The 57,671-nt window shown below is 54.4% G+C and carries 56 protein-coding genes (1 of these 56 only partly in view); 48 read left to right on the forward strand and 8 right to left on the reverse strand.

The features are described 5' to 3' along the window. Positions 1-285 precede the first annotated feature (285 nt). Positions 286-1,782, forward strand: coding sequence for an L-serine ammonia-lyase (locus HMPREF2756_RS05495; protein WP_053090941.1), 1,497 nt, complete (start codon positions 286-288; stop codon positions 1,780-1,782). Between the two features lie 84 nt (positions 1,783-1,866). Here the strand turns inward: HMPREF2756_RS05495 and HMPREF2756_RS05500 are convergent, their stop codons facing one another. Further along, positions 1,867-2,880: an aldo/keto reductase gene (locus HMPREF2756_RS05500; protein WP_070619158.1), complete on the reverse strand. Its 1,014-nt coding sequence runs from the start codon at positions 2,878-2,880 to the stop codon at positions 1,867-1,869. A gap of 79 nt (positions 2,881-2,959) precedes the next feature. Between HMPREF2756_RS05500 and HMPREF2756_RS05505 the strand changes: the two genes are divergently transcribed. The 8 genes from HMPREF2756_RS05505 to tuf all read left to right on the forward strand — a co-directional run bounded on the left by HMPREF2756_RS05505 (position 2,960) and on the right by tuf (position 17,260). Further along, positions 2,960-3,838, forward strand: a complete 879-nt coding sequence (locus HMPREF2756_RS05505) for a LysR family transcriptional regulator (protein ID WP_048779658.1) — start codon at positions 2,960-2,962, stop codon at positions 3,836-3,838. A gap of 62 nt (positions 3,839-3,900) precedes the next feature. Then, the gene (locus tag HMPREF2756_RS05510; RefSeq protein WP_048779660.1) at positions 3,901-4,422 is read left to right on the forward strand and encodes a DUF6985 domain-containing protein; all 522 of its coding nucleotides are present in this window, start codon (positions 3,901-3,903) and stop codon (positions 4,420-4,422) included. Between the two features lie 347 nt (positions 4,423-4,769). After that, entirely contained in the window at positions 4,770-8,279 is a 3,510-nt protein-coding gene (gene rpoB / locus HMPREF2756_RS05515; protein ID WP_048779662.1) for a DNA-directed RNA polymerase subunit beta, read from the forward strand. A gap of 100 nt (positions 8,280-8,379) precedes the next feature. Continuing rightward, positions 8,380-12,285, forward strand: a complete 3,906-nt coding sequence (locus tag HMPREF2756_RS05520) for a DNA-directed RNA polymerase subunit beta' (protein WP_070619161.1) — start codon at positions 8,380-8,382, stop codon at positions 12,283-12,285. 547 nt (positions 12,286-12,832) lie between these two features. Further along, entirely contained in the window at positions 12,833-13,207 is a 375-nt protein-coding gene (rpsL, locus tag HMPREF2756_RS05525) for a 30S ribosomal protein S12 (protein WP_004005292.1), read from the forward strand. Then, positions 13,207-13,677 carry a 30S ribosomal protein S7 gene (rpsG, locus tag HMPREF2756_RS05530; RefSeq protein WP_004005291.1) on the forward strand — a complete coding sequence of 157 codons (471 nt, stop codon included), beginning with the start codon at positions 13,207-13,209 and terminating at the stop codon, positions 13,675-13,677. Before rpsL ends, rpsG begins: the two co-directional genes overlap by 1 nt. Positions 13,678-13,749: 72 nt before the next feature. Further along, positions 13,750-15,864 carry an elongation factor G gene (fusA, locus tag HMPREF2756_RS05535; protein WP_070619164.1) on the forward strand — a complete coding sequence of 705 codons (2,115 nt, stop codon included), beginning with the start codon at positions 13,750-13,752 and terminating at the stop codon, positions 15,862-15,864. A gap of 205 nt (positions 15,865-16,069) precedes the next feature. Beyond that, a complete protein-coding gene (gene tuf, locus HMPREF2756_RS05540) occupies positions 16,070-17,260 on the forward strand; it encodes an elongation factor Tu (RefSeq protein ID WP_013397618.1) in 1,191 nt (396 codons plus the stop codon). Positions 17,261-17,701: 441 nt separating this feature from the next. Here tuf and HMPREF2756_RS05545 read toward each other — a convergent pair whose 3' ends face one another. Continuing rightward, positions 17,702-21,139: a hypothetical protein gene (locus tag HMPREF2756_RS05545; protein ID WP_070619167.1), complete on the reverse strand. Its 3,438-nt coding sequence runs from the start codon at positions 21,137-21,139 to the stop codon at positions 17,702-17,704. Between the two features lie 601 nt (positions 21,140-21,740). On the opposite strand from HMPREF2756_RS05545, the gene rpsJ reads away from it, so the two are divergent. From rpsJ to glmM, 36 genes are all read left to right on the forward strand, one after another. Continuing rightward, positions 21,741-22,049: a 30S ribosomal protein S10 gene (rpsJ, locus tag HMPREF2756_RS05550; RefSeq protein WP_004005287.1), complete on the forward strand. Its 309-nt coding sequence runs from the start codon at positions 21,741-21,743 to the stop codon at positions 22,047-22,049. 13 nt (positions 22,050-22,062) lie between these two features. Continuing rightward, complete coding sequence (rplC, locus tag HMPREF2756_RS05555; RefSeq protein WP_070619169.1) at positions 22,063-22,719, forward strand: 50S ribosomal protein L3; 657 nt, start codon at positions 22,063-22,065, stop codon at positions 22,717-22,719. Between the two features lie 6 nt (positions 22,720-22,725). Further along, entirely contained in the window at positions 22,726-23,343 is a 618-nt protein-coding gene (gene rplD / locus HMPREF2756_RS05560) for a 50S ribosomal protein L4 (RefSeq protein ID WP_004005285.1), read from the forward strand. After that, positions 23,343-23,645, forward strand: a complete 303-nt coding sequence (rplW, locus tag HMPREF2756_RS05565) for a 50S ribosomal protein L23 (RefSeq protein ID WP_070619171.1) — start codon at positions 23,343-23,345, stop codon at positions 23,643-23,645. Before rplD ends, rplW begins: the two co-directional genes overlap by 1 nt. Before the next feature lie 42 nt (positions 23,646-23,687). Then, positions 23,688-24,524 (forward strand): 50S ribosomal protein L2, encoded by an 837-nt coding sequence (gene rplB, locus HMPREF2756_RS05570; RefSeq protein WP_004005283.1) that lies wholly within the window; start codon positions 23,688-23,690, stop codon positions 24,522-24,524. Between the two features lie 12 nt (positions 24,525-24,536). Beyond that, complete coding sequence (rpsS, locus tag HMPREF2756_RS05575; protein ID WP_004005282.1) at positions 24,537-24,818, forward strand: 30S ribosomal protein S19; 282 nt, start codon at positions 24,537-24,539, stop codon at positions 24,816-24,818. Between the two features lie 59 nt (positions 24,819-24,877). Next, complete coding sequence (rplV, locus tag HMPREF2756_RS05580) at positions 24,878-25,243, forward strand: 50S ribosomal protein L22 (protein WP_048779667.1); 366 nt, start codon at positions 24,878-24,880, stop codon at positions 25,241-25,243. After that, positions 25,244-26,041: a 30S ribosomal protein S3 gene (gene rpsC / locus HMPREF2756_RS05585; RefSeq protein ID WP_004005280.1), complete on the forward strand. Its 798-nt coding sequence runs from the start codon at positions 25,244-25,246 to the stop codon at positions 26,039-26,041. Next, on the forward strand, positions 26,042-26,458 hold the full coding sequence (gene rplP, locus HMPREF2756_RS05590) for a 50S ribosomal protein L16 (RefSeq protein WP_004005279.1): 417 nt from the start codon (positions 26,042-26,044) through the stop codon (positions 26,456-26,458). It abuts the gene before it with no gap. Positions 26,459-26,463: 5 nt separating this feature from the next. Then, positions 26,464-26,703, forward strand: a complete 240-nt coding sequence (rpmC, locus tag HMPREF2756_RS05595) for a 50S ribosomal protein L29 (RefSeq protein ID WP_013397613.1) — start codon at positions 26,464-26,466, stop codon at positions 26,701-26,703. After that, positions 26,700-26,972, forward strand: coding sequence for a 30S ribosomal protein S17 (rpsQ, locus tag HMPREF2756_RS05600; protein WP_004005278.1), 273 nt, complete (start codon positions 26,700-26,702; stop codon positions 26,970-26,972). The genes rpmC and rpsQ overlap by 4 nt, the downstream gene beginning before the upstream one ends. A gap of 306 nt (positions 26,973-27,278) precedes the next feature. Next, positions 27,279-29,273, forward strand: coding sequence for an S-layer homology domain-containing protein (locus HMPREF2756_RS05605; protein WP_070619174.1), 1,995 nt, complete (start codon positions 27,279-27,281; stop codon positions 29,271-29,273). Between the two features lie 999 nt (positions 29,274-30,272). Further along, a complete protein-coding gene (gene rplN, locus HMPREF2756_RS05610) occupies positions 30,273-30,644 on the forward strand; it encodes a 50S ribosomal protein L14 (protein WP_004005276.1) in 372 nt (123 codons plus the stop codon). Between the two features lie 3 nt (positions 30,645-30,647). Then, on the forward strand, positions 30,648-30,983 hold the full coding sequence (gene rplX / locus HMPREF2756_RS05615) for a 50S ribosomal protein L24 (RefSeq protein WP_048754762.1): 336 nt from the start codon (positions 30,648-30,650) through the stop codon (positions 30,981-30,983). Next, the gene (gene rplE, locus HMPREF2756_RS05620; protein WP_004005274.1) at positions 30,983-31,543 is read left to right on the forward strand and encodes a 50S ribosomal protein L5; all 561 of its coding nucleotides are present in this window, start codon (positions 30,983-30,985) and stop codon (positions 31,541-31,543) included. The genes rplX and rplE overlap by 1 nt, the downstream gene beginning before the upstream one ends. A 73-nt stretch (positions 31,544-31,616) precedes the next feature. Further along, entirely contained in the window at positions 31,617-32,015 is a 399-nt protein-coding gene (gene rpsH, locus HMPREF2756_RS05625; protein WP_004005273.1) for a 30S ribosomal protein S8, read from the forward strand. A gap of 27 nt (positions 32,016-32,042) precedes the next feature. Continuing rightward, positions 32,043-32,579 carry a 50S ribosomal protein L6 gene (rplF, locus tag HMPREF2756_RS05630; protein ID WP_004005272.1) on the forward strand — a complete coding sequence of 179 codons (537 nt, stop codon included), beginning with the start codon at positions 32,043-32,045 and terminating at the stop codon, positions 32,577-32,579. Between the two features lie 2 nt (positions 32,580-32,581). Next, positions 32,582-32,944 (forward strand): 50S ribosomal protein L18, encoded by a 363-nt coding sequence (rplR, locus tag HMPREF2756_RS05635; protein ID WP_004005271.1) that lies wholly within the window; start codon positions 32,582-32,584, stop codon positions 32,942-32,944. A gap of 29 nt (positions 32,945-32,973) precedes the next feature. Beyond that, positions 32,974-33,615 carry a 30S ribosomal protein S5 gene (gene rpsE, locus HMPREF2756_RS05640; protein ID WP_172461391.1) on the forward strand — a complete coding sequence of 214 codons (642 nt, stop codon included), beginning with the start codon at positions 32,974-32,976 and terminating at the stop codon, positions 33,613-33,615. Beyond that, positions 33,615-33,821 (forward strand): 50S ribosomal protein L30, encoded by a 207-nt coding sequence (gene rpmD, locus HMPREF2756_RS05645; protein ID WP_004005265.1) that lies wholly within the window; start codon positions 33,615-33,617, stop codon positions 33,819-33,821. Before rpsE ends, rpmD begins: the two co-directional genes overlap by 1 nt. Before the next feature lies 1 nt (position 33,822). After that, positions 33,823-34,269 (forward strand): 50S ribosomal protein L15, encoded by a 447-nt coding sequence (gene rplO / locus HMPREF2756_RS05650; RefSeq protein ID WP_013397609.1) that lies wholly within the window; start codon positions 33,823-33,825, stop codon positions 34,267-34,269. A 272-nt stretch (positions 34,270-34,541) separates the two neighbouring features. Next, positions 34,542-35,849: a preprotein translocase subunit SecY gene (gene secY, locus HMPREF2756_RS05655; protein WP_013397608.1), complete on the forward strand. Its 1,308-nt coding sequence runs from the start codon at positions 34,542-34,544 to the stop codon at positions 35,847-35,849. After that, positions 35,846-36,409, forward strand: coding sequence for an adenylate kinase (locus tag HMPREF2756_RS05660; protein WP_048754761.1), 564 nt, complete (start codon positions 35,846-35,848; stop codon positions 36,407-36,409). Before secY ends, HMPREF2756_RS05660 begins: the two co-directional genes overlap by 4 nt. Positions 36,410-36,526: 117 nt before the next feature. Beyond that, positions 36,527-37,363, forward strand: a complete 837-nt coding sequence (map, locus tag HMPREF2756_RS05665) for a type I methionyl aminopeptidase (protein ID WP_070619177.1) — start codon at positions 36,527-36,529, stop codon at positions 37,361-37,363. Positions 37,364-37,430: 67 nt separating this feature from the next. Then, positions 37,431-38,681 (forward strand): 23S rRNA (adenine(2503)-C(2))-methyltransferase RlmN, encoded by a 1,251-nt coding sequence (gene rlmN, locus HMPREF2756_RS05670; protein ID WP_070619180.1) that lies wholly within the window; start codon positions 37,431-37,433, stop codon positions 38,679-38,681. Positions 38,682-38,868: 187 nt separating this feature from the next. Further along, on the forward strand, positions 38,869-39,090 hold the full coding sequence (infA, locus tag HMPREF2756_RS05675) for a translation initiation factor IF-1 (RefSeq protein WP_004005258.1): 222 nt from the start codon (positions 38,869-38,871) through the stop codon (positions 39,088-39,090). A 126-nt stretch (positions 39,091-39,216) separates the two neighbouring features. Next, positions 39,217-39,330 carry a 50S ribosomal protein L36 gene (rpmJ, locus tag HMPREF2756_RS05680; RefSeq protein WP_004005257.1) on the forward strand — a complete coding sequence of 38 codons (114 nt, stop codon included), beginning with the start codon at positions 39,217-39,219 and terminating at the stop codon, positions 39,328-39,330. Between the two features lie 173 nt (positions 39,331-39,503). Continuing rightward, a complete protein-coding gene (gene rpsM / locus HMPREF2756_RS05685) occupies positions 39,504-39,872 on the forward strand; it encodes a 30S ribosomal protein S13 (RefSeq protein ID WP_070619193.1) in 369 nt (122 codons plus the stop codon). Between the two features lie 68 nt (positions 39,873-39,940). Further along, the gene (gene rpsK / locus HMPREF2756_RS05690; RefSeq protein ID WP_004005255.1) at positions 39,941-40,345 is read left to right on the forward strand and encodes a 30S ribosomal protein S11; all 405 of its coding nucleotides are present in this window, start codon (positions 39,941-39,943) and stop codon (positions 40,343-40,345) included. A 137-nt stretch (positions 40,346-40,482) separates the two neighbouring features. After that, the gene (locus HMPREF2756_RS05695) at positions 40,483-41,475 is read left to right on the forward strand and encodes a DNA-directed RNA polymerase subunit alpha (RefSeq protein WP_013397604.1); all 993 of its coding nucleotides are present in this window, start codon (positions 40,483-40,485) and stop codon (positions 41,473-41,475) included. 100 nt (positions 41,476-41,575) lie between these two features. Continuing rightward, entirely contained in the window at positions 41,576-42,295 is a 720-nt protein-coding gene (gene rplQ, locus HMPREF2756_RS05700) for a 50S ribosomal protein L17, sunset domain variant (RefSeq protein WP_070619196.1), read from the forward strand. A gap of 136 nt (positions 42,296-42,431) precedes the next feature. Then, the gene (gene truA / locus HMPREF2756_RS05705; protein WP_070619199.1) at positions 42,432-43,466 is read left to right on the forward strand and encodes a tRNA pseudouridine(38-40) synthase TruA; all 1,035 of its coding nucleotides are present in this window, start codon (positions 42,432-42,434) and stop codon (positions 43,464-43,466) included. A gap of 210 nt (positions 43,467-43,676) precedes the next feature. Further along, positions 43,677-44,120 (forward strand): 50S ribosomal protein L13, encoded by a 444-nt coding sequence (rplM, locus tag HMPREF2756_RS05710; RefSeq protein ID WP_004005251.1) that lies wholly within the window; start codon positions 43,677-43,679, stop codon positions 44,118-44,120. Positions 44,121-44,153: 33 nt separating this feature from the next. Next, positions 44,154-44,651 carry a 30S ribosomal protein S9 gene (gene rpsI / locus HMPREF2756_RS05715; protein WP_004005250.1) on the forward strand — a complete coding sequence of 166 codons (498 nt, stop codon included), beginning with the start codon at positions 44,154-44,156 and terminating at the stop codon, positions 44,649-44,651. A gap of 170 nt (positions 44,652-44,821) precedes the next feature. Then, on the forward strand, positions 44,822-45,877 hold the full coding sequence (gene ppk2 / locus HMPREF2756_RS05720) for a polyphosphate kinase 2 (protein ID WP_004005249.1): 1,056 nt from the start codon (positions 44,822-44,824) through the stop codon (positions 45,875-45,877). 101 nt (positions 45,878-45,978) lie between these two features. Beyond that, entirely contained in the window at positions 45,979-47,337 is a 1,359-nt protein-coding gene (glmM, locus tag HMPREF2756_RS05725) for a phosphoglucosamine mutase (RefSeq protein ID WP_070449024.1), read from the forward strand. 208 nt (positions 47,338-47,545) lie between these two features. On the opposite strand, the gene mscL is transcribed toward glmM, so the two are convergent. The 3 genes from mscL to coaA all read right to left on the reverse strand — a co-directional run bounded on the left by mscL (position 47,546) and on the right by coaA (position 50,116). After that, positions 47,546-47,911, reverse strand: coding sequence for a large conductance mechanosensitive channel protein MscL (mscL, locus tag HMPREF2756_RS05730; protein ID WP_070619202.1), 366 nt, complete (start codon positions 47,909-47,911; stop codon positions 47,546-47,548). A gap of 203 nt (positions 47,912-48,114) precedes the next feature. Continuing rightward, a complete protein-coding gene (locus HMPREF2756_RS11490; protein ID WP_246825858.1) occupies positions 48,115-49,104 on the reverse strand; it encodes a D-alanyl-D-alanine carboxypeptidase family protein in 990 nt (329 codons plus the stop codon). A gap of 55 nt (positions 49,105-49,159) precedes the next feature. After that, on the reverse strand, positions 49,160-50,116 hold the full coding sequence (gene coaA / locus HMPREF2756_RS05745; protein ID WP_070619208.1) for a type I pantothenate kinase: 957 nt from the start codon (positions 50,114-50,116) through the stop codon (positions 49,160-49,162). A gap of 185 nt (positions 50,117-50,301) precedes the next feature. Here coaA and glmS point away from each other — a divergent pair, with 185 nt between their 5' ends. The 3 genes from glmS to HMPREF2756_RS05760 all read left to right on the forward strand — a co-directional run bounded on the left by glmS (position 50,302) and on the right by HMPREF2756_RS05760 (position 54,462). After that, positions 50,302-52,185, forward strand: coding sequence for a glutamine--fructose-6-phosphate transaminase (isomerizing) (glmS, locus tag HMPREF2756_RS05750; RefSeq protein WP_070619211.1), 1,884 nt, complete (start codon positions 50,302-50,304; stop codon positions 52,183-52,185). Positions 52,186-52,385: 200 nt separating this feature from the next. After that, the gene (locus HMPREF2756_RS05755) at positions 52,386-52,820 is read left to right on the forward strand and encodes a holo-ACP synthase (RefSeq protein WP_048751175.1); all 435 of its coding nucleotides are present in this window, start codon (positions 52,386-52,388) and stop codon (positions 52,818-52,820) included. Between the two features lie 40 nt (positions 52,821-52,860). Next, positions 52,861-54,462 (forward strand): bifunctional ADP-dependent NAD(P)H-hydrate dehydratase/NAD(P)H-hydrate epimerase, encoded by a 1,602-nt coding sequence (locus HMPREF2756_RS05760; protein ID WP_070619214.1) that lies wholly within the window; start codon positions 52,861-52,863, stop codon positions 54,460-54,462. A 99-nt stretch (positions 54,463-54,561) separates the two neighbouring features. On the opposite strand, the gene HMPREF2756_RS05765 is transcribed toward HMPREF2756_RS05760, so the two are convergent. The 3 genes from HMPREF2756_RS05765 to HMPREF2756_RS05775 all read right to left on the reverse strand — a co-directional run. Beyond that, positions 54,562-56,070 carry a sugar transferase gene (locus HMPREF2756_RS05765; RefSeq protein ID WP_070619218.1) on the reverse strand — a complete coding sequence of 503 codons (1,509 nt, stop codon included), beginning with the start codon at positions 56,068-56,070 and terminating at the stop codon, positions 54,562-54,564. A 469-nt stretch (positions 56,071-56,539) separates the two neighbouring features. Next, the gene (locus HMPREF2756_RS05770) at positions 56,540-57,325 is read right to left on the reverse strand and encodes a phosphatase (protein ID WP_070619220.1); all 786 of its coding nucleotides are present in this window, start codon (positions 57,323-57,325) and stop codon (positions 56,540-56,542) included. Between the two features lie 92 nt (positions 57,326-57,417). Next, a protein-coding gene (locus HMPREF2756_RS05775) for a glycosyltransferase (RefSeq protein WP_141747828.1) crosses the window boundary here: on the reverse strand, positions 57,418-57,671 show its final stretch. Its footprint extends 1,060 nt past the window's final position; only the last 254 of its 1,314 coding nucleotides appear in the window; its start codon lies off the right edge, out of view — the gene reads right to left on this strand; it ends in the stop codon at positions 57,418-57,420.

The following is a 57,671-nucleotide window of genomic DNA, read 5'->3' on the forward strand; positions in this document are numbered from 1 at the left end:
TTTATCGTACAGGAAAGCCCGGACGGACGCGCACGCAAACATAATGTCGCCTTAGTTTATCCATGACGTGAAGTAAGCTAGGATGAACTCAGCAGGTTGCAAGGTGCTCGGTGAGCATAAACCTCAGGGAAAACCAGCAGACGATGAAGGCTGCATACCGTCTTCGGGCGGTTACATCGGGAGAACCTACAGGTGTACTCCCAGAAGCTAATCCCAACAAACGGACGAACCGCCGCATATAAAACCTGGCGGGCAAGCGCATACTCACACAGATGAAGGAATAATGTGGCACTAGATACTGGCGTTCCAAGTAGTGTGCAAAAACAAGCCGAAGCGCTCGAATACGATATCAGCGTGTTCGAGCTCTTTAGCATCGGCATAGGTCCTTCCAGCTCCCACACCGTAGGGCCGATGCGCGCCTCCAACCGTTTTATCGCCGAACTTATTGACACCAACCTGCTCTCACGCATCACGAAAGTGCATATTGACCTGTATGGATCACTCGCCGCAACCGGGGCAGGGCACGGTACCATGAGCGCGGCGCTCAAAGGGCTGTGCGGGCATGTGCCCGAAACTATCTGCCTCACCGAGGCAGACGCCATGATCGAGCGCAATAGCGTGGACGGTACTCTGCCGCTCGCCGGGTATCCTTCCAGTATGTACGGTGCGACGGCTCCCTGCGGCGAGGAGGGCAAAGTTTACGGACCGGTTCTGAACTACCGAGAACTCGATATAACCCTGCGTCCCCTAACAGTGCTTCCGCGCCACACAAACGGTATTAAGATCGCCGCATTCGAGGGCGAGAAGATGCTTTTGGAGCGCACCTATTTTTCCATCGGCGGTGGATTTATTGTCGAAGGTGACGAGCCCGCAACCGGGGGAGCATCCCTGGAACACCCACCCTACCCGTTCGGTTCCGGCGCCGAGCTCCTAGATATGGCGAACGAGACCGGGATGAGTATTGCCCAGCTCAAAATGAAGAACGAATGTTCGCTTCGCAGCGAGGCTGAGGTACGCCAAGGAATTCTGCACATCTACAAGGTTATGAAGGAATGCATCGGGTCTTCACTATCGCGTGTTGGTTACCTGCCTGGGCCCCTCAAGGTACGTTGCCGCGCCGGGGCATGGCACCGCGACCTAATGACCGAAGACCCTAATAAATCGCCCGAATACGCCATTGACTGGGTGAACCTAATCGCGCTCGCCGTGAATGAAGAGAATGCGTTTGGTGGCCGCGTGGTGACGGCACCGACGAATGGTGCATCCGGCATTATTCCGGCGGTTTTGCACTATGCGATGAACTATACGCCCGGAATACGGCATTGCGGTCGGGGCAAGCGTGAGGATGCGGTGATCGACTTTTTCTTGGCTGCCGCCGCAATCGGGGTGCTGTATAAGAAGCGTGCCTCAATTTCCGGTGCCGAGGTGGGATGTCAGGGAGAGGTCGGCAGCGCCAGCTCGATGGCCGCCGCCGGTCTTGCTCAGGTTTTGGGCGGTACGAACGAGCAGATTGAAAACGCCGCAGAGATTGCGATGGAGCATAACCTAGGGCTGACTTGTGACCCTGTGGGCGGGTTGGTGCAGATTCCGTGCATTGAACGCAACGCGATGGCCGCGTCGAACGCAGTCACGGCGGCACGCATGGCGCTGCGCGGTGATGGTGCGCATCGTGTTTCCCTAGACCAAGTGATCGAAACGATGCGCCAAACCGGCATGGATATGTCACACCGTTACAAGGAAACCTCAATGGGTGGCCTGGCGGTTAACGTGGTGGAGTGTTAGCTCCAAAATGGTAGGGGAGCGCTCGCCCGGAAGCCGCAGGGGCATTCAGGGCGAGCGTTTTCTTTATCTTTATTGTGCAGTCGGTTAGAACACTGGTCGAGCGGTTACCGGTACGGCGAAAGACTGGCGGTCTCCCACCCAACCGTTTGTTGGTACCATGCTCTCCAGGGCGGCTAAGTCTTTTGCCTCTAGGTGGTAGCGCATAGCCGCGGCATTTTCCTGTGCCCTCTGCGCATTGCGTGTTCCGGGGATAGGAACAACATCGTCGCCCTGCGCAAGAAGCCACGCCAGAGCCAGCTGAGCCATGGTCATGGAGCGGGATTGCGCAAACGAGGCGAGGGCATCAACTTGGCGCATATTAACAGTGAGACTGGAACCGTTAAACCGCGGGTCATTCGCCCGGAAGGGGCTTTCGGCAACACTGGTGGTACTGAGACTTCCACCAAGCAACCCGCGGCCCAGAGGGCTATAGGGGACTAGGCCCACACCCAGCTGGCGTGCCGCTGGCACAATATTTACCTCAGGTTCACGCCACATGAGCGACCATTCAAATTGCACGGCGGCAATCGGATGGATAGCGTGGGCACGGCGCAACTGGTCAGCCGTCACCTCAGACACTCCAAGATGGCGTACTTTCCCCTGGGATACCAGCTCGCTCATCGCACCAATTGACTCTTCGATCGGCACCTGCGGGTCTACACGGTGCAGGTAGTACAGGTCAATCGTTTCAGTTCCGAGGCGACGCAGCGACTCGTCACAGTAACCTGCAACGCGGTCCGGGTGGGCATCCAGGTGAACACCGTGATCGCCCCGCACAATGCCGAATTTAGTTGCGATCTGCAGATTTTCGCGGGGCATGCCACTGGATGCTATGGCGCGACCTACCAGCGCCTCGTTATGCCCCTGACCATAGCTTATTGCGGTATCAAGCAGCGTAACCCCAGCATCAAGAGCAGCATGAATGGCCGCGATGGACTCGGTATCATCAGCAGACCCGTACCCCTGAGACAGACCCATGCAGCCAAAGCCTAAGGCTGAGGTCCTCAGAGCTCCGAGGTTCCGGGTGGCTGGACTATCTGTATGTTGATGTAATGTCATATGAAAAATTTTTCCACCCACACTTCTATATGTCTAAGACAAGGTTTTTATAGAATCCATAACGTTTTATTATGGATAGATGGAACTACGCTACTTGGAATCCTTTGAAGCAGTCGTACGGTGTGGCGGGTTCACCAAAGCTGCTGCTGACCTGCATCTGGCACAGCCTGCTATTTCCGCACACGTCAAAAGGCTGGAGAAGGAACTAGGGGTCACGCTGTTGAACCGCTCCCGAACTGTGACCCTCAGCGCTGCCGGGGAACAATTTTTACCCTATGCTCGGCTGGCGTTGGCGAACCTTGAAGAAGGCAAGCGGCTGATGCAGTCTTTCCACTCGGTTTCAGCGGGTCATGTGCGTGTGGCCGTCACGCCACTCACCGGTAATTTTGATGTCGCTGGTCTGCTGAGTCGATTTCGTGCACGTTACCCACAGGTGACGATTTCATTGTCTACCGGGCTTATTGCAGAACTGCTGGGTAAGTTAGAAGCGGGTCAGGTTGATGTGGTGATCGGGCCTGCAGGTGCTGCCGATGAACGTCAGGGATGGCAGCGAACCGAAATTACGAGTGAACGGTTGGTACTCATCACGCCGCTTGCTGGCAGGGGTCATGTAAGTACACTGGCTGATGTGGCGCATGAGTCATTTGTCTGCTTACCCTCAGATAGCGGTCTGCGCCACCTGCTGAACGAGGCATTCGGCGTAATCGGAGTCAAACCGCGAGTGGATTTTGAGACGCACAGTCCGGACAGCATCCGCGAGATGGTTGCGGCAAACCTGGGATGCGCCATAATCGCGCAGTCTATCGTTGAGAAACAGGGAACAGCAGTGCGGGTGCATCATATTCCAGGTCTTCCCCCGCACCCACCGATAAGTGTTATGTCGGAAGAAGAGCCCGCTCCGCCTACCGCGCGGTTTCTTGAAGAACTGGAGACAGCAATTCGAGAACATGCTCGCTAAAAAAGACCGCATGGGGCGCGGTGGTGAAAAATGAGAGTTTACATAGGAGGAAAGCGATAGCGATGAAATCTAATAACACCCACGACCCCAATATCATAAACTTCACCTACGATGCTGACGAAGAGCTCTATGTGAGCGACCCGGTGGCCGTGCCTGCGCTCAAGAAGGTATCGGTAACGTTTAGTTTCGATATGCAGGCTCTTGACTCTGCCGGGTGGCAGCGTATTCGTGCCGCGATTAACAACTTCCGTTCACCCGATGCCGATATTTTTGCTCAGGCAACCCCTTATGTGTACCAGTTCTACCGTATGTATTTTGATATGGCGGATGAGTACGACTGGGAACAATACTTGCCGGATATTCCCGAATCTCAGGTGTGGACTCTTGTGGATCCTATCTGGGATCGGTGCACGGTTGCCTGGGACAATAACAATGTGCTGATTGTGGTGGAAGCCGAGACTGAGTGGGATATTGAGCACGGTATGATGATGGTGCTCCAAAACGGCACGAAACTGGTGAAAGTGGGTATGGCGGTTGAGTCTTACACCAACCCTGACGGCAGTATTTTCTTGCGCGAAGAATAGGATTAGCAGGGGAGAGCGAGAGGGTGCTCATACGCGATTTCAAAAGCCTAGGAGATATACCCCGGAAGCTTCCGGAAGGGCTGTAAAAAGCTCACTTGAACCCGGCGCTTGCATCTGCTGTACGGGTGTGGTAGACAAACGCGCGAGCATAGTGTATTGTTAATATTTACGCTTTCCCTGACCTTTGTGCCTTCATATAGCGGTGGGCACGGGCTGAAGGTGACGTTAAAACCGTTCGACATCTACTAGCTTTGCACACCGTTTTCGGGGTCTTCATCATGATGTCTTACGGCTCTGTCGCCGGGAGGCAGATTGCTAACAGACATGTCTGTGGAAGGATCCCCATTTTGGTCGCTTCGAGCACCTCTAACCATGACGCCGCTAACGGTGCGGAAAACAATTCCGACCGTCGTATCTCATTCGCAAAAATTAGTGAACCGTTGAAGGTTCCCAACCTGCTGGCTATCCAGACCGACAGCTTCGACCGCCTCGTAGGTAACGAACGCTGGGCAAAGCGTCTGGAAAATGCTCAGGCAACAGGTGACACCTCTGTTCCCGAGAAATCCGGTCTTGCTGAGATCTTCGAGGAAATTTCCCCGATTCGTGATTTCCAGGAAACCATGCAGCTGTCCTTCTCGGATCCGGAATTCTCCGATCCCAAGTACACCATGGAAGAGTGCAAGGATCGTGACGCAACCTATGCGGCACCCCTGTACGTTAAAGCTGAATTCATGAACCTGACCACCGGTGAGGTTAAGCAGCAGACCCTCTTCATGGGCGACTTCCCGCTCATGACCGAATCCGGTACCTTCGTGATCAACGGTACCGAGCGTGTGGTCGTTTCCCAGCTGGTGCGTTCACCCGGTGCATACTTCGAGAAGGCACCCGACCGCACCTCCGATAAGGACATCTACTCAGCACGCGTTATTCCTTCGCGCGGTGCATGGTTTGAGCTTGAAATAGACAAGCGCGATCAGGTGGGTGTGCGCCTGGACCGCAAGCGTAAGCAGTCTGTGACCGTGCTGTTGAAGGCTCTGGGATGGACCGAGGCAAAGATTCTTGCCGAGTTCGGGAACTATGATTCTATTCGTGCAACCCTAGAGAAGGACTCCGTCTCAACCCGCGACGAGGCTCTGCTCGATATTTATCGTAAGCTCCGCCCGGGCGAGCCCCCAACGGTAGAGGCCGCACAGGCGTTGCTCGACAACATGTACTTCACCCCGCGCCGCTATGATCTGGCGAAGGTTGGTCGTTACAAGGTGAACCGTAAGCTCGGTGTAGATGTTCCTCTTGATTCTCCCGAGGCATCGGTACTCAGCCAGGACGACATCGCTCAGATGATTCACTACCTGTGCGCCCTGCACGCTCAGGAGAGCAGCATCCCCGGTAAGCGTGACGGCAAGGAAATTTCCGTTAAGATCGATATCGATGATATTGACCACTTCGGTAACCGCCGCATCCGCACTGTGGGCGAGTTGATTGAGAACCAGATTCGCACCGGTCTTTCCCGCATGGAGCGTGTGGTGCGTGAGCGTATGACCACTCAGGACGTTGATTCCATCACCCCGCAGTCCTTAGTGAACATCCGCCCTGTGGTGGCAGCGATTAAAGAGTTCTTCGGTACTTCGCAGCTTTCGCAGTTCATGGATCAGAATAACCCGCTGGCTGGGCTAACCCACAAGCGTCGTCTTTCGGCGCTGGGCCCCGGCGGTCTTTCCCGCGACCGCGCGGGCATGGAAGTGCGCGACGTGCACCCCTCGCACTACGGTCGTATGTGCCCCATCGAAACCCCTGAAGGTCCGAACATTGGTCTGATCGGTTCGTTGGCAACCTACGGGCGTATCAACTCTTACGGCTTTATCGAGACCCCCTACCGCGTGGTTGAAGATGGTAAGGTCACCGACAAGGTGCGTTACCTGACTGCCGACGACGAGAAGAGCGTTATTATTGCGCAGGCGAACGCCCCGCTGACTAACGAGCGTACCTTTGCTGAGGACGAGGTTCTCTGCCGTGCAGGCGATGGTTCTGGCGAGGCCGTGCTGGTTGCCCCTGGCGCTGTGCAGTACATGGACGTTTCCCCGCGTCAGATGGTGTCTGTGGCAACCGCTCTAATTCCCTACCTTGAGCACGACGACGCAAACCGTGCGTTGATGGGCGCTAACATGCAGCGCCAGGCTGTGCCGCTGTTGGAATCCGAGGCTCCCGTCGTTGGTACCGGTATGGAGAAGTACGCTGCGCTTGACTCCGGCGATTCCGTGCTGGCGAAGAAGGCTGGCGTGGTATCCGAGGTATCGGCCGATCTGGTGTTGGTCCGCAACGATGACGGCACCACCAGCTCGTACCCGATCATGAAGTTCTCCCGTTCGAACCCGGGCAACTGCTACAACCAGCGTGTTGTGGTGAAGGCCGGTCAGCGTGTGGAGGAGCGTGACGTTATCGCGGACGGTCCTTCGACCGACGGCGGTGAGCTCGCTCTGGGTAAGAACCTGCTCGTGGCATACATGCCCTGGGAAGGTCTGAACTATGAGGATGCGATTATCCTCTCCCAGCGCATGGTTTCCGAGGACGTGCTGACCTCGATTCATATCGAAGAGCACGAAATTGACGCTCGTGACACCAAGCTGGGTCCCGAAGAAATTACCCGCGATATTCCCAACGTTTCTGAGGAAGTTCTCTCTGCACTGGATGACCGCGGTATTATCCACATTGGTGCCGAGGTTGAGGCTGGCGACATCCTGGTCGGTAAGGTAACCCCCAAGGGCGAGACCGAGCTGACCCCTGAAGAGCGCCTGCTGCGCGCAATCTTCGGCGAGAAGTCCCGCGAAGTTCGTGATACTTCTCTGAAGGTTCCCCACGGTGAATCCGGTACCGTGATCGGCGTTCGCATCTTCGACCGCGAAAGCGACGATGAAGACGATCTGCCCCCGGGCGTTAACAAGCTTGTGCGCGTGTACGTTGCGCAGAAGCGTAAGATTACCGACGGCGACAAGCTTGCAGGTCGCCACGGTAACAAGGGCGTTATTTCCAAGATCCTGCCGGTCGAAGACATGCCCTTCTTGGAAGACGGTACTCCCGTTGATGTCATTCTGAACCCGTTGGGCGTGCCCGGTCGTATGAACATCGGCCAGGTGCTTGAGGTTCACACCGGCTGGCTCGCTAAGCAGGGGTGGAAGATTGAGGGTGACCCGGCGTGGCTGAAGAATATGCCGAATTTCCCGAAGGAATCCGGACCCACCCGCCTGGCAACCCCCGTGTTCGACGGCGCTCATGAGGACGAGCTCTTCGACTTGATGGATCACGCGAATCCGAACCGTGACGGCGATCGTCTGATTACTCGCTCCGGCAAGGCACGTCTGATTGACGGTCGTTCGGGTGAGCCGTTCCCTGACCCGATTTCGGTGGGTTACCAGTACATCCTGAAGCTACACCACCTGGTGGACGACAAGATTCACGCTCGTTCCACCGGTCCTTACTCGATGATTACCCAGCAGCCGTTGGGCGGTAAGGCACAGTTCGGCGGTCAGCGCTTCGGTGAGATGGAAGTGTGGGCGCTGGAAGCATACGGCGCCGCCTACACCCTGCAGGAAATCTTGACCGTCAAGTCTGACGATGTGGCCGGTCGTGTGAAGGTTTACGAGGCGATCGTCAAGGGCGAGAATATCCCCGAACCGGGTATCCCCGAATCCTTCAAGGTTCTTATTAAAGAAATGCAGTCACTGTGCCTGAACGTCGAGGTACTTTCTACCGACGGGAAGACCATTGAAATGAGCGACTCGGAGGAAGAAGGCTTCCGGGCAGCAGAAGATATGGGCGTGAGCCTAACCCACGAGGAGCCCAGCTCCGTGGACGAGCTCTAATCACAGCCCCTCCTTCGCGGGCAGGGCGTAGTCACGCACGATTTTCGCCCCGCCCATCAACCCCAAGTCTTCGAAACTACAGAAAGAGATTAGGACCGATATGTCCAACGAATCTTCGCTTGGTTTGATGCGAATTGGTCTTGCCACCGCCGACGATATCCGTCGTTGGTCTTATGGCGAGGTCAAGAAACCCGAGACCATCAACTACCGTACCCTGAAGCCGGAGAAGGAAGGCCTCTTCGACGAGCGCATCTTTGGTCCCACCAAGGACTGGGAGTGCTACTGCGGTAAATACAAGCGCGTGCGCTTCAAGGGTATTGTGTGTGAGCGCTGCGGCGTTGAAGTGACCCGCTCTAAAGTGCGCCGTGAGCGCATGGGCCATATTGAACTGGCTGCACCCGTCACCCACATCTGGTACTTCAAGGGCGTTCCTTCACGCCTGGGCTACCTGCTTGATTTGGCGCCCAAAGACCTGGAAAAGGTCATCTACTTCGCCGCCTACATGATCACGAGTGTGGACGAGGAAGCTCGTCACGAGGATCTGCCGAACCTGCAGGCGGCACACGACCGCGAAAAGCGTGAGCTGGAGTCTCAGCGTGACGCCGATATTGCCGCTATTTCCCGCGAAGTTGAGCAGGAATTGGCCCGTATTGAAGCCGAGGGCGGCAAGAAGACAGCCGAAAAGCGTAAGCTACGCGATAATGCAGAGCGTCAGATGGCTTCTGTTCGTAAGCGCGCCGACCGTGAAATTGAGCACCTGGAGAAGGTTTGGGATCGCTTTAAGAACCTGAAGGTTGCTGACCTTGAGGGTGATGAGGCGCTCTACCGCTCCATGATCGATAAGTACGGCCTGTACTTTGAGGGTGCAATGGGTGCTGAGGCTATCAAGAAGCGCCTGGAAACCTTCGATCTAGAGGCCGAAGCTGAGGCCCTGAAAGAGGTCATTCAGACCGGTAAGGGTCAGAAGAAGACCCGCGCGCTCAAGCGTCTGAAGGTTGTAAACGCCTTCCTGACCACTAATAACTCCCCGCTGGGTATGGTGCTGGATGTTGTTCCGGTTATTCCGCCGGAGCTGCGCCCGATGGTTCAGCTCGATGGCGGTCGCTTTGCGACTTCCGATCTGAACGACCTGTACCGTCGTGTGATCAACCGTAACAACCGCCTCAAGCGTCTGCTGGAGCTTGGCGCTCCCGAGATCATTGTGAACAACGAAAAGCGCATGCTGCAGGAAGCTGTGGATTCGCTCTTCGATAACGGTCGTCGTGGTCGCCCCGTGACCGGCCCCGGTAACCGCCCGCTGAAGTCGCTCTCCGATATGCTCAAGGGTAAGCAGGGTCGTTTCCGCCAGAACCTGCTCGGTAAGCGCGTGGACTACTCCGGCCGTTCCGTGATCGTGGTTGGTCCGCAGCTGGAAATGCATCAGTGCGGTCTGCCGAAGCAGATGGCGCTGGAGCTGTTCAAGCCCTTCGTCATGAAGCGCCTGGTGGAGCTTTCGCACGCGCAGAACATTAAGAGTGCAAAGCGTATGGTTGAGCGTTTCCGCCCGCAGGTGTGGGATGTTCTCGAAGAGATCATTACCGAGCATCCTGTGCTGCTGAACCGTGCACCTACCCTGCACCGTCTGGGTATTCAGGCGTTCGAGCCGAAGCTGGTTGAGGGTAAGGCTATTCAGCTGCATCCGCTCGTGTGTTCTGCGTTCAACGCTGACTTCGACGGCGACCAGATGGCGGTTCACCTGCCGCTCTCGCCCGAGGCTCAGGCTGAGGCGCGCATCTTGATGCTCTCCTCGAACAACATCTTGAAGCCTTCGGACGGTCGTCCGGTAGCTGTGCCTTCGCAGGATATGATCATTGGCTTGTACCACTTGACCACCACACGCGAAGGTGAGAAGAACGAGGGTCACGCATTCTCGTCGATTGCTGAAGCTCTGATGGCGATGGATCGTCACGATATTGAGCTGTACACCAAGATTAAGGTGCGTCTCTCTGGTGATGAGTTTGTAGCGCCCGAGGGTTGGGAAGCCCCTGAGGGTTACACGCCTGGCGATCCGATTCTGCTGGAGTGCACTGTCGGTCAGATTCTGTTCAACCAGACTTTGCCGAAGGATTACCCGTGGTTCTCTGGCATTGCAGATAAGAAGGGGCTGGGCAAGCTCATTAACGATCTTGCTGAGAAGTACCCGATGGATATCGTGGCGCGTACCCTGGATAACCTCAAAAACGCTGGCTTCTACTGGGCTTCGCGTTCGGGCGTGACCGTCGCCGTTTCTGATATCGCGACCCCGGCGACTAAGCCCGCGATTATGGAACGCTACGAAAAGCAGGCCTCCGCGATTGAGGATGAGTTTGATGTCGGTATGATTGGCGACGACGAGCGCCGTGAGGAACTCATCAAGATTTGGACCGAAGCTACCGATACGGTCGCTGAGGCTATGCGCGAGAATCTGAGCGACAACGGTGGTCTGAATACCATCTACCGCATGGTTACCTCTGGCGCACGTGGTAACTGGATGCAGGTTCGTCAGATTGCGGGTATCCGCGGTCTGGTGTCTAACCCGAAGGGCGAGATTATGCCCCGCCCGATTAAGTCCTCCTACCGTGAAGGGCTGTCGGTGTTGGAGTACTTCATCGCAACTCACGGTGCTCGTAAGGGTCTTGCCGATACCGCGCTGCGTACCGCTAACTCGGGTTACCTGACCCGCCGTCTGGTGGACGTTTCGCAGGATGTGATCGTGCGTGAACACGACTGCGGTACTCGCCGTGGTTTGGTACTTCCGCTGATCGATGCCGACGGCAACCTCCACCCGGATGTTGAGACTTCTATCCACGGTCGTACCTTGGCAATTGATGTCAAGGATTCTGACGGTAACGTCATCGCACCCGCTGGTGAAGATGTTTCGGATGTGCTGATCGAGAATCTGTTCAAGGCTGGCGTGAAGGAACTGCGTGTTCGTTCTGTGCTGACCTGCGAGTCCAGCATCGGCGTATGTGCCCTGTGCTACGGACGCTCGATGGCATCGAACGTTCTGGTTGATATTGGCGAGGCTGTGGGCATTATCGCGGCTCAGTCCATTGGTGAGCCCGGTACTCAGCTGACTATGCGTACCTTCCACACCGGTGGTGTTGCATCGGCTGACGATATTACCCAGGGTCTGCCCCGTATTCAGGAGCTCTTTGAGGCTCGTACCCCTAAGGGCGTGGCACCGATTTCTGAGGTTTCCGGCCGTGTGACCATTGAGGACACCGAAAAGTCGTACAAGATCGTCATTACCCCGGATGATGGTTCCGAACCGCAGTCTTACACGGTTCTTCGCCGTGCGGCTTCGAAGCTGCAGACCGGCGACCACGTTCAGGTGGGCGATCAGCTGGCTGCTGGTGCGGTTGATCCGAAGGAGGTTCTGCGTATTCGCGGTCCTCGTGAGGCGCAGAAGCACCTGGTGAGCGAGGTTCAGGGCGTGTACAAGTCTCAGGGCGTAGAGATCCACGATAAGCACGTTGAGGTTATTGTGCGTCAGATGCTCCGCCGCGTGACCGTCATTGAGTCTGGCGATACCGAGCTGCTGCCCGGTGAACTCGTGGATAACATCGTGTTCCAGAAGGCTAACCGTAAGGCGCTCGTTGAGGGCAAGAAACCTGCCGCTGGCCGTCCTGAGATGATGGGTATCACCAAGGCTTCGCTGGCCACCGAGTCCTGGCTGTCTGCCGCATCCTTCCAGGAGACCACTCGCGTTCTCACCCAGGCTGCTATGGAGGCTAAGACCGATCCGCTGCTTGGTCTGAAGGAGAACGTCATCATCGGTAAGCTGGTTCCCGCCGGTACCGGTTTGGCTCGCTACAACGATATTGAGGTTGAGCCCAGCCAGAAGGCGCGTGAGGAGCAGATGCAAGCGTTTGATGGCTTCGGCTACCAGAGCGCGTTCACCCAGCTAGGTGAAGATCCGTACCCCTACGCCAACAGCGGCTACATGGCCGTTCCCTTGGATGAGTACGGCCGCGGTCTTGAGTAAGACTCACATAATGGGTTCGTAAACTCGATTGTGAATCGGGCCTAGTAGCCTAGATGATGGAGGCGGTTTCGGGAACTTCCCGAGACCGCCTCCTGACGTTAGCTAGGGGGAGAGGACTACTCTATTTCAGTATCAAGTGATGAATACCATAGTGTATTTACCGTGATGGATGGTGTTCTCTCCGAGTTCAGCTAGATTAACAGGATTTTAACCTGTATAGTCTTTATCCGAAGTACCTAGACTCGGCGTGGAATTCACCACCGTGATTCCTTGTGATAGTTAATCGTGAGGTCTTGGGTCAACGAATCAATGGCAGTATGGATACCGTCCTTTGGTGTTGCCTGTGTGCTGACACCTAAATGCCATTTTTGAGTGTGCCCAAAAACTTTTTCATCAGAAATAAGTTTAAATCTCGCTGAGAGCAAGAACCCGTGTGCCTAGATGGGCTACGGGCTTCTGTAACCGAGAGCATTTCGTGGCAACACAAAATGCCAGTAAGTTCCCAAGGACTTGAAGACAGATAAGTCCACATAGTAACGGAGAAAACGTGCCTACTATTCAGCAGCTGGTCCGTAAGGGCCGGACTCCCAAGGTCGTTAAGACCAAGGCGCCCGCACTGAAGGGCAACCCTATGAAGCGTGGCGTGTGTACCCGTGTGTACACCACCACCCCGAAGAAGCCGAACTCGGCACTGCGTAAAGTCGCTCGTGTCAAGCTCAACGGTGGTATCGAGGTTACCGCATACATTCCCGGTGAGGGTCACAACCTGCAGGAGCACTCGATTGTGCTCGTTCGCGGTGGCCGTGTGAAGGACCTCCCCGGTGTTCGTTACAAGATCGTTCGTGGTGCTCTGGATACCCAGGGTGTTAAGGGTCGCGGCCAGGCTCGCTCCCGCTACGGCGCTAAGAAGGAGAAGAAGTAATGCCTCGTAAGGGTCCCGCTCCCAAGCGTCCCCTCGTAAACGATCCTGTTTACGGTTCTGCGCTGGTTACCCAGCTCATTAACAAGGTCCTGTTGGACGGCAAGAAGTCTGTGGCAGAGCGCATCGTATACGGTGCTCTTGAGGGTGTTGAGAAGAAGACCGGTTCTGATCCGGTCGTTACCCTGAAGAAGGCCATGGACAACATCAAGCCCTCGCTTGAGGTTCGTTCCCGCCGTGTTGGTGGTGCAACCTACCAGGTTCCGGTCGAGGTTCGCCCCGGCCGTTCCACTGCTCTAGCTCTTCGCTGGTTGGTTGGCTTCTCGAAGCAGCGCCGCGAAAAGACTATGACTGAGCGTCTGATGAACGAGATCCTGGATGCCTCCAACGGTCTCGGCGCCGCTGTCAAGCGCCGCGAGGACACTCACAAGATGGCCGAGTCCAACAAGGCCTTCGCACACTACCGTTGGTAATTCTCTGTTCATAGCCTGTCGAGGTTATGGAGCCTGGCAGGCTTTCGGAGTATCTCATTTAGGGAGAAAAACGTGGCACTTGATGTGTACACTGACCTGAGCAAGGTCCGCAACATCGGTATTATGGCGCATATTGACGCCGGTAAGACCACTACTACTGAGCGCATCCTGTTCTACACCGGTATTAACCACAAAATCGGTGAGACTCACGATGGTGCGTCAACTATGGACTGGATGGCTCAGGAGCAGGAGCGAGGTATTACTATTACCTCCGCAGCTACCACCTGCTTCTGGAAAGACAACCAGATCAATATTATTGACACCCCCGGTCACGTTGACTTCACCGTTGAGGTGGAGCGTTCGCTGCGCGTGCTTGATGGCGCTGTAGCGGTATTTGACGGTAAGGAAGGTGTTGAGCCTCAGTCTGAGACCGTGTGGCGTCAGGCTGATAAGTACGACGTTCCCCGCATCTGCTTCGTTAACAAGATGGACAAGATGGGTGCGGACTTCTATTTCACCGTTCAGACTATTATTGATCGCCTGGGTGCTAAGCCGCTCGTTATTCAGCTACCCATTGGTGCTGAGAGCGATTTCGTCGGCGTGGTTGACCTGCTCGAAATGAAGGCATATGTATGGCCCGGTGACTCTAAGGGCGACGTGACCATGGGTGCAGAGTACGAAACTCGGGAGATCCCCGCTGATCTGCAGGCTAAGGCTGAAGAGTACCGTGCAGAGCTGGTCGAAGCTGTTGCCGAGTCCAGCGAGGAACTCATGGAGAAGTACCTCGAAGGTGAAGAGCTCACGATTGATGAGCTCAAGGCTGGTATTCGCCAGCTGACCATCAACGGCGAATCATTCCCCGTACTCTGCGGTTCCGCATTCAAGAACCGTGGTGTTCAGCCCATGCTGGATGCTGTGATCGACTACCTGCCTTCTCCGCTGGATGTTCCCGATGTGGAGGGCTCTAGTCCCTCGAATGAGGAAGAGAAACTGTCCCGTAAGGCTTCCGTTGATGAGCCTTTCGCGGCCTTAGCTTTCAAGGTTGCAGCTCACCCGTTCTACGGTCAGCTTACCTATACCCGTGTGTACTCCGGTCACGCGGCTCAGGGGCAACAGGTTCTTAACTCGACTAAGGGTAAGAAGGAGCGTCTCGGTAAGCTCTTCCAGATGCATTCCAACAAGGAGAACCCGGTTGAGGAAATCACCGCAGGTCACATTTATGCGGCGATCGGTCTGAAAGATACAACTACCGGTGATACCTTGTGCGACGCTTCGCACCCCATTGTGCTTGAGTCGATGACCTTCCCCGCTCCCGTGATCTTCGTGGCTATTGAGCCTAAGACCAAGGGCGACCAGGAGAAGATGTCGACCGCAATTCAGAAGCTCTCCGCTGAGGACCCCACCTTCACCGTGTCGCTGAACGAAGAGACCGGTCAGACCGAAATCGGTGGTATGGGCGAGCTTCACTTGGACATCATCGTTGACCGTATGAAGCGTGAGTTCAAGGTTGAGGCTAACGTTGGTAAGCCTCAGGTTGCATACCGCGAGACCATTAAGAAGACCGTTGAGAAGGTCGACTACACCCACAAGAAGCAGACCGGTGGTTCCGGTCAGTTCGCGAAGGTGCAGGTTTCCTTCGAGCCGCTGCCTCTGGATGGCGAGGAACTGTATGAGTTTGAGGATAAGGTGACCGGTGGTCGCGTGCCTCGCGAGTACATTCCTTCTGTTGACGCTGGTATTCAGGACGCTATGAAGTTTGGTGTTCTGGCTGGTTACCCGATGGTCGGCGTGAAAGCGACCCTGATCGACGGTGCCTACCACGATGTCGACTCCTCTGAAATGGCGTTCAAGATCGCTGGTTCTATGGTCTTCAAGGAAGGCGCTAAGCGCGCTAACCCTGTCCTGCTGGAACCGCTGATGGACGTTGAGGTGCGTACCCCCGAAGAGTACATGGGCGACGTTATTGGCGACCTGAACTCTCGTCGTGGTCACGTGCGTTCCATGGAGGATGCATCCGGCGTCAAGATCGTCAAGGCTCTCGTACCGTTGACCGAGATGTTCGGCTACATTGGCGATCTGCGTGGTAAGACCCAGGGTCGTGCAGTATTCTCGATGGCATTCGACAGCTACGGCGAGGTTCCCAAGAACGTCGCTGACGAGATCATTCAGAAGAGCCGCGGCGAGTAATTTCCCGTCTCTTTCCTGAGGGCCGCGGGTTGAGAAGCCCGTGACCCCTCACTAAAATTTTTAAATAAAAATCCACCATTGAAGGCATGGACAGTTTCATCTCTGCCGCGTAATCCGCTATTCTAGACGCTAGACCGTTTTTTGCGGGTTGCGCCGGAGCGAAGATCCGGGTGCATGTTTTCAATACGTTCTAGGAGGAACACTCTTGGCTAAGGCTAAGTTCGAGCGCTCCAAGCCTCACGTTAACGTCGGTACCATTGGTCACGTTGACCACGGTAAGACCACCCTGACCGCTGCTATCTCCAAGGTTCTGGCTGACAAGTACCCGGACCTGAACGAACAGCGCGACTTCGGTATGATCGACAGCGCTCCTGAGGAGCGCCAGCGCGGTATTACCATTAACATCGCTCACATTGAGTACCAGACTGAGAAGCGTCACTACGCACACGTTGACGCTCCCGGTCACGCTGACTACGTCAAGAACATGATTACCGGTGCTGCACAGATGGACGGCGCAATCCTCGTGGTTGCTGCTACCGACGGTCCCATGGCGCAGACCCGTGAGCACGTGCTGCTCGCTCGCCAGGTTGGCGTGCCCACCCTGCTGGTGGCACTGAACAAGGCTGACATGGTTGATGACGAAGAGCTTCTCGACCTCGTCGAGATGGAGGTTCGTGACCTCCTCTCCTCGCAGGAGTTCGACGGTGATGACGCTCCCGTGATCCGCGTGTCCGCTCTGAAGGCTCTCGAAGGTGACCCCGAGTGGGTTGCTAAGGTTGAGGAGCTCATGGAAGCAGTTGACACCTACATTCCGGATCCGGTTCGTGAGACCGACAAGCCCTTCCTTATGCCCATTGAGGACGTCTTCACCATTACCGGTCGCGGTACCGTTGTGACCGGTCGTGCAGAGCGCGGTACCCTGAAGATCAACTCTGAGGTTGAGATCGTTGGTATCCGCCCCATCCAGAAGACCACCGTGACCGGTATCGAGATGTTCCACAAGCAGCTCGACGAAGCATGGGCAGGCGAGAACTGTGGTCTGCTTCTGCGTGGTCTCAAGCGTGACGACGTTGAGCGTGGTCAGGTTGTTGTGGAGCCGGGCTCCATCACCCCTCACACCGAGTTCGAAGCAAACGTCTACATCCTCTCTAAGGATGAGGGCGGTCGCCACAACCCCTTCTACTCGAACTACCGTCCTCAGTTCTACTTCCGTACTACTGACGTGACCGGTGTTATCAAGCTCCCCGAGGGCACCGAAATGGTTATGCCCGGTGACAACACCGAGATGAGCGTTGAGCTGATCCAGCCTATCGCTATGGAAGAGGGCCTCGGCTTCGCTATCCGTGAGGGTGGCCGCACCGTTGGTTCGGGTCGCGTTACCAAGATCATCAAGTAATTGCCGTAGCAACGACAATTCGCTGATGATGCGTTGAACAGTTTGATCTTTCAACGCTAGCGATTTTAGAAGTCCCCCTGCATCATTGAATGCAGGGGGACTTCTACGTTTAACACTCCGCAGAGAGGGCGCTTCTGTGAGCGATAGTTTATGTTTGGCATCTAACCCCAGTGGCAGTACACCCCCTAACCATAAGCACGGCTGGGGGAGGGCATGCCGGGGTAGATCGGGTACCTTCTTTTAGCGTGTCCTGCTTGGGCAGGCTTTTCTAGAACACGCTAAAAGGTAACGGGGTGAATAGTCCGGGATTGCATTACTTCACCTTACCCGTGCCTCCCTTATCCTCTCCATAAAAGAGCCTTGATAGTGAATGAAGCGAAGTTTCCAACACTTTGTTCACCATCAAGGCTCTTTTGTAGGAGCTAGAACATCAGGAATATTCTAGGCTTGAATATTTCCGTTCGGATTGTTGTGCTGTTGTGAGTACCCCGGATACTGCGTCTGACCATTGGGCTGGTTATAGCCTTGGTAAGGTTGCTGCCCTGCCCATGGCGCCTGTCCATAAGGTGCGGATGCAGCATTTGGAGGAACGAATCCGGCAGGCGCGCCCTGATACGGGTTCTGCGGAAGAGCGGGAGCTTGTTTATCCGCTGAAGGCCCCTGATCGCGAGCCAGCAAACGCCATACAACACCAGCAATGAGAAGTACCGAGATAATCATGAGCGTGAGCGGGTTGAGCCCGTTGAGTAGAAGCGCAAGATCTACTGTAACGAGAGCCGCGCTGACAAATACCCAGATACGGTCAAGAACAACGCTGACGAGTACAGTCAGGAGAATGCCCACGAGCATGATGACCGCACCTTGCTGAAGGTAACCAGCGCCCCATGCCATGATGGTGAGGAGCCCCTGTAATCCTATAGCCGTGTAGAGCAACGCCGCAGAGATACCTTGCTGAGCGGGGTGTTTCTCGATGAGGTTCCGGAGTATCTTAGATGCCACAACAGCAAGCAGAATGAGGATCGCAGCTTCCAGCAGGCTCTGGAAGAATCCTGTCACCGAGAAATCCAGAAGGATTCGTGTAGTAAATGCCACCGGTGCGGCAACGATGGCTGTTGGCAGCATGCGTTTAGTGCTGACGGAGGCAAAGCTCAAAGCTGTAAGACCCCACAGCAGGGCGCTCTGTACCGTATCTTCGGAAGCAATCGAAGCAAAAGTCCAGAAGGCGATAGCTATGATCGCCGGAACCATCAAAAAGGTGTTGTGCGGACCGTAGAATCGGGTGCTGTCATTGCGCTGAGAAACCAAATAGTTTTTCGAGGACCGGGCAGGTCCGTGGAGCGGAAGCTGAATAACTTGCTCTGAGTTCTCCAACTGCACGTTAAGAGGCTGAAGCGAATCATACTTGCCGGAGATTTCGCGCTTCAGCAGGGTTGTTAGACCGTAGAGGACTGCACTGCATAGGGCAGCGGCAAGCCCCTGGTAGATAACATATTCAGAGAACCGTGCGTGATTGAGGTTCAGCATATGATTGGTAACGGTATAACCTGTCAAGAGCAACGCGATAGAGGCGCATACTCGGAGCATAGCCAGGTTTGCTGCCTCCCCGAGCCCCCACAGTACTAGAACAGCAAGGGGACAGAAGATGGCGGTGAACAGAGCGTTGTCTGAGTACGCGAAGGGAGCGATGAAACCGGGCAGACACGCTGTGTAGAAGATAATGTAGAACACGATCCGTTCGCGTGGCTGGCGGCGAGTCATGTACAGGATTCCGCTCAGCAGACCTTGAATAAGGAGCAGTCCAGAGGCAGTGAGGAATACCTGATCAGAGGCAATGCTATTGGAAGCCCACAGCACAATGACTGACCCCAGCATCGGGAACCTAGACGTCATAAACATAATATGACGTTCCGAGGTTTTCTGAGGAATAATGTAAGACATTCCAAACATATAGATGCTGGTCAGAACCAAAACCCCGACTGCCCACCAGTCCCCAGTGGGGAAGAGGTAGTTCATCGATGTTGCTGCAACGCCTAAACCGCCTAACGTGAGATAGATACAGATGAGAGGCACAATCTTTTGATCTTTATACGCACTCGATGCTCGGAGCGTCAAGAAGCCAAGAGCCAAAACCGCGAGAAGAGCGACAACATAGAGCGAGGTATCAAGGGCTGGGTCAACAACCTCGCGGGGAGTCCACGTGAAGATCGAACGCAGCAGAAAGAATACAACTGCCATAACAAGGTACACCAGAATTTCCCGGAAGGCTGTTAGAGAACGTTTCTGGGGTAGCATCTCGTAACGGAACGCGGCGAACAATCCAAGAGCGGTAATGGTGAGAGCACCTGCTAGGAGGATACCTTGTACGCCCCATCCGAGCTGAAGCGTAAAGAGCAGGTGCATAGTACCTAGGAAGAGGAATATCTTCGTTGTACTCGATACAAGGAGCTGAGGTAGCTTAAGCCTGCGGGCGGTGAGCATGAGAATACCCGCTGTTACGAAGTACAGGTAGAAAGCGGATTCGTGCTGGCCTAGCAGCATCAGGCTTAGCCCGCCGCTTATTCCAGCGATTAGGTATATGTACTCCTGAGCGGGGAGATATTTGCGGTAGGCAGTAATAATACCCACACAAAGCACAGCAAATACCCATGCACGCGGAAAGGTAACACCGTCTAGATGCACAAGCAGCATAAATTCTAGCCCAGTTGGGAAAGAATTTATATTGGTCAGAAGTACATGTGGCATTTCGATAAAAGTGACGAATGCAGCAAAAATAATGCTTATATAAGTATCAATCCGAACATTCCAGCGCATGATGGGATGCTTAGGTAGATTCGCCTTCATTTCACGCTGCATAAGGGGGTACCCTACCAAGACTGCGAGAAGGTGCAGCGTATATAGGCCCATGAGGACAATTGTGACGGTAACGGGCCTCTCTAAGCCCCAGCCGAAACTGATCAGGGCGATGAACGGGTAGAGGCGAGCCTGAACGTAGTAGTCAAGCTTGCGTTCCAGAGTAGTAAAGACGAAAGCGTGAGCCGACATAACGGAGAAGACTATGCCCATATCAGAGCTGCTCATCTGCGGTATAAAGAAGAGCACAACGACCGCTGTGACGGGAACGAAAATACGGGAGGATTCTAAAAGACCCTCACGCAAACCGGTAGGTACAAGGCGCGAATTCAGGCGTATGAGCAGGCCCAGGATAATGGCGAGTACTGTGAGCGCGACGAAGTACCACACAAAGGGGAGAGCAGCTACGTTCGTGGCGGCAAGCGCATCCGAGACGAAGAAAGAAATAAGAACATAAGCCATCACCCTGTTGCGCATAAAAGAGCAGGCCAGAATAATCGCAGCTGTGCCAACGAGTGAGACCAGCAGCCAGATGAGGCTTCCGTCATTCCAAAGTCCCAGAACATAGGTTGCGATACCGGTAAGGGGTAAAAGTGCTAAACCTGTGGCGGTGAATGAGTAGGATGCGATGCGCAAACGTACCACGGTTTTGTAGGTAATAAGACCTGCGCTGTAGAAAAGTAAACTACCTAATCCTAGGCCAGCTACACGAAGAATAACGCTGGTCCTATCTTGCGAGGTGATTGAGGTGATGAACAGCGCTGCAGAACCGATGAGGAGCAATGAGCCCAAGTAAAGCAAGACATTGAGGAAAAGATCTTCGGCACGGCGGCGGGTCAAAGAACGGGTGGTCTGCTGGGGAGCCTGCATCGTTGCCTGTGATGGATCAGAATACCACGTTGTTTGTGGGTTTTGGCCCTGCCAAGGCATCTGTGCCTGAGGGTATGAATACCCGGCTGGTGTCTGAGGAGACTGCCCTGAACCCTGCGGCTGAGTGCCGGAGGGGATTTTGTGGTTGGGGGTAGACATGATATTTACTCCTTTAATGATTTACCTATTTTCACCATAGACGAATGCGGAGCATAGATTCTTTGATTTGATGCTTTATTCGGCATAGAGGTTTCTGGAAAAAGAATGAGAGAATCCTGAATGTGAAATAACCGCATTTTTAAGGAGTAATTCTGGTTTTCGAGATTTCCTCATGATAGATTCCCAGGACACTCAAACGATATGAAAAAATAAAATAATGAACCTCAGCATGAGAGTCAGGCAGGACTGCGAAGCAAAGGCGTGTATCCTTGCCAGTAATTGTGTTTTTAACAACAACCTTTGAATCTGCTTGCGTGAGATGGCGAGTTTTGAGAGAATGGACGACGTTGTAAAAGCGTTTATCTGTTCTAGATAAGCCCACATATGACCCGGTCCGAGGAATGAAGGGACGAGTCTGTCTTACGGTAGGCGACACGCCCGAGTTCGGGGGTCGGTGCCCATGCGGGGTGAGGAACCCGGTTTCACCGGATTCAGTCCGTGGTGGGCGGCGCACGTGATGAATATATCGCGTTCCTTAAGCGCCATGATAAGGGGCACAAGCTCCGATACAGGGAATACATCAAGAAAGAGAGTCCGACAGATGGCGGGACAGAAAATCCGCATCCGTCTGAAGTCCTATGATCACGAGGTCATTGATTCTTCGGCACGGAAAATCGTCGAAACGGTAAAGGGTGCAGGCGCAACTGTAGTTGGCCCCGTGCCGTTGCCGACCGAGAAGAACGTATACTGCGTTATTCGTTCTCCCCATAAGTACAAGGACAGCCGCGAGCACTTCGAGATGCGTACGCACAAGCGTCTGATCGACGTTGTTGATCCGACCCCTAAGGCTGTTGATGCCCTCATGCGTCTTGACCTGCCGGCAGACGTGAACATCGAGATCAAGCTGTAGAGGATCGCATCTCATGACTAACAAATTCGAGCGCCAGGTGAAGGGTCTGCTGGGTACTAAACTTGGCATGACTCAGGTCTGGGACGAGGGCGGCAAAGTTGTGCCGGTGACCGTCGTCAAGGCCGATTCTAACGTTATTACTCAGATCCGTAACCAGGAAACTGACGGCTACCACGCTGTGCAGATTGGTTTCGGTTCCATCGATTCTCGCAAGGTTACCAAGCCTCTGGCTGGTCACTTCGAGAAGGCCGGTGTTACTCCCCGTCGTCACCTCGTCGAACTGCGCACCGCAGACGCTGCTGAGTATTCCCTCGGTCAGGAATTGACCGTTGAGATGTTCGAGCCCGGTCAGAAGGTAGACGTCGTTGGCAAGACCAAGGGTAAGGGTTTCGCAGGTGTTATGAAGCGTCACGGCTTCAAGGGTGTTGGCGCATCGCACGGTCAGCACAAGAACCACCGTAAGCCCGGTTCCATTGGTGGTGCATCCTATCCCGCACGCGTGTTCAAGGGTATGCGCATGGCTGGCCGTATGGGCGCAGCTCGTCACACCACTTTGAACCTGACTATCCAGGGTGTGGACGCAGAGAACAATGTCCTGCTGATCAAGGGTGCAATCCCCGGTCCTAAGGGCGGCGTTGTTCTGGTTCGTACCGCTGTGAAGGGAGCCTAGTACATCATGGCTGTCAAAACCCTTAAGGTAGATCTGCCCGCAGAGATTTTCGACGCGCAGGCATCCGTACCCCTGCTGCACCAGGTTGTCGTTGCACAGCTTGCTGCCGCACGTCAGGGTACCCACAAGACCAAGAACCGTGGTGAAGTTTCCGGTGCAGGTCGCAAGCCCTTCAAGCAGAAGGGTACCGGTAATGCACGTCAGGGCTCCATCCGCGCTCCGCATATGACCGGTGGTGGCGTGGTGCACGGTCCGACCCCGCGTAACTACGCACAGCGCACCCCCAAGAAGATGATCGCCGCAGCACTGCGTGGCGCTCTCTCTGACCGTGCTCGTCACGACCGCATCCACGTGGTGGAGAACTTCATCTCTGGTGAGACTCCCTCGACTAAGGCTGCTAAGGCTGCATTCGCAGAGCTTACCGATCGCAAGAATGTTCTGTTCGTTATCGATCGTGCAGAGGATGTGCTGGCACTGTCCGCACGTAACCTGCAGAAAGTTCACGTGCTCTACGCAGATCAGCTCAACACCTACGATGTGCTGGTTTCGGATGATGTAGTCTTTACCAAGGCGGCATACGACGCGTTTGTAGCTGCTAATCAGAAGAAGGAGGGCGCTAAGTAATGAGCGTTTCCACCAAGTCTGTGTACGACGTAATTATCGCTCCTGTTGTTTCTGAAAAGAGCTATGGACAGATCGACGAAGACAAATACACTTTCGAGGTCGCTCCGGACTCAAACAAGCTTGAAATCAAGCAGGCTATCGAAACAATCTGGGACGTCAAGGTTGCTTCCATCAATACTATGAACCGTAAGGGCAAGCGGAAGCGCACCCGTTTCGGTTGGGGCTCTCGTAAGGACACCAAGCGTGCCGTCGTGACCCTCAAGGAAGGCCGTATCGACATCTTCGGCGGTCCGCAGGCATAAGGCTCGCGGAGACCACTTTAACGAAGGAAAGAAATATCTCACATGGGTATTCGTAAGTATAAGCCGACGACCCCGGGTCGCCGCGGTTCGAGCGTTGCTGATTTCGTTGAAATCACCCGCTCCACCCCGGAAAAGTCCCTGCTTCGTCCGCTTCACAAGACCGGCGGCCGTAACAACACCGGTCGTATCACCACTCGTCATAAGGGTGGCGGACACAAGCGTCAGTACCGTCTGATCGACTTCCGCCGTCACGATAAAGACGGTGTGAATGCACGCGTTGCGCACATCGAGTACGATCCAAACCGTACCGCACGCATCGCACTTCTGCACTACTTCGATGGTTCTAAGCGCTACATTATCGCTCCGAACAGGCTCTCTCAGGGCGACATCGTCGAGTCTGGCCCTTCAGCCGACATCAAGCCCGGCAACAACCTGCCCCTGCGCAACATCCCCGTAGGTACCGTGCTCCACTGCGTTGAGCTCCGTCCCGGCGGCGGTGCAAAGCTGGCACGTTCCGCTGGTGCTTCGGTTCAGCTGGTTGCTAAGGAAGGCAAGTACGGTCAGCTCCGTCTGCCCTCCGGCGAAATCCGTAACGTGGATGTTCGCTGCCGTGCAACCGTGGGCGAAGTTGGCAACGCAGAGCAGTCCAACATCAACTGGGGTAAGGCTGGCCGCAACCGTTGGAAGGGCATCCGCCCGACCGTTCGTGGTGTGGTTATGAACCCGGTTGACCATCCGCATGGTGGTGGTGAGGGTAAGACCTCCGGTGGTCGTCACCCGGTTAACCCCAACGGTAAGCCCGAGGGTCGTACTCGTCGTCCCAATAAGGAAAGCGACAAGCTCATCGTTCGTCGCCGTCGTACTGGCAAGAAGCGCTAAGGAGCCTGACACATGCCTCGTAGTTTGAAGAAGGGCCCTTTCGTTGATCAGCACCTTTACCTGAAGGTAGCGGCTCAGAACGAGAAGGGCACCAAGAATGTTATTAAGACTTGGTCCCGTCGCTCGATGATTATTCCCGATATGCTCGGGCACACCATCGCAGTGTACGACGGACGCAAGCACGTACCGGTATTCATTACCGAGTCGATGGTTGGGCACAAGCTCGGCGAGTTTGCACCCACCCGCACTTTCCGCAGCCATGTGAAGGACGACCGTAAGGGCAAGCGTCGCTAATCGGATAATCCGATCAGTTAACGTTTCCTTTTCGGCATAAGACGAAAGAGAGATAGGCAATGGAAGCCAAGGCATCGGCGCGTTTTGTTCGCGTTACGCCTATGAAGGCCCGCCGTGTCGTCAACCTGATCCGTGGTAAGCAAGCGGAAGAGGCTCTGGCGATTCTGAAATTCGCACCCCAGGGTGCTTCAGAACCGGTATATAAAATCGTTGCTTCGGCAGTAGCAAACGCTCGCCAGAAGGCGACCCAGGAAGGTCTGCCGTTCCGCGAGGAAGAGCTGTTCGTCAGCGAAGCATTCGTGAATGAAGGTCCGACCATGAAGCGCATTCAGCCCCGCGCGCAGGGTCGTGCATACCGTATCAATAAGCGCACCAGCCACATCACCGTGGTAGTTGCTACCCCGGAGAAGGAGGAGGACCGCTAAATGGGTCAGAAAATTCACCCGAACGGTTTCCGACTGGGCATTACCACCGAGCACGTCTCCAAGTGGTTCGCTGATTCCAACAAGCCCGGCGAGCGTTACGCAGACTTCGTTCGCGAAGATGTGAAGATCCGCGAGCTTTTGGCAAAGAACCTGGATCGTGCGGGCGTTGCAAAGGTTGAGATTGAGCGTACCCGTGACCGTGTGCGTGTGGATATCCACACCGCTCGTCCCGGTATCGTCATCGGCCGTCGTGGCGCTGAAGCAGACCGCATCCGTGGCGAGCTTGAGAAACTGACCGGCAAGCAGATTCAGCTGAACATTCTTGAGGTTTCTAACCCCGATCTGTCAGCTCAGCTGGTTGCTCAGAGCATTGCAGAACAGCTTGCAGCGCGTGTTGCATTCCGCCGTGCTATGAAGAAGGCAATCCAGTCCGCACAGCGTGCAGGCGCAAAGGGTATTCGTATCCAGTGCTCCGGTCGCTTGGGCGGCGCTGAAATGTCCCGTTCCGAGTTCTACCGTGAAGGTCGTGTGCCCCTGCACACCCTGCGTGCGAACATCGATTACGGTTTCTTCGAAGCCAAGACTACCTTCGGTCGTATTGGTGTGAAGGTCTGGATCTACAAGGGCGACTTGACCGACAAGGAACTGGCAGCTCAGCAGGCAGCCAACAACCGTCGCGGCAACCGCCGTGATGGTGATCGCCGCCGCTCCGGTGGCCGTGGTCCCCGTCGTGAACGCCGCAACGAGAATGCTTCGGCAAACACCGAAGCCAAGACTGCAGAGAACGGTGAGGCATAAATGCTTATTCCCCGTCGAGTAAAGTTCCGTAAGCAGCACCACCCCAAGCGTCATGGTCTCGCAAAAGGCGGCACCGAGGTTAGCTTCGGTGAATGGGGCATTCAGGCTCTTTCGCCCGCATATGTGACCAACCGTCAGATTGAGGCTGCACGTATTGCAATGACCCGTCACATCAAGCGTGGCGGTAAGGTCTGGATTAACATTTACCCGGACCGTCCGTTGACCAAGAAGCCTGCCGAAACTCGTATGGGTTCCGGTAAGGGTTCACCCGAGTGGTGGGTCGCTAATGTTAAGCCCGGTCGAGTCATGTTTGAGATCGCCGGTGTATCCGAAGAGGTGGCTCGCGAGGCGCTGCGCCTGGCAATCCACAAACTCCCGATGAAGGCACGTGTTGTGCGTCGCGAAGGTGGTGAATAAGCGAGATGGCAGTTGGATCCAAGGATCTGAGCATCGATAAGCTCGCAGAGCTCTCCAACGAAGAGCTGGCTGCAAAGCTGAGCGAATCGAAGAAGGAACTCTTCAACATCCGTTTCCAGGAAGTCACCGGTCAGGCTAACGCTGGTCGCCGCCGCACCATCAAGCGTGATATCGCACGTATCTACACCGTGCTGCGTGAGCGCGAGCTCGGTATTCGTCCCGCAACCGAAGGTGAGTCCAAGTGAGTGAAGTAAAGAACGAAGAGCGCGGCTACCGTAAGTCCCGCCGCGGCTACGTTGTCTCCGACAAGATGGACAAGACCGTTGTCGTCGAGGTCGAGGATCGCGTGAAGCACGCTCTATACGGCAAGGTTATGCGCCGTAGCTCCAAGATCAAGGCACACGACGAGCAGAATGTCTGCGGCGTTGGTGACTATGTTCTGTTGGCAGAGACCCGTCCGCTGTCCGCTACCAAGCGTTGGCGTGTCGTGGAGATCCTAGAGAAAGCTAAGTAAGTGCCTAGGACTCTGCTTGAGCACTATACGAGGTAGGGCCTCTTCCCCCATAATTCCATGGGGGAGAGGCCCTACCTCTATGTTCTATACGTCTCTTATATGAAAGATGTGCAGATGATGAAACGAAATATATTCCAGTACTTTATGAAAACTTTACTTTTTGAATATGGTTGAAAATCCGCTCTAGTATTGCTTACTATCGAAGGTACGCTTACTAAGTAAAACCTATATTTGACGTGGTTTCGCTGATTAGTGAGCTTCTAGGGCGTTATGCCCCCGACACACTGCATACTGAGGAACACAGACATGACTCCTTCATCTAATCACGGCATATCTCGACCCACGCAGAGAGCGCTAGCATCTGCTGGAGCTGTATCGCTTGTGATGGCATCGTTAAGCGCGATGCCTGCATCGTTCGCTAACGAGCAACAGCCCGCTCCCCACGACAACAGTTCTGGTTGTCGTAATATTGCGATCACCGCTGATCGATACCAGGGGCTTCCGGGCGAATATCAGCTGGCATATTCCAACTACACCCGGAACCTTTATACAACATTCTCAAATGGACGTCCGCCCGTTTACACCGGCGGCATTGGAGTGTGGACAACCTACGGCGAAATCCCAACCCTCGATGAAGTGATGCTGCCGGGAACCGTAGATTTTGTACCCAGCGGGCAGACCGAAGCGACAAGTAAGCAACTTGCTTCTCCTGACGGTATTGCTATTGATGATGCACACGGTACTATCTGGGTAACCCAGACTCGTACCAACTCGGTAACCGTGTACGATCTGTACACCAAGAAGGAACTGTGGACCAGCTACGATGCGCAGAATCCGGAAAACGGGTCTGTATCGCGTCCTCGTGAGGTTAAGGTTGATGCGAAGTCAGGGAAAGCATTCGTTTCTGGTTCTGGCGGCGTTACTGTGTTCGACTTGAAGAGCCACCAGGTTATTCAGAAGATTAACTTTACTAGTTCCGATGGCTCTGCTGATACGGGCATGAATATGGAGCTGGATTCCGAAGGTGGTCGCCTCTACGTACCTTCGCTGAACTCAGGAACGCTGAAAGCTATCAATACCGAAACTCTCGCTGTTGAGCAGACCATTGAGCTGCATAAAGAAGTGGCAGACGCGCAGCTGCGTCCCTCCGATGTAACGATTGATAAGTCTCTGGGTGAAATCTATGTTTCGTCCCAGGGCGATATGGACCGCGAGACGAAAGTTTCTAAGGGGAACTCTGGTATCACGGTTTACGATTTGAAGACGGGCGAGTACAAGAAGAGCATTAATTTCGGGAAACAGACGCTGGCGATTACTGCCGACGAAGAGCATGACGTGGTTTATGCTACCGATTTTGCTACCGGAAAGATCGGCGTTATTGATGGCCGTACCGGCTCCATCACGCATGAGGTGAGCACGGGTGCAGAAGGCGGAGCTAACGACGTTCTCGTAACCCCCGAAGGCGAAGTCTACGCGGTTGTCAGAGACAAGTTTGCTGATAACGTGACGACGGGGTACACGCTGGATCCCACCACCGGTAAATTTAAAGAGGCGGCAAGTGCTGAACCCAAGGGTGAGAACGGCGCAGATACTCCGATCACGGTAAATTCTCTTGTCAAGATTACTCCGACGTTTACTGCTGTTCCAAATATTCCTCAGTGCGATCCTGCGCAGACTCAGCAGGTTGTCGCCACGACTTCAACAGCAGGTGCTGTATATCCTAGGGGCACCAGCACAGTTCCCGTGCAAACCAAGACTGATACCCCCGTTTTCTCGGATGTTCCTGAAGGTTCTCCCTTTTACGCCGATATTCAGTGGTTGGCGCATCAGCGGCTTTCTTTTGGGTGGGCTGATGGTACCTATCGTCCCCAGCAGACGGTAGATCGTGGGGCTATGGCGGCGTATTTTTACCGTCTAGCGGGTTCTCCCGAGGTAGCACTTCCTGAGATTTCACCTTTTAAAGATGTCGATTCGTCACATCCTTTCTACAAAGAGATTGTGTGGATGTCCCAGCAGGGCATTACAACTGGGTATGAGGATGGAACTTATCGTCCCGGCATATCGGTAGATCGTGGAGCAATGGCGGCTTTCTTCTTCCGTTATGCGAAGGTGACAAACTATGAAGCACCGCAGACTCCTCAGTTCAAGGACGTCGATCGCAATAATCCGTTCTACCGCGAGATTTCCTGGTTTAAGGACCAGCACATCACGACTGGCTGGGGTGACGGCACTTTTCGTCCGAACGAGCCTATTCAGCGTGCTGCGATGGCGGCTTTCATCCACCGATTCGCTGTCAAATAAATAAGAGGCGACACAAGCGAGTACGCGGTTACCGAGGCGGTGCTTACCCCCCCCATGTTCGTGGGGTAAGCACCGCCTTGTTACTGTTATTTGGAGTATTCGAAGTATATCCATTGCTCAGGTGAACGTGAGCATAAGAGAGCCATGATCTTGAGTGAGTGCCGCTGCTATTTGCCTAAATAGTAGAGAATAACGCCGCGACCTTCGACGGTGGCGGCGTTATTTGACAGTTAAAAGCGGTTCGGCTCCTGCAGACGGACTAGCAAGGAATATGGGACCCAAGAAATCTGTCTGATAAGAGCCGAACCTGTAAAATGACGCAAGCGTCTTAACCATTATGATGCAAACTGTTAGATTTTGCATCATGTTCGCGAGTAAAAGAGAAAAAATCTTGTTAATTCATGAAGTTATCTACCTTTATATCCGTAATGTGTCTAATATGCAGGTACACGAGTCTTAAGCGTCACGAGCCAGTTTCATTCAGGAAGTACAGAGCTGCGGGTGTTTTATGGATTATGTTGCGTTATGGTGCTGGTAGGAACTTACCTAAGGGGAACCTGAAGAGTCTGACAATGATACTCCCGATGCGACGGTTAGGGTGACCGCAAGGTGGTGCCATTCAGTGGATACCCCCGCACTGTCTTCTAATAACCTGAGAATGTATGCATTGAAGCCCGATATGATGCGCTATGCCTCACGATAAATCCTTTGAAATATCAGGAAAATTCCGGTAAAGTTTTAAGACTGTGTGGCTATACCCAGATATAGTCTCATAACCACGGGTTTCTCGTGCCAGTGCATAATGCCGCTATAACGGGTGGATACGCCCGCTTACGCGGGTCCAAATGTTCCTGGCATGGGTTACCCCAGGCGTTTCCGCTAACCCGCGCATCCTTATGATGCTGTGGGCCCGGGGCGTCAATCAATCCCGTAAAAATGTTCCGCAAGGCTGGCTCGCGCCTGAAGGCGAGTCGGAACCGGCGAGACGACAGGAGAAATATGATTCAGCAGGAGTCGCGACTGAAGGTCGCCGATAACACTGGTGCGAAGGAAATCCTGACCATCCGTGTGCTTGGTGGTTCCTCGCGTCGCTACGCAGGCATCGGCGATATTATCGTCGCAACCGTCAAGGATGCAATTCCTGGCGGCACTGTTAAAAAGGGTGACGTTGTGAAAGCAGTCGTCGTCCGTACCAAGAAGGCAACCCGTCGCGCAGACGGATCCTACATCAAGTTCGACGAGAACTCAGCAGTTATTCTGAAGAACACTGATGGTGATCCCCGTGGTACCCGTATCTTTGGTCCCGTTGGTCGTGAACTTCGCGATAAGAAGTTCATGAAGATTGTTTCGCTGGCTCCGGAGGTGCTCTAACTTATGGCTAAGATCAAGTCCGGCGACCTGGTTCAGGTTATTTCCGGTGCAGACAAGGGTAAGCAGGGTAAAGTTCTGAAGGTTATCCCCAGGGAAAACCGCGTGATTGTTGAGGGCGTTAAGGTCGTCACCAAGCACACCAAGGCAAACCCCGTAACCGGCGCAGCAGGCGGTATTCAGAAGGTGGAGGCACCGATTCACGTTTCGAACGTGGCAATCGTTGATCCTGAGACCGAGAAGCCGACCCGTGTTGGTTTCCGCGAAGAGACTGTAGAGCGTAATGGCAAGCAGCGTACCGTTCGCGTGCGCGTTGCTAAGCGTTCGGGGAAGGATATCTAATGAGCGAGACCAAGATTACCCCCCGCTTTAAGACCAAGTACGCTGAGGTTGTCGTCCCCGCGCTGCAGGAAGAGTTCAAATACCAGAACGTCATGCAGACCCCGAAGTTCGTTAAGGTCGTTGTAAATATGGGTGTTGGCGAGGCAGCTCGCGATGCAAAGCTCATGGACGGCGCTATCCGCGATCTCACCGCTATTACCGGTCAGAAGCCGGTTGTAACCCGTGCCAAGAAATCCATCGCACAGTTCAAACTGCGTGAAGGCATGCCAATCGGCGCACACGTTACCCTGCGTGGCGACCGCATGTGGGAGTTCCTGGACCGCCTGGTTACCCTGGCTCTGCCCCGTATCCGCGATTTCCGCGGTCTTTCCGATCGCCAGTTCGACGGTAACGGCAACTACACCTTCGGCCTCACCGAGCAGTCCATGTTCCACGAAATCGATCAGGATTCGATCGACCGCGTGCGTGGTATGGATATCACTGTGGTGACCAGCGCCAAGACCGACGATGAAGGCCGTGCCATGCTTAAGGCACTGGGCTTCCCGTTCAAGACCAACTAACGACTACGTTGCAGGTCCAGAGTCTGTTACCGCAGATTAGGGAAACCGCAACGAGGAAGGGCTACAGCCCAAAATGACTATGACTGATCCGGTCGCAGATATGCTGACCCGTTTGCGCAACGCAAACTCCGCATACCACGACACCGTATCTATGCCCTACTCGAAGCTCAAGGCTCGCATCGCCGAGATCCTGAAGGCTGAGGGCTACATTGCCGATGTTAAGGAAGAGGAAGCAAAGGTTGGCAAGACCCTGACCCTCGTTCTTAAGTACGGTCCGTCCCGCGAGCGTTCTATCGCTGGCGTGCGTCGTATTTCCAAGCCGGGCCTGCGTACCTACGCAAAGTCCACGAACCTGCCTCGGGTTCTGGGTGGTCTCGGTACCGCTATTCTGTCCACCTCCTCGGGTCTGCTCACTGATAAGCAGGCTGCGAAGAAGGGTGTGGGCGGCGAAGTTCTCGCCTACATCTGGTAGTCGGTTAGAAGAGAAAGGAAGAGAAGAATGTCACGTATTGGACGTCTCCCCATCTCGGTTCCAGCCGGCGTTGAGGTAAAGGTCGATGGCAACCTGGTGACCGTTAAAGGTTCCAAGGGTGAGCTAAGCCACCAGGTGGCTTCCCCCATTACTGTTGCTCTAAACGACAATGAAATCGCGGTATCGCGCCCGAACGACGAGCGTGTTTCTCGCTCGCTGCATGGTCTGACTCGTACCCTGATTCAGAACATGATTATCGGTGTGACCAACGGCTATGAGAAGAAGCTGGAAATTGTTGGTACCGGTTACCGTGTGACCGCGAAGGGTAACGACCTGGAATTCGCTCTAGGTTACTCCCACCCGATTAGCGTTTCTGCACCCGAAGGTGTTTCCTTCGCCGTGGAAGGCGCTAACAAGCTGACCATTTCGGGTATCGATAAGCAGCTCGTCGGTCAGGTTGCAGCAAACATTCGTGGTCTGCGTAAGCCCGATCCCTATAAGGGCAAGGGTGTTCGCTACGCAGGTGAGCACATCCGCCGCAAGGTCGGAAAGGCTGGTAAGTAAACATGGCTATCAAGTCGAAGGCATCGCAGCGTGCACGCCGTCACGCTCGCATCCGCAAGTATGTTTCGGGTACCGCTGCGCGTCCGCGCCTGTGCGTCACCCGTTCGAGCCGTCACATGTTCGTTCAGGTTATCGACGATGTCAAGGGCGTGACCCTGGCATCCGCCTCCACTATGGAAGCAGAGCTTCGTGCCGCAACCGATCTGGACAAGACCGCTAAAGCAAAGCGCGTTGGTGAGCTTGTAGCAGAGCGCGCTAAGGCAGCCGGTATTGAAACTGTCGTGTTTGACCGCGGCGGCAATAAATACCACGGTCGTGTTGCAGCAGTTGCTGATGGCGCACGTGAAGGAGGTCTGGCACTCTAATGAGCGAACAGAACGTAAAGGAAACTCAGGTGAGCGAAGCAGTAGCAGCTGAAACCGCTGAGACTTCCAAGCAGCGCGAAGAGCGCCGCAACAACCGCGGCGAGCGTCGCGGTCGCGGTGATCGTAAGAACCGCGCACGCGAGGAGGAAAAAGATAAGTACATCGAGCGCGTGGTAACCATCAACCGTGTGTCCAAGGTCGTCAAGGGCGGTCGTCGCTTCAGCTTCACCGCTCTGGTCGTTGTTGGTGACGGTAATGGCATGGTCGGCGTTGGCTACGGCAAGGCTAAGGAAGTTCCAGCAGCTATTGCCAAGGGTGTTGAGGAAGCTAAGAAGAACTTCTTCCGTGTGCCCCGCATCGAGAACCGCACTATTCCCCACCGCGTACAGGGTGAGGAAGCAGCAGGCGTTGTGATGCTCCGCCCGGCAACCGCTGGTACCGGTGTGATCGCTGGTGGTCCGGTGCGTGCAGTGCTCGAAGCAGCAGGTATCCATGATGTGCTGTCGAAGTCTCTCGGTTCCTCGAACCAGATCAACATTGTTCACGCAACCGTTGCAGCACTCAAGCAACTGGAAGAGCCTCTGGCAGTTGCAGCCCGTCGTGGTCTGCCCAACGATGAGGTTATCCCCAGCTACCTGCGCAACACCAAGTCCGATAAGGCAGGTGCGTAATGGCTAAGCGTATTCAGCCCAGCGACGCAAAGCTGGAAATTACCCAGGTTAAATCCTATGTTGGTCAGAAGCAGAATATGCGCGACACCCTACGTTCCCTCGGTCTGAAGCGCCCGGGCAACAAGGTAGTGCGCACTGCCGACCCCGTCACCGTTGGCATGGTTAACACCGTTGCTCACCTGGTGAAGGTTGAGGAGGTCAAGTAAGATGGCAGACGCTATCAAGATTCACGATCTGCGCCCGGCACCGGGTGCCCACAAGGCAAAGACCCGCGTAGGCCGCGGTGAAGGCTCCAAGGGTAAGACCGCAGGTCGCGGTACCAAAGGTACCAAGGCTCGTTACCAGGTTCGTCCCGGCTTCGAGGGCGGTCAGCTTCCGTTGCACATGCGCCTGCCGAAGCTGCGCGGATTCAAGAACCCGTTCCGTACCGAGTACCAGGTTGTTAACCTGAAGCGCATTCAGGAACTGTTCCCCGAAGGTGGCGAGGTCACCGTCGAGGCCCTAGTCGCTAAGGGCGCCGTTCGTAAGAACGAGCTTGTGAAGGTTCTGGGCGACGGCGACATCACCGTCAAGGTGAACGTTGTGGTTGATAAGGCTTCTGCATCCGCAATCTCTAAGATTGAGGCGGCAGGCGGTTCTGTAACCGTTAAGTAGTCTTCAGACTCACTAGATGGCTCCCGCACATGAGGCGGGGGCCATCTTCTTTGAGCAGCAAGAGTCTGCATTAAAGCTTTTATGATGTATTTAACGTCTCAGAAATTCTAGAAAATTCATCTTAAATAACGCTCACAGAATACAAAATACACATATCTCGCGCCGTGGTTATCGACAACACCGGTGAACAGGCTAGACTGGAAGGTATGTGTTTAGCGTGTTCCTAACATCTGTGTTAGCGAATACATACCCCAAGATCTTCAGGAGGACATGTGCTTAGCGCGTTCGGGCGAGTCATTAAGACCGCCGACCTGCGACGTAAGCTGCTGTTTACCCTAGGCATGATTGTGCTGTACCGTATGGGCACCTTCATTCCCGCTCCCGGTATTTCCTACGGCACGGTTCAGCAGTGTCTTAACGCCAACCAAACTCACGGTGGCGCCTACGACATCATCAACCTGTTCAGCGGTGGTGCACTCCTACAGCTTTCTATCTTCGCGCTGGGCGTGATGCCCTACATTACGGCAAGCATTATTATTCAGCTGTTGCGCGTGGTCATTCCTCGTTTCCAAGAGCTACACGATGAAGGGGCTCAGGGACAGGCCAAACTCACTCAATACACCCGTTATCTCACTATCGCTCTTGCGCTTCTCAACGCGACCACGATTGTGTCTATGGCACGCTCTGGCGTGCTTCTGGGGAACTGCCCCGGTATTATCCCGCAAGACGATGTGCTGCACATCCTGGTTATTATCATTACTCTGTGTGCCGGTACCGGCGTCATCATGTGGATGGGCGAGCAGATTACTGAGCGCGGCGTAGGCAATGGCATGTCTTTGCTTATTTTCACCTCAATTGCTTCCTCGTTCCCGAATGCTCTGGGCTCCATCCTGGAACAGCAGGGTCCGTTCGTCTTCTGGTCCGTATGCCTTGTGGGCCTTGCCGTGATGCTTGCGGTGGTCTACGTGGAGCAGTCTGTACGCCGCGTTCCTGTGCAATACGCTAAACGCATGATTGGTCGCCGTACTATTGGCGGCACCAGTACCTATATTCCGCTCAAAGTCAATATGGCAGGCGTTATTCCCATCATTTTCGCCTCCTCACTGCTGACTTTGCCTGGTATTATCGCGCAGTTCAATACCCCACAGGGTGGTGCAGCACCCCCCGAATGGGTGAACTGGGTAAATACTTACCTTACGAGGGGCGATCATCCGCTGTACATCGCTCTGTACTTCCTGCTGATTCTTGGATTCACGTATTTCTATGTTGCGGTGACTTTCGATCCGGTCGAGGTTGCAGACAATATGAAGAAATATGGCGGCTTTATTCCGGGTGTTCGCGCGGGTAAGCCCACTGAACGTTACCTCAGCTATGTGCTAACCCGCATTACACTTCCGGGTTCGCTTTACCTCGCTGTGGTTTCCATGATTCCGCTTGTTGCGTTGGTTCTCTTCAACGCAAACCAGAACTTCCCGTTCGGCGGTGCATCGCTGCTGATCGTGGTGGGTGTTGGTCTTGATACTCTCAAGCAGGTCAGCGCCCAGCTTCAACAACGAAACTATGAAGGATTGCTTCGATGAACCGTCTTCTGATCATAGGTCCTCCCGGTGCCGGTAAAGGCACTCAGGCCGTCAAGATCGCTGAGGAGCTGAAGATTCCCGCGATTTCGACCGGCGATATTTTCCGGAAGAACATTAAGGAAGAGACCGAGCTCGGTAAGGAAGCGAAGTCGTATATTGACTCCGGCAACCTCGTGCCCGATTCTGTTACGAACAATATGGTGCGTGCTCGCCTTGACGAAGCCGATGCGGCACACGGTTTCCTTCTCGATGGATACCCCCGCAACATCGCTCAGGTTCACGAGCTTGATGCTATCCTTGCGGATAAAAACCAGCAGATTGATCGTGTACTTTTGCTCGTTGCAGATAATGATGAGCTTGTTGCCCGACTGCTCAACCGAGCTGCCGAGCAGGGGCGCACCGACGATAATGAAGAGGTCATTCGCCATCGCTTGAAGGTGTACGAAGAAGAGACCGCACCGCTGATCGCGAAGTATCGTGAACGCGGTATCGTCAAAGAGGTTGATGGTCTAGGTGAGATTGCCGACGTGACCGAACGTATTCTTAAAGCCCTATCTTAGGGATATACAGTATAAGCTGCGCCTCCGTCATCGTGCGGGGGCGCAGCTGCATGAACGCACTGCCGCAGTAATGGTGATACGGCAATGCTCTTAGGACTCAGAACGAGAAGGAACCCTATGGCACGTGTAGAGGTCAAAACTAATACCGAATTACACCACATGTCGCGCGCAGGCATTATAACCAGCCGTGCGTTGGATGAGGCAGTTGCGGCTGCAAAGCCCGGAGTGAGTACCGCAGAGCTCAATAAAGTTTTCGAGCGCAGTCTAGAAGAACAAGGCGGAATCTCGAACTTTTATGGTTATTATGACTACCCTGCAAGTATCTGCACCTCTGTGAATCATGAGGTGGTACATGGCATACCCGGTGACTATATCCTTCAAGACGGCGATATTATCTCCATTGATGGAGGCGCCTATATTATTGACCCGGCTACTAAGAAGCAGTGGCACGGCGATTCTGCACGAACTGTATTGGTTGGAAATACTTCACAGGCCCGCCGAGACCTATCCGATATAACCCGGGAAGCCCTCTGGCACGGTATCGCAGCACTGGCACACGCAAAGAAAATCGGCGAGGTTGGGATTGCAATCGAAGAATTCGTGCGCAGCGAAACCGGGAATACATACGGTATCATCGAAGACTATGTAGGCCACGGCATCGGTACCCACATGCATATGGCGCCCGACGTGCTGAACTACGCCGCCCGTGATCTCGGCCCAAAAATTAAACCTGGCATGGCATTTGCAATCGAACCCATGCTTGTAACGGGGAATACCGATACCACCGTACTTGAGGATGACTGGACAGTCATTACAACCGATGGATCGGATGCCTGCCAATGGGAGCACTCGGTTGCCGTGCATCGAGATGGCCTGTGGGTTCTAACCGCAGAAGATGGGGGAGCCTCTGAACTGGCACGCTTCGGCATTATCCCCGTACCGATTCCTAAGTAGCATCTGCCCATTTTGGGGTGTGCATCCTTGACAATCATCGAGCATCTATAACGCCCGAAGGAAAACTATGAGCGAAACTCTGACAGGCTGCGCCGCAGCTTCAACCGATTCCACGTCGCGCTCCACCAAAGTACCCGTGGAGATTTCAAGCGTGCGCCCTGAACCGGGAAAAATTGCGCTCAAAGCACCCCGGCGAACAAAACCGCCCAAGCATATTGCCGATTTTGATATGGCAGGGCGCCGTGAATTCCTCAAGGAACTGGGATATCAGCCCTTCCGTGCATCGCAGCTCTCAAAGCACTATTTCGAACGACTGGTTAACGATCCGGCGCAGATGACAGACCTGCCTGCTCAGGATCGTGACGAGATAGTATCCCGTGCAATGCCGCAGCTGCTAACTCCCGTGCGAACCCTAGAAGCTGACGGCGGGGATACCCTCAAAGTCGTACATCGTCTTTTCGATGGGGCGCTTATTGAATCGGTCATTATGCGGTATGACAACCGCGTCACCATGTGTATTTCCTCGCAGGCTGGATGCGGTATGAACTGCCCCTTTTGTGCCACCGGGCAGCAGGGGCTCACCCGCAATCTCTCGACCGCAGAAATCGTGGATCAAGTAGTTGCTGGGGCACGATATCTGAAACAGATGAAGGGTCTTGACAAGGCCGATGGAGGGTCGGAAGATACCCGCCCGCTACGCGTCTCCAATATTGTATTTATGGGAATGGGCGAGGCGCTCGCAAACTATAAATCAACGATGGGCGCGGTGCACCGTCTGATCGATCCCGCTCCCGAGGGACTGGGTATCTCCGCGCGCGGACTTACGATGTCTACCGTGGGTTTGGTGCCCGGTATCCGCAAGTTTGAGCTGGAGAAACTGCCGATTACGCTTGCCCTATCGCTGCACGCGCCGGATGATGAACTGCGCGATGAGCTTATTCCCATCAACCAGCGGTGGAAGGTTGATGAGACTCTGGATGCCGCATACGACTATTACCGCACGACCGGGCGGCGCATCTCAATTGAATATGCGCTTATTCGCGATATTAACGACCAGGGATGGCGCGCCGATTTGCTGGGGAAAAAGCTCGCGCAGCGCGGTCGCGGATGGGTGCATGTAAACCCTATTCCGTTGAATCCGACTCCTGGCTCAAAATGGACAGCATCGCGTAAGGGCGTGGAGCAGAATTTTGTGGAGCGTCTGCGGGCACACGGTATCCCAACGACAATTCGCGATACTCGCGGTTCTGATATTGATGGTGCATGTGGCCAGCTCGCTGCCAAAGAAGAAGAGTTAGGGGCGCCTCATACCGGATAATAGTCCTTATTCTGCAGTTGTTTAAAAGGCAACTATGTCGTATAGTTGATAGTTGGCTGTTTGTACCAGCGTTAAGTGCGCCCTTTTGCAGGTGTAAAACGCTCTTCACCAGTGTGTGAAGATATACAGCATCAGAAGATAGAACTGTTCAGAGCATAAACTCTGGGCACCGACGTTAGCGGAGGATATGGCAAAGAAAGACGGCGTCATCGAGATCGAGGGCTCTGTGATTGAGGCTTTGCCCAATGCGATGTTCCGTGTTGAGCTAGACAATGGTCACAAAGTTCTCGCGCACATCTCGGGTAAGATGCGTCAGCACTACATTCGAATCCTGCCTGAGGATCGCGTGGTAGTGGAACTGAGCCCCTACGACCTGTCCCGTGGTCGTATCGTCTACCGTTATAAGTAAAACCCGATCATTAAACGTCGCTTCGGCGGCGTTTAAGTCGTGTTCATAGGGATAAATAGTTTTTCTGGTTGCACAGTAAGAACCTCTTATCTCGCCAGTTATCAAGTTGCAATCAAAAGGAATGCGATGAAGGTCAAGCCGAGCGTTAAGCCGATCTGCGATAAGTGCAAAGTGATTCGCCGTCATGGCGTAGTCATGGTGATCTGCGAAAACCCGCGCCACAAACAGCGCCAGGGCTAAGCCCACGGTAGCTGCGTAACACCGCCTGCGGGCGGAATCGTCATAGGCACCGCTCCGCATTGTTTATCGAGTGATAAAGGATGCGGATACCTCCGGACTCAGAGGCCGGGGACCGGGCAAATACCCGGGCAGTGATGCTACAGACCTCTGGAAAACAACAAGGAGAAGCCAGTATGGCACGTCTCGCTGGAGTTGATATTCCCCGCGAAAAGCGCGTGGAAGTTGCTCTCACTTACATTTACGGCGTGGGCAAGACCCGTGCTCACGAAACCCTCGCTTCTACCGGCGTGAACCCTGACACCCGCGTCAAGGATCTCACCGACCAGGAGCTCGTGGCACTTCGTGACTTCATCGAAGGCAACTACAAGGTTGAAGGTGATCTTCGCCGCGAGGTTGCAGCCGATATTCGCCGCAAGGTTGAAATCGGCAGCTACCAGGGTCTGCGTCACCGTCGCGGCCTGCCGGTTCACGGTCAGCGCACCAAGACCAACGCACGCACCCGTAAGGGTCCGAAGCGTACCGTCGCAGGTAAGAAGAAGTAAGCAACGTTGCTCTGTCGAACTATCAGTATCGACCAACGTATTAGAAAACCTTTGTAGGAGAATCAATAATGCCTCCCAAGACTCGCGCCGCGGCTGCTCGCAAGACCCGCCGCAAGGTCAGCAAGAACATCGTTGCTGGTCAGGCTCACATCAAGTCGACCTTCAACAACACTATCGTCTCCATTACCGATCCCACCGGTGCAGTAATCTCGTGGTCCTCTGCAGGTGATATGGGCTTCAAGGGCTCTCGTAAGTCCACCCCCTACGCCGCACAGCTGGCTGCTGAGACTGCCGCAAACCGTGCTAAGGAACACGGCGTCCGTAAGGTTGATGTTTTCGTAAAGGGCCCCGGTTCTGGCCGTGAGACCGCAATCCGCTCTCTGCAGGCAGCAGGCCTAGAGGTTGGTTCGATTCAGGACGTAACCCCCGTAGCTCACAACGGTTGCCGTCCGCCGAAGCGCCGCCGCGTCTAATTAGGCGACTGCCTAATCCCTCTGCGGCTGTCGTCTTCACAGATAACACCAAAGAGTCCAGACACCCGTCTGCTTCCTAAAATCTGTTTTCCCAAACTTGTGGGCTCATATAGCGGAGCTCACCGAAAGGAAACAAAGTGCTTATTGCACAGCGCCCCACTCTGACTGAAGAGGTCGTAGCGCCGAACCGTTCGCGCTTCACCATCGAGCCCCTTGAGCCGGGCTTTGGCTACACCATGGGTAACTCCCTCCGTCGCACCCTGCTGTCCTCCATTCCCGGCGCCGCTGTTACCAGCGTTCGTATCGACGGTGTTCTGCACGAGTTCAGTACTGTTCCCGGAGTCACCGAGGATGTCACCGAGATTATCTTGAACGTCAAGAAGCTCTCGATTTCTTCGGAAAATGACGAGCCCGTAGTTGCATACCTGCGTAAGCAGGGCGAGGGTGAACTTACTGCAGCCGACATTGAAGTACCTGCCGGTGTTGAGATTCACAACCCGGAACTGCACATCGCAACCCTCAATGCGAAGGCAAACTTCAATGCCGAACTGATTATTGAGCGCGGTCGCGGTTATGTGTCTGCAGCTCAGAACAAGACCGGTGATGCAGAGATCGGCCGTATTCCGGTTGATTCTATTTACTCCCCGGTTCTGAAGGTTACCTTCAGCGTTAACGCAACCCGTGTTGAACAGCGCACCGACTTCGACAGCCTGACTTTGGACGTCGAAACCAAGGAAGCCATTGCACCGCGCGATGCCGTCGCATCCGCAGGCAGCACCCTGGTTGAGCTCTTCGGACTTGCACGTGAGCTCAACGTTGCTGCCGAGGGTATCGAGGTTGGTCCGTCGCCTGCCGACGAGTCCATGGCTGCCGATTTGGCTCTGCCGATTGAGGACCTTAACATGTCCGTTCGATCCTACAACTGCCTTAAGCGCGAGGGCATCCACACCGTGGGCGAGCTCGTGACTCGTAGCGAGGCGGATCTGATGGATATTCGTAACTTCGGTGCTAAATCCATTGATGAGGTCAAGGCTAAGCTGCATGAGCTTGGTCTGGCTCTCAAGGATTCCCCTCCGGGCTTTGAACCCGTTGCTCGTGCATACGATGACGAAGACGGTTCCGGCGAATAAATTTCGATCGAATAGTTCACCCGGTTGTTCCGGGATCAGTAAACGTGGTTCCTAAGTCCCGTTGTTGGGGCGGTGGAACGTAAATCATGGAGAAATAACTATGCCTACTCCCACTAAGGGTCCCCGCCTCGGCGGTTCCCCGACCCATGAGCGCCTAATGCTCAATAACCTGTCGGCGCAGCTCTTCCAGCACAAGCGCATCACCACCACCTTGACTAAGGCAAAGCGTATGCGCCCGGTGGCTGAACGTTTCATCACCTTCGGTAAGAAGGGCGATTTGGCGGCTCGCCGTCGCGTGCTGCGATCCATTACCGACAAGTCCGTAGTACACGAGCTTTTTACTGTAATCGCACCGGCAATGGCCGAGCGTCCCGGTGGCTACACTCGCATCACCAAGATCGGTAACCGTAAGGGCGATAACGCACCTATGGCTGTTATCGAACTCGTGATGGAGCCTGTAGAAACTAAGGGTGCTGTTGCAGAAGCTACCAAGGTTACTGAGAAGGCTGCCGAAGCTCCCAAGGCTGAAGCAAAGAAGGCAAAAGCTGAAAAGGCTGAACCTAAGGAAGAAGCTAAGCCAGCTAAGTCTGAAGGCACCGAGGGTCTGCCCGCAGGTGCACACGCTCCGTTAGAATCTGGTGAGGCTCCCGAAGGATTCGAGGTCAAGGGTAACGCTGACTCGATGAAGTACCACGTGCCTGGCTCCCGCTGGTATGCAAACACCATCGCCGAAATCTGGTTTGACTCCGCTGAGTCGGCTGAGGCGGCAGGTTACGCACCCGCCGGTGGTGCAGCAGCTCAGAAGGTTTCTGCTAAGTAAGCACAGCTAACGCGCGTTAGTGTATCGTCAAAATCCGTCGCCTAGGTTCATAGGCGACGGATTTTGCGTGTTTCAGACGTACATTCTTGGGCAAATTCACCAGGTATTGTTGAAGGGCGAAAGGGGGAAAGCTACTGTGTCTGATCAGTTACAAGAACCTGGTCCTCAGGCATCACAGATCAACCTGGACTCACAGCCATCATCTGGCGATGGGGACGTGCTGGGCACGCAGCGGGTACGTATCGACTGCGCCTATGACGGCACGTGGTTTAGCGGGTGGGCAAGGCAGCCTAATCTGGTAACTGTGCAGGGTGTATTAGAGGATGCGCTGGAGCTGGTGCTTCGCGCGCATCACCGAGTGACGGTCGCCGGCCGTACTGATGCCGGAGTACATGCACAGGCGCAAACTATTCACCTTGATATTGCCGCCGAAACCTGGCAGAAACTTACCGGGCGTGACGGGCTGGCAGATCCAGCTGAGTCGCTCAAGCGTAAGGTTTCTGGTGCCCTGAAACGAACCCTGGCGCAGGCAGAACATACGCTAGGAATCCCTGAGCGTATGCGCGGGCTTCTTCAAGGATCTCTTGTGCTTCACCAGGTACAGCCCGTGCCGCAGGACTTTGATGCGCGGTTTTCAGCGACCGGCAGGCGGTATACGTACCGCATCCTGGATGGACAGGGGAGTAGCCCCGATCCGCTGCGCCGCGCGTATGCCTGGTGCATTCCCGAAAGCCTAGACCTTGAAGATCTTAACAAGGCTGCTCATGAACTTACGGGGCTAAATGATTTTCTCTCGTTCTGTAAGCCGCGTGAGGGAGCTACGACGATTCGTGAACTCCGCCGTATATACCTAACACGCCATGATGACGGAGTTATTGAAGCGACAGTTGAGGCAGACGCTTTTTGTCACCATATGGTGCGCTCGCTTATAGGGGCACTAGTTCTCTACGGCACCGGAAAACGGACCCAAGCATGGCTGCGGGAACGCCTAGAAACCCCGCAGCGGGATGCCTCACTCATTATGGCACCCCCGCATGGATTAGCTCTTGCACACATTGATTATCCAGCGCCTGAAGAGTACGGTCTGCAGGCACGAGCTACTCGGGCAATGCGGCAGAGCAACATTTTTAACGGGGAATCCGCGCCATTTAAGGGTTTTGGTGTGGATTAAGCACCTAAATTGCTGTATAGTTTTGCTAGTTGTGCGTGTTCTGCCCGAGCACGCTCTCGGCACTGTCTAGTTGCAGGACGTTAAGGTGTCGCAGAGTACGGGTCAGAACGGGCGAGCATTCGGTCCTCACCCGGATTCGTCATGCACGTAGTAATAGGCGTGATACCCAACTAAGCGCCGAATGTACATTTCGAGACAAAGGCCAATATTTTGCGCACTTATACTCCTAAGCCCGGCGAAGTTGAGCGCCAGTGGCACATCATTGATGCCACCGATGTGGTGCTCGGTCGCCTCGCAAGCCAGACCGCTATCCTGCTGCGCGGTAAGCACAAGCCGACTTTTACCCCTAACGTGGACACCGGCGATTTCGTGATCATCGTGAACGCCGAAAAGGTCGCTCTGACCGGTGCAAAGCTTGAGCAGAAGCGTGCATACCGTCACTCGGGTTACCCTGGCGGTTTGAAGTCCGTCAATTATGCAGAGCTTCTTGAAACCAACCCTGTTCGTGCAGTTGAGAAGGCTGTGAAGGGTATGCTGCCCAAGAACAAGCTAGCTGCACAGCAGATCAAGAAGCTGAAGGTCTACGCTGGTCCCGAGCACCCGCACGCGGCACAGCAGCCCAAGACCTACGAATTCAACCAGGTCGCCCAGTAATTCGGGCCTACGAAGAAACTATTAGGAGAAATCGTGGCTCAGAACGAAGAGCAGATCGTAGTCGAGGAAGAGCTCACTAGCTACACCTCGGAATCCGCAGCCCCCGTCGCGGCGGCTGCACAGACAAGCCGTCCGGCACTGACTGTTGCAGGTGCTGCAGTCGGTCGTCGTAAGGAAGCAGTGGCACGTGTTCGCGTGGTTCCCGGTTCCGGTAACTGGACCATTAACGGCCGTAGCCTGGATAGCTACTTCCCCAATAAATTGCATCAGCAGGATGTGAACCAGCCGTTCAAGATCCTGGAACTTGAAGGTGCTTACGATGTGATTGCACGCATCAGCGGTGGTGGTCCCTCCGGTCAGGCAGGCGCGCTGCGCCTCGGTATCGCTCGTGCCCTCAACGAGATTGATCGTGAGAACAATCGTCCCGCGCTGAAGAAGGCAGGCTTCTTGACTCGCGACGCACGTGTTATCGAGCGTAAGAAGGCCGGTCTCAAGAAAGCACGCAAGGCTTCGCAGTTCTCCAAGCGTTAATCGCTGGTTCTGCTGCACAAAGCCCCCGCACTTCCCAAAGAAGCGTGGGGGGCTTTGTGCATTATAAGGGGTTTACCTGCATAAGGTTGCGATAACTGTTACATTTGTCACTCATTCTCACTCTCGGTACAGTTAAAGTGTCAAAGCAGACACGAACGGAAAGAGAATTCATGACAGAAAAGAACCTTCAGCCCGCAACGGAGCAGGTCGAGAGCACCGTACCCGAGACCGCTCCTCAGTCTTCCGATGTTGCAGATCCAGCCGTATCAGAGAAAAAGCACGCGATTAAAGAAGCTCTTAAACCTCAAGTTCGTCGCACCTCGGTGGTTGAAGACTATGCGGCAGAACTGGATGAAATGGCATCTCTCACCCATGCTCTGAGCGGAAATAAGAAAAGCTCAAGGAGCGATGCCTGGAAGATTGGCTACCCCTACGATGAAAAACTCGGTCGTAAAGCATACGAAAAAGAAAAACGCGCATTGCAGATTGAGCTTCTGAAGCTCCAGCTATGGGCAAAATCGACCGGGCAGAAAATCCTCATTATTTTTGAGGGACGCGATGCTGCGGGTAAGGGTGGTTCCATCAAACGCTTTACGGAACACCTGAACCCCCGTGGGGCTCGCGTGGTGGCTCTTGAAAAGCCAACCGATATTGAACAGACTCAGTGGTATTTCCAGCGCTATATCAAGCACTTACCCTCTGGTGGCGAGATCGTCATGATGGACCGTTCCTGGTACAACCGCGCCGGGGTTGAGCGTGTGATGGGCTATTGCACGCAGGCCCAGTACTTCGAGTTTATGCGCGAAGTACCCGACCTAGAACGTATGCTCGTGAACTCGGGCATTAAGCTCATTAAGTTCTGGTTCTCAGTCACCAAGCAGGAACAGCTGGCACGCTTTACCTCACGACGCACCGATCCTGTTCGTCAGTGGAAACTATCACCTACCGATTTGGCGTCGCTCGATAAGTGGGATGATTACACTGCTGCGAAAGAAGCCATGTTCTTCTACACCCATACCGGCGATGCTCCGTGGACCGTTATCAAGTCAAATGATAAGAAGCGTGCTCGTCTGGAAGCCATGCGTTACGTACTCTCACAATTCGACTACACCTCAAAAGACCGTGAAGTCGTGGGAACTTGCGATCCTTTGATTGTACGTTCTGCAACGGATGTTTTTGAAGAAGAAGGCGGCAGTGACCCCGAAGGTTTCCCTGTCATCCAATAAATAAAACTTTTGGTTGGTTTATTCAATAAACCTGCTAAGAAAATAACTAAGAACCGCCTCTGCCTACCAAAGCGGGGGCGGTTCCGGCGTAAGATAGTAAGGTGACTGAACGACTTTTTGGAACTGATGGCGTGCGCGGCCTCGCGAATGAGATTATCACTCCGGCACTCGCTCTTGAGCTCGCGCAGGCAGCCGCCCTTGTACTTGGACACGAGCAGGTCGCCGAAGGCACCCGCCCCCGCGCCGTAATCGCTAACGATTCACGCGCATCCGCAGATTTTATTGTCTCTGCCATGAAAGCCGGGTTTACCAGCGCTGGTGTGGATGTGTTGGACGCGGGAATCGTCCCCACTCCGGCCGCCGCCTACTTAGTGGCTTACACGGATGCAGACTTTGGTGTGATGATCTCAGCATCGCATAACCCCGCCGCCGATAACGGCATTAAATTCTTGGCGCGTGGTGGACAAAAGCTTGAAGACGCCACCGAAGATGCCATTGAGCGCGTGTACCGGGAAAAGAACTTTAGATACCCTACCGGGGGTGAGGTCGGCTCTATCTGCGCCCTAGAGAACGGTACCGAGGCATACGTTAAGCACCTAGTTTCCACGCTAGAAGACGAGAAGCCTCTCGCAGGTCTTAAGGTTGTGCTGGACTGCGCAAATGGTGCGGCTTATGCAGCTTCTCCTGCGGCCTTCACCCGGCTAGGAGCCGAGGTTATCGCGCTTGCTGCTGAACCGAACGGCACCAATATCAACGATGGCGTAGGTTCTACGCATCCGCAGTCCCTTCAAGCTGCCGTCGTTGAACACGGCGCAACCTTGGGGATTGCACACGATGGTGACTCTGACCGATGTCAGGCAGTTGATGAGCAGGGGAACCTGGTAGACGGCGATCAGATTATGGCTATTCTTGCCTTGGCGGCGCATCGTGCTGGGCACCTGAGCCAGAACACTCTGGTGGCAACCGTGATGAGCAGCCTAGGGCTTGAACTCTATCTGCGTGAGCATGGCATTTCGCTGGTGCGCACCGCCGTGGGAGATCGTTATGTACTCGAAGAGATGCGTGAGCACGGGTATAACCTAGGCGGTGAGCAGTCCGGGCATGTGATTATGAGTGACTATGCGACCACGGGCGACGGTGTGCTCACCGGGATTCAGCTTGCCGCTGAGGTGGCGCGTAGCGGGGAGAAACTTTCTGTGCTAGCCTCACGGATGCAGCCCACCCCGCAGCGTTTGATTAACGTGAAGGGCGTAGATCGTGCCGGCGTTTCAACCAATGCTGCGCTGAATGCTGCTGTGGCCGATGCCGAGAAAGGGCTGGGGGAGAGCGGGCGTGTTCTTCTGCGTGCTTCTGGAACCGAACCGCTGGTACGCGTTATGGTTGAGGCCGCTACGCAGGAGCAGGCCGATTCTGTTGCTCAGCATCTTGCGGATGTGGTGGCGAAAGAACTGGCTCTCTAGTCTTACAAGCTTTCTAGAAAATTGATGCGTATCGTTGGCGAAATATTTCTATCTCGCCGACGATACGCATTTTGTTTATAGCGCAGGTCTAGCTCATATCGGCAGATTTATTCGAGTTGAAAAATACCGTGGGGCACATCCAAAATCGGATGCGCCCCACGGCTTTTGTTGAATGACTAGTTATGTTTGAATCGGAGTGATCCGTAGATTACTTCTTAGCGAGGGAATCGCGGATTTCCTTGAGAAGAGTAAGCTCAGTTTCTTCTATTTCTTCAACCCTGTTGCGGGTAACCCTTTCGTTGAGCTTTTGAACTGGAAGAACAACGGCGAAGTACACGGCAGCCGCAATAAGCAGGAAGTTTACGACAGCGGTCAGAAAGACACCGATTTTAATCTGACCGAAGACGAGGAAAGAATCAAAGTTCGGAAACTGGAAGAGCATGGAAATTGCGGGCATGAGCACCGACTGAACCAGTGCAGTCACAACTGCGGTGAACGCAGTACCCAGGATGATACCGACTGCAAGGTCGATAACGTTGCCACGAATCAAGAAATCTTTAAAACCTTTAAGCATGTAGCCAGGGTATCGTGTTTCCCAGCAAATTTTCAGGGAAAACCAACAAAAACCGTTCCAAATAAAGTGATTTTCTTCACTAGCACATCGTATATCAATCTTTAAAGGTTGATTTTAGATATTTGTTTCTGTGGTTTTAGAACCCTGTCTAAAGAACAGTTAGGGGTGTAAGCTGTTGATAAACCTATGAGAGGTAGCTGAGTCTACCCAAGATAATCCGGTGCCGCACCGGTGCCAAAAAACTCCTCCAAAGTCTTTGCTCCGGATGCTCGATACTCCTGAGTCAGACCAACACCTAAATAACGGTAATGCCAGGGTTCAAAGATATAGCCCGTCACATGCTGCTGGTTCTTCGGGAAACGCAGGATAAACCCGAAGTCGGGGGCGTTTTTCGCCAACCATTGACCCGCACGAGTATCTTGATAGCATTCTTGCAGCAGGCATCCTTCGGGGGAACCAAAATCGATAGCCAGTCCGGTCTGATGTTCCGAATATCCGGGCCGTGCAGAAAGTGTATCTGCGGTCTTCTGCCCATTAACTTGAACCCAATGCTGGTAGGTCTGTTTCTGTGCCGCGAAGGAACGATAAGCACTGCTGACCGTGAGGGTTACTCCATCCCGTGCTGCCGCATCCATCATGGACTGTGCCGCCGCAGCCGCCTCTGCACGTAGCTGCTGCCCATAAAACGGCACCAAATCCTGCGGGGTCCAATCTTGCGGTGAGAATGGGCGAGTTTTATTGACGATGCACCGTAACGATTCCGGATGCGATTCGACCGATGTGTGCTCAGCAGGTTTTTTGCTCTCGGGCGCGGAAGGTTCTTCTGTAGTGCCGCCTTCTGGTTGTGACTTCTGGTCTTTGGGCTGGGATGACTCTGAGGCCGTAATCTCTGGGGTAGCTTTTTCAGACGGTTTCGTCTCTGGGGTTTTCTCGTTTGCCGTCGGGGACGCACTAGGTTTTATCGTAGGGCTCGATGGGGTGGAACTCTTCGTAACCTTCGGGGTGGCGGTGGGTGAAGATGACACACTTGCCGGGGAAGTCGTGCCTGTCGCGCTTGGTGTAGTGGAAGCAGTAGCTGATGTATTCCCGCTAGTCTGAGGTTCCTGAGAGCCGCATGCAGACAAGACCCAAGACCCAGATGCTGCAGAGGCTGCAGTCAGCAGCGCTCGGCGTGAAAAAACTGATGTACCCATAGGGAACCTCCTTGGGAAACTGGTCTTTATTCTGGAATATGTCAACGGCAATGCGCTAATTTTTGCGCAAGAGAACCTGCGCCACCTTATGGTCGGAACCTTTCTGCAAGATCAGGTGCGCGCGAGCGCGAGTAGGAAGAACGTTCTGTACGAGGTTAGGCTCGTTGACGGTTTTCCAGATACCGGTGGCAAGCTCAATCGCTTGGGCATCGCTTAACTCAGCATAGCGCTTAAAGTAAGAATCCGGGTTCGTGAACGCGGAGGAGCGCAGGGTGAGGAACCGGTTAACGTACCATCGCTGAATATCTTTGGTATTTGCATCGACGTAGATGGAGAAATCAAAAAAGTCACTGAGCGTCAGGTCTGAGGTTTCGGGGCCTTCAGCGCCAGCAGGAGCGAGTACATTAAGTCCCTCAAGAATCAGCACATCAGGGGTCGTGACCTCAATCTGTTCATCGGGAAGAATGTCATAGTACAGATGCGAGTATTTGGGGGCTCTGACCACAGCGACTCCCGATTTTATATCGGAGACAAATTGCAGCAGTGCCCGCCTGTCGTATGATTCGGGAAAGCCTTTGCGGTGCATAATGCCGCGGCGTTGTAACTCAGCATTTGGGTACAGAAAACCGTCGGTGGTGACGAGCTGAACCTTTGGGGTTGAGGGCCAGCGCCTCAGGAGTGCCTGCAGCAGGCGTGCCGTCGTCGATTTGCCGACCGCTACGGACCCGGCTACACCGATAATAAAGGGAACTCGTCGGTGGGATGCCTGAAGGAAATCATTCGTCATGTGGTTGAGTGAGGATGCCGCATTGACGTACAGATTCAAAAGTCGGGAGATCGGCAAATAGATCTGACGTACCTCATCGAAGTCTACCGGTTCTCCTAAGCCGCGGAGCGCTTCGAGTTCCTCTTCGCTGAGGGGTACCGAAATTTCGGTCGCTAGCCGCGACCATCGTGAGCGTTCCAGTTCGACAAAACGCGAGCTGGCGGCAGAAAAATTTGAGGAGCTCATTCCCCTAAGTGTACGAAGTTTGCTCGTCAGATGCGAACAAGATGTGGCATCCTTTAGGTTGAGAATGCACAAAGGCTGGGGCTATACCTTGAAAGAAATGCCTTTTGACTAGGGGTTATTCTGCCCACAGGTGTAAAGGACGCCGGGTTAGCTGCCCTGAGGCGTGAATAAGATAAACTTGAGCTATGTGTGGAATTGTAGGATATGTAGGTCTGGACGCAGCTCCGGACGGTAATAAATTCGACCACGATGCATACAAAGTGGTCATTGAAGGTCTGCGCCGCCAGGAGTACCGCGGCTATGACTCGGCCGGTGTTGCGCTCGTATGCCCTGACGGCATCGAATTCCGCAAGAAGGCGGGCAAACTTATCAACCTAGAACATGAGGTTGAGGACGCGCCGCTCACCGAATCACAGATTGGTATTGGCCATACCCGTTGGGCTACCCACGGTGGTCCCACCGACAATAACGCGCATCCGCACGTAGTCGATCACGGTCGTCTAGCGGTTGTGCACAACGGTATTATTGAAAACTTTGCCGAGCTACGCGCCGAACTGCTCGCCGAAGGGGTCGAGTTTCAGTCTCAGACCGATACTGAGGTAGCTGCGGCACTTATTGCAAGTATCTACAACAAACTGGGTACTAAAGACCTGACCGAGGCAGTGCGTGAAGCATCAAACCGTATGGAAGGTGCTTTCACGATTCTTGCGGTTCACGCAGACCACCCCGACCGTGTGGTGGCAACCCGCCGCAACTCTCCGCTGGTAATTGGACTGGGAGAGAACGAGAATTTCTTAGGATCCGACGTTTCGGCGTTTATCGACCACACCAAAGAAGCCGTAGAGATGGGGCAGGACCAGATTGTCACCATCACCGGTACTGACTATTCCATTATTGATTTTGCAGGCAACCCCGCCGAAGGCAAACCCTTTCACATCGAATGGGACGCTGCAGCGGCAGAAAAGGGCGGCTACAACTCGTTCATGGAGAAGGAAATCCACGAACAGCCCACCGCCGTTGAGCAGACCCTCATGGGACGCATGGATGAAAAAGGCAACCTCGTTCTGGACGAGCTCAATATCGATGATTCCGTGCTGCGCTCGATCGATAAGATTATCGTGGTGGCCTGCGGTACCGCAGCATACGCGGGTCAGGTTGCGCGCTACGCTATCGAGCACTGGTGCCGTATCCCCACCGAGGTCGAGCTTGCCCACGAGTTCCGCTACCGCGACCCCATCGTGAACGAGAAGACCCTGATCGTGGCTCTCTCGCAGTCCGGCGAGACCATGGATACCCTCATGGCGGTGCGTCACGCCCGCGAGCAGGGCGCTAAGGTCATCTCCATCTGCAACACCCACGGTTCAACCCTGCCGCGTGAATCCGATGCGGCGCTGTACACCCACGCTGGTCCCGAGATTGCGGTCGCATCGACCAAGGCGTTTCTGGCGCAGATTACTGCAGCATATCTGCTGGGTCTGTATCTTGCGCAGCTTCGCGGCAACAAGTACAAGGATGAAATCTCTGCCATTCTCGGTGAGCTGCAGAAGATGCCCGCTAAGATCCAGAAGGTTATCGACAACGATACCCTCGTGAAGGAACTTGGTGCCGAGATGAAAGATACCTCTTCGGTGATCTTCCTAGGGCGCCACGTTGGGTTCCCTGTTGCCCTTGAAGGCGCGCTTAAACTCAAAGAGATCAGCTACATCCACGCCGAAGGCTTCGCCGCCGGCGAGCTGAAGCACGGTCCTATCGCCCTGATCGAAGAGGGTCAGCCCGTTATCATCATTGTGCCTTCCGCACACGGGCGTGAATCTCTGCATGGCAAGGTTGTTTCCAATATTCAGGAAGTGCGCGCCCGTGGGGCATTTACCATCGTGATCGCCGAAGAAGGAGACGAAGCCGTCAAGGACTACGCGGATCGTCTGATCACTGTTCCCGCTGCGCCTTCTCTGCTGCAGCCTCTGCTGGCCACCGTGCCGCTGCAGATTTTTGCGTGCGCACTTGCTGAGGCGAAAGGACTGGACGTTGACCAGCCCCGTAACCTCGCCAAGTCGGTGACCGTGGAGTAATCCTTATCCCGCATATGCGTTCGCGTGGGCGGTGTCGTTACCCTTCAGAGGACGGCACCGCCCACGCCTCGTTAACCCGCACCACAGTGCGAGGCCGAGGAAGTTTCATGATGCGTTAACATTGTTCGCCGTGCTGTCTTCCCTGTACCAACCTCGCTAAACTTAAAACAAAACTCGCATTTTGGCAGGAAAGGCGAAAAATGATTATCGGAATCGGCGTAGATACCGTCAACATTGAGCGCTTTGAACGAATCGTCACCGAAACACCCGCTTTTGTGCGCAGGGTATTCACACCGAATGAGCGCACTCGTAATATCCGTTCCCAAGCCGTACGTTTTGCCGCCAAAGAAGCGGTCGCCAAAGTCTTAGGGGCACCCGATGGACTCAACTGGCAAGATTGCGAAGTCGCCAGCAGCGAGAGCGGGCAACCATACCTGATTCTTACGGGAACGATCGCCGAACGCGCCCGTACCCTCGGCATCAACCGTCTGCACCTGAGCCTAACCCACGATGAACCTGTAGCCGTTGCCATCGCCACGGCGGAATATCTGAGCGCTACAGAGCTTGCCCATCTGAAAAGGTTCGATCCTGAAAGCTACAGTATGACGGTTCTCACCGAAGACCCCACCGACTAGCCCCTGCCGCATCGACGCGAGCATTTGATCAGGAGGAGTTATGAAGCTCGTCTACACGGGTACACAAATTCGCAACGCTGAACGTCCTTACCTTGAGGCACCGGACTACGACGGGTATTTGATGCAGCGCGCGGCGGATGCGCTCGCCGCCGAAGCTCACGATATGCTCGCTGATGCGGGGCAGCACAGCCAGTACACGCGCATCCTCTTACTGGTTGGGCCGGGGAATAACGGTGCGGATACAGTGTATGCAGGCACCCGGCTGCATCAGCAGGGGTACCGCATTGAGGCCGTTCTCTTCGACCCAACCGGTAATAACCTGGAGCTGCTCGCCCGCGAAAGCGGTGAAGGAACCCGCGTGCTTGACACTGCCCAAAGTCTGCGCGATATTGCCTCCTACTCCCTGATTATTGACGGTATTTTGGGAACCGGCGCGAAGGGAGCAGCACGTGGGGAAGCGGGGGAGTATCTGGCTAAACTCCGTGCCGTACAGCTGGACGGTAAATTACCCCCAGTGCTCGCCTGTGATGCCCCGACCGGGCTCGATAGCGAACGCGGCACCCTGCACGAACCCTCACTCGCGGCTGAGCGAACGGTCACGTTTATCGGACGTAAACTACCAGCAGGAACCCATATTGCAGAGCACTGCGGAACTATTAAACTCTACGATTTAGGGATTCCCGAAGCCCTCAAGGGACATAAGCCGATGCTGCGCGTTATGGAACGCGAAGACTATCGTGATCTGCTCGAAAAGCCTTCGGTATCCTCGTATAAGTACAATCGTGGTGTACTTGGTATGCTCACGGGAAGCCGCGATTACCCTGGTGCTGCCCTGATGAGTGTGCGTGCTGCCCTCAACACCGGGGTGGGGATGGTGCGTTTCAATGGGAAAGACGATACCTTGCGCACTCTCATGCTCGGGCAAAACCCGGAAACAGTGTGTTTTACAGGGCCTCCCGCCCACGAGCATGTGCACGCCTGGGCTGGCGGCAGCGGTACCGGTCCCGAAACCCTGGACCATAACAGGTACCTGCTCAATGCCCCTGAACCTGCAATTCTGGATGCTGGTGCAGTAGACCTTGCCGCAGATTATTTAATGGCGGGGCACAGTCTAGGCGAACATAAAATTCTGACTCCGCATGCGGGAGAATTGGAACGTTTTCTGCGGCGCATTCATGAGCATTCGCCGCAGCGTTGGGAAGAAATGCTTGACGGTGCTCTCGTGCCCAGCCGGGAAGATATTAACGCCGAGCCGTTCCGGTGGGTTCGTGCCGCATGCGAGCTCAGCGGCGCAACCGTGATGCTTAAGGGCTCGACGACGCTTATCGCCGCCCCCGTGGGTGCCACCTATAGCGTGCACGGGGCTACCGGGTGGCTTGCTACCGCCGGAAGCGGCGACACCCTCACCGGTATTCTGGGGGCTCTTTTGGCTCAATATATGGCGGCTGCGCAGGAACGTCATGAGCAGGTCGAGGGATGCACTTATGCAAGTCTTGCGGCACTGGCGGTTTACCTGCATAATCGTGCGGCGCTGGCATCGTTGGAGGGACGCAAAGGGCCGGTTCCTCCCAGCCGAGTGGCCGCGTATTTACCGCAGGCGATCGCGGAACTTCTTGATGAGAAAGCCGTTCTCGACGATTAAAACCTGAACGAGATACATAGTATGGTTGGGGCGTGACATGATGTCACGCCCCACCGCTGTATTGGACTATACCGACCTTGGCATAGTCGGGCACGAAAATTAGTAGGCGCCTTCCTTGGCGAAGACTGCTCGTACCGTGCGCAATAGGATAATAAAGTCGGTTGTCATAGACCAGTTTTCGACGTAGTACAGGTCAAGACGTACCGATTCATCCCAGGAGAGGTCGCTTCTGCCAGAGACCTGCCATAGTCCGGTAATCCCGGGTTTGACGAGCAGGCGGCGGTACATAATATCCTCATATAGGTCTACCTCTTCCGCCAGCGGGGGCCGAGGGCCCACCAGGGACATGTCGCCAATAAAAACATTCCAGAGCTGCGGCAGCTCATCAATGGAGAACTTGCGAATGAACCGACCTATAGGGGTAATGCGAGGGTCATTCGCCATCTTAAAGAGCACCCCGTTGCCTTCGTTCTGTTCCATAAGCTGGGCTTTGATCTCTTCGGCGTCGGTGCGCATCGACCGGAATTTGACCATGCGAAAAACATCGCCGTTCATTCCTACGCGCTCTTGGAAGAAGAGCGCTGGCCCGCCGTCGCGTCTGATAAGGATACCCACCACCAAGAAAACAGGGGAGAGCACGAAAAGCCCCAGTCCGGAGGCGAGCACATCCAGGGCGCGTTTTGCCAGTGCGGCAATACCCGTAATATGCGGGGTAGAAACATGCACAAGCGGTAGCCCGTTGAGTGGCTGAATATGCATGCGAGGCCCCGCAATATCGGTGGTCGCGGGAGCCATAATCAGGGCGATATGCGCATCCGCGAGACGCCAGCCGAGCATCCGCATCTGTTCCGGGGTCAGCTGATGTCCGTTCGAGATGGCGACCATCTGAATATTGTTTTCCTGCACGGCCTGCATAATATCGTCAGGGTTCGTGGAGTAACCCAGAATGGGCAGATCGACGTCTGCAATTGTGGTACCGGCGTAGATTCCCGGCAGGTAAAACGCAGCTGGTGAAAGCCCCGATGCGACGGCGCCGGAGAGGCTCTTATACAGATGTTTACCGGTGGGAACGTCGGAAATAATCATGACGCGGGTTAGTGAATACCCTTGCAAACGTTTTTGTACTAGTCTTTGGCGTAGTAGCCATCGCTCTATCATGATGAGTCCTAAACCCAACGGGTAGGCGATGAGCAGGTACATGCGAGTCAGGTCGATTTTGAGAAAGAACGCCACTATCACGAGTGTGCAGAAAAAGTAAGTGCTGCCGCGTGTGACCATACGGTATTCGTCGGTTCCCATTCCTAGAACGCGAATATTCCGTGAGCCGTTGACTTGCAGAGTCAGCCACCAGATTGTGATCATGCCGATATCGAGGAAGATATAGTCGATGGGTGCGACGGAAGGATCGAGCAGGTTAAGCGGCCAGACATTCACAGGTGGTAAATCCGCGTTTACGAAGCCGAAGCGAATAAAGTGCGCAGCAAAAATAGAGATGGCAATGGCAATCAAGTCGCCCAGGTAAAGAGATTTCAAAACCTGTGGATGCCACTCACGTTTGGCGACATATGTGGTGCCCCAAACTTTTTTGAGTCTTTCTTTTGCTTTCAATGAAGTTATCTTCCCCGGTCGTGGTGAGCGCGCATATCGGCGTATGCGCGGAATGCTCGAGTTTGAGACCCGCAGCCCGGTGGTCAGTCGGAATACAGATGAATGATGTGTGCAGTGTGTGAGCGAGAAGTAGAGAGAACGAGAACCAGCTTTGAGGCCCCGAGGTAGTCCGGAAGAGAAACCTGGCCTTTAACTGATTCTCACGATAGTTCTTCAAAACTACTCAGTCCTTATATTTTACGGTTAAACCAGGAGTTCAGTCCTCCTGAATGGTGGTCTAAACTTCAAGGATAAAGAGTGAATTCAATCACCTTAATGTGTCATAAAGGTGCTGAAGACACGATTATTAAAGGCTATTGTGGATGTTTACTTTTGTAAATAGCTTTAATAAATATCCTAGTCAGAGAGCTTCAATACCCGTAAACTAATAAAATACCTTGAAAGAATAAAAAACTATAGCCTAAAAGTTTTACCGAAATTGTTTCAATGAGGCGCGATTCACCAAAAAATCAATCAGCGGTTCGTAACGATTCGGCGGAACATTATCATCCATCGGAACACACACCGGTAAATCACCCTGCTCTGCGGCAATAAACAATCCCGGATCGTTACAGTCGGCAATACCGAGCGTCAGCAGCTTCTGCTGTGATGCCGCATACCCCGCCATCCCGTGATCGGAAATCACAAGATCGGGCATCTCACCGCGCTCACGAAGCTGGGCGAGGGTGATGCGCATCGGCCCGGGGAAATGCGTATGCTGCAGATTTCCGTACTGCTCAAACATTACCACACCCATGATCTGGCGAATATCGCCATCCAAGAACCGCTCGCCCTGCTCAATGCGCAGCACCGTGGCCCCGGCACGTTCGGCGATGCGCGCCAGCTCAGCATAAATGGGGAAAAGTCCGGCGGGATGACCGGTGGCGAACAGGATCTTTTGGCGGGCGCGCACCGCATCGCCAAAAATACGGGCATACTCTTCGAGAGCATCAATGCACTGGGCGGAACCAATCGTATCTTGCCCCTGGACATGTGAACGGTCAGGGTTCAGACCAGCACGGCGTACCATGACCTCAAAAACTTCGTCGTAGGTCCAATCCTTCGACCATGTAACCCCGAATTCGAGGTGCTCATTGTGATCGAGAAACCCTTGAATATGCGAAAGGTTATTCTCGCGCGGTGTAGCAACATCACCCGTGATGCGGGCAGAATCAAGATAAGCGGCAAACTCGTCGCGCGTCATTGCAAAACTCATACGTCAAGTGTAGCCGCTTGAACAACTTTCGAGACCGTGCTGTGGTGCGTTCTACAGGTTTTTGAGGAAGAGCAGAGTAATTCGGCAATAAACTATGCGGAACCCTCGGCCCGCTCTTGTGCTAAATGACAACCGGTTATCGCCTCGGAATAGACGCACAAGGTTTTTCGGGCGGTCGCTTCCCAACTGAAAGAACGTGCACGAGCTGCCGCATTCGCCCCCAGTGTTAAGCGCAGACGTGGGGCACGCACCAGCCGCTCGATCGCAACCGCCCAACGCTGCGGGGTACGCGGCGCCACAAGCAACCCCGTTTTATGGTTCTCGATAGCGAAACGCAACCCATCCG

The organism is Rothia sp. HMSC067H10 (genome assembly GCF_001810635.1).
Lineage (GTDB): Bacteria > Actinomycetota > Actinomycetes > Actinomycetales > Micrococcaceae > Rothia > Rothia dentocariosa.

Coding starts and splice junctions, on each gene's coding strand:
- HMPREF2756_RS05500 (WP_070619158.1), bottom strand. CDS start 2,880: ATGACATTACATCAACATACAGATAGTCCAGCCACCCGGAACCTCGGA.
- HMPREF2756_RS05505 (WP_048779658.1), top strand. CDS start 2,960: ATGGAACTACGCTACTTGGAATCCTTTGAAGCAGTCGTACGGTGTGGC.
- HMPREF2756_RS05510 (WP_048779660.1), top strand. CDS start 3,901: ATGAAATCTAATAACACCCACGACCCCAATATCATAAACTTCACCTAC.
- HMPREF2756_RS05520 (WP_070619161.1), top strand. CDS start 8,380: ATGTCCAACGAATCTTCGCTTGGTTTGATGCGAATTGGTCTTGCCACC.
- rpsG (WP_004005291.1), top strand. CDS start 13,207: ATGCCTCGTAAGGGTCCCGCTCCCAAGCGTCCCCTCGTAAACGATCCT.
- HMPREF2756_RS05545 (WP_070619167.1), bottom strand. CDS start 21,139: ATGTCTACCCCCAACCACAAAATCCCCTCCGGCACTCAGCCGCAGGGT.
- rpsJ (WP_004005287.1), top strand. CDS start 21,741: ATGGCGGGACAGAAAATCCGCATCCGTCTGAAGTCCTATGATCACGAG.
- rplC (WP_070619169.1), top strand. CDS start 22,063: ATGACTAACAAATTCGAGCGCCAGGTGAAGGGTCTGCTGGGTACTAAA.
- rplD (WP_004005285.1), top strand. CDS start 22,726: ATGGCTGTCAAAACCCTTAAGGTAGATCTGCCCGCAGAGATTTTCGAC.
- rplW (WP_070619171.1), top strand. CDS start 23,343: ATGAGCGTTTCCACCAAGTCTGTGTACGACGTAATTATCGCTCCTGTT.
- rplB (WP_004005283.1), top strand. CDS start 23,688: ATGGGTATTCGTAAGTATAAGCCGACGACCCCGGGTCGCCGCGGTTCG.
- rpsS (WP_004005282.1), top strand. CDS start 24,537: ATGCCTCGTAGTTTGAAGAAGGGCCCTTTCGTTGATCAGCACCTTTAC.
- rplV (WP_048779667.1), top strand. CDS start 24,878: ATGGAAGCCAAGGCATCGGCGCGTTTTGTTCGCGTTACGCCTATGAAG.
- rpsC (WP_004005280.1), top strand. CDS start 25,244: ATGGGTCAGAAAATTCACCCGAACGGTTTCCGACTGGGCATTACCACC.
- rplP (WP_004005279.1), top strand. CDS start 26,042: ATGCTTATTCCCCGTCGAGTAAAGTTCCGTAAGCAGCACCACCCCAAG.
- rpmC (WP_013397613.1), top strand. CDS start 26,464: ATGGCAGTTGGATCCAAGGATCTGAGCATCGATAAGCTCGCAGAGCTC.
- HMPREF2756_RS05605 (WP_070619174.1), top strand. CDS start 27,279: ATGACTCCTTCATCTAATCACGGCATATCTCGACCCACGCAGAGAGCG.
- rplN (WP_004005276.1), top strand. CDS start 30,273: ATGATTCAGCAGGAGTCGCGACTGAAGGTCGCCGATAACACTGGTGCG.
- rplX (WP_048754762.1), top strand. CDS start 30,648: ATGGCTAAGATCAAGTCCGGCGACCTGGTTCAGGTTATTTCCGGTGCA.
- rplE (WP_004005274.1), top strand. CDS start 30,983: ATGAGCGAGACCAAGATTACCCCCCGCTTTAAGACCAAGTACGCTGAG.
- rpsH (WP_004005273.1), top strand. CDS start 31,617: ATGACTATGACTGATCCGGTCGCAGATATGCTGACCCGTTTGCGCAAC.
- rplF (WP_004005272.1), top strand. CDS start 32,043: ATGTCACGTATTGGACGTCTCCCCATCTCGGTTCCAGCCGGCGTTGAG.
- rplR (WP_004005271.1), top strand. CDS start 32,582: ATGGCTATCAAGTCGAAGGCATCGCAGCGTGCACGCCGTCACGCTCGC.
- rpmD (WP_004005265.1), top strand. CDS start 33,615: ATGGCTAAGCGTATTCAGCCCAGCGACGCAAAGCTGGAAATTACCCAG.
- rplO (WP_013397609.1), top strand. CDS start 33,823: ATGGCAGACGCTATCAAGATTCACGATCTGCGCCCGGCACCGGGTGCC.
- HMPREF2756_RS05660 (WP_048754761.1), top strand. CDS start 35,846: ATGAACCGTCTTCTGATCATAGGTCCTCCCGGTGCCGGTAAAGGCACT.
- map (WP_070619177.1), top strand. CDS start 36,527: ATGGCACGTGTAGAGGTCAAAACTAATACCGAATTACACCACATGTCG.
- rlmN (WP_070619180.1), top strand. CDS start 37,431: ATGAGCGAAACTCTGACAGGCTGCGCCGCAGCTTCAACCGATTCCACG.
- infA (WP_004005258.1), top strand. CDS start 38,869: ATGGCAAAGAAAGACGGCGTCATCGAGATCGAGGGCTCTGTGATTGAG.
- rpmJ (WP_004005257.1), top strand. CDS start 39,217: ATGAAGGTCAAGCCGAGCGTTAAGCCGATCTGCGATAAGTGCAAAGTG.
- rpsM (WP_070619193.1), top strand. CDS start 39,504: ATGGCACGTCTCGCTGGAGTTGATATTCCCCGCGAAAAGCGCGTGGAA.
- rpsK (WP_004005255.1), top strand. CDS start 39,941: ATGCCTCCCAAGACTCGCGCCGCGGCTGCTCGCAAGACCCGCCGCAAG.
- rplQ (WP_070619196.1), top strand. CDS start 41,576: ATGCCTACTCCCACTAAGGGTCCCCGCCTCGGCGGTTCCCCGACCCAT.
- ppk2 (WP_004005249.1), top strand. CDS start 44,822: ATGACAGAAAAGAACCTTCAGCCCGCAACGGAGCAGGTCGAGAGCACC.
- mscL (WP_070619202.1), bottom strand. CDS start 47,911: ATGCTTAAAGGTTTTAAAGATTTCTTGATTCGTGGCAACGTTATCGAC.
- HMPREF2756_RS11490 (WP_246825858.1), bottom strand. CDS start 49,104: ATGGGTACATCAGTTTTTTCACGCCGAGCGCTGCTGACTGCAGCCTCT.
- coaA (WP_070619208.1), bottom strand. CDS start 50,116: ATGAGCTCCTCAAATTTTTCTGCCGCCAGCTCGCGTTTTGTCGAACTG.
- glmS (WP_070619211.1), top strand. CDS start 50,302: ATGTGTGGAATTGTAGGATATGTAGGTCTGGACGCAGCTCCGGACGGT.
- HMPREF2756_RS05755 (WP_048751175.1), top strand. CDS start 52,386: ATGATTATCGGAATCGGCGTAGATACCGTCAACATTGAGCGCTTTGAA.
- HMPREF2756_RS05760 (WP_070619214.1), top strand. CDS start 52,861: ATGAAGCTCGTCTACACGGGTACACAAATTCGCAACGCTGAACGTCCT.
- HMPREF2756_RS05770 (WP_070619220.1), bottom strand. CDS start 57,325: ATGAGTTTTGCAATGACGCGCGACGAGTTTGCCGCTTATCTTGATTCT.